The sequence below is a fragment of the Halomonas sp. 113 genome (assembly GCF_904067645.1).
Classification (GTDB): Bacteria; Pseudomonadota; Gammaproteobacteria; order Pseudomonadales; family Halomonadaceae; genus Vreelandella; species Vreelandella titanicae.
The window spans coordinates 3758192-3814764 of sequence record NZ_LR881453.1 but is presented as its reverse complement, the minus strand read 5'-3'; the positions used below and the strand labels follow the sequence as shown (position 1 = coordinate 3814764).

Below are 56573 nucleotides of genomic sequence, written 5' to 3'. Positions count from 1 at the left end.
ACAGCCCCAGCGCGACCAAAATGGCGCCTGCCATAAAGGTAGCAATCAGCAGCCCGCCCAAACCATGATTGGCCACAATGGGGAATAGGATCACCACAAAGGCGGCGGTAGGGCCAGAGATATTAAACCGCGAACCGCCGGTCAAGGCGATCACCGCGCCTGCCACGATGGCAGTGTATAGCCCGTGCTGAGGTGGCACGCCAGTAGCGATGGCCAGCGCCATGGAGAGCGGTACCGCCACCACACCAATCGTCAGACCCGCCATTACATCCCGCTTGAATTTGGCCAGCGTATACCCTTCACGCCAGGCGTTTACTAACGCGCGGCCAGGCATCGGGAAAACGTATCCCGAAGATTGATGGACACGGGACATAGAGTCAGACTCCTAAAAATAGGGAAAACAAGCCATTACGCTACGCCTGCGGTGAAACTTGCACAACAAGTCGTTAGTCGCGGAGTCGTTCGCGCACAAAAAATCCCAGCCGCTTGGCTGGGATTTTTTTAGGCTAAGCGCAGATGCTTACTTATATCTGCGAGTCTTCAGGCGGTTCGCCGATGGTGCCAGGCATTGCCTGAACATGACCCATCTGCTCACCGGCCAAGGTGAGGAAGTGTAAGTGGCGCTCATACTCAGCCACCAAATCACCAATCACCTGACCACGGGTATAACCGTTAAGGTCTTTATCTTGTCCACCTTCCGCCAGGTAGACATCCAGACGTACATAGAAGTCATCATCGGCAGGGATGAAGCTTGGTGTGCGCATACGGTGCGGACACACTTGGTAGACAAAGCTGGTGGCGTCACCGAAGTCGACCTGGAGCGTCAGGTTCGGTAGCGACTCGCCCTCGACATGCTCTTCGGTCACATTGGCGGTTTGACCACGGCTTTCAAGCTCCTGAGCAAACTGGGTCATCGCTGGGCGAATGGAGTGCTCGATCGTCGCAGCGGCACCCGCACGATTAGAGGTATCCAGGGCGCGATCCAGGCGCTCTCGCCAGTCACCACCGGGGGCACCACCAGCAATCATGCGGCGTGCATCGGCTTTGCTACCTTCAAGTTTCAGCGCTTTATACATGCCCACCATTACCGCGAAAATCACCACTGAGAAGGGCAGTGCGGTTATAACGACGGCACTCTGTAGTGCGTTCAAGCCTCCGGCCATCAGCAGAGCAATGGTGATCAACCCTATCGTCGCAGACCAGAAAATACGCAGTTTCACCGGCGCATCGTGGTTCACGTCGCTCAAAATAGAGGTGAAGTTGGCCAGTACCAGTGCACCGGAGTCCGCTGAGGTAATAAAGAACACGATACCCAGCACGGTGACAACCGCCGCAGTTAGGCCGACATAGGGGTAGTACTCAAGCAGCGTGTAGAGCGTTGTTTGTGGGGTGTTAAGAGCCTGTTCACCCAGTTCGACAACGCCCTGGTTGGCCACCAGCTCAATGCCGCTGTTACCAAATACCGACATCCACACCATCATAAAGGCCAGCGGAATAAACAAGGCGCCTGCGACAAATTCACGAATGGTGCGGCCGCGGGAGATACGTGCCAGGAACAGACCCACAAACGGTGTCCAGGCAATCCACCAGCCCCAGAAGAAGATCGTCCACCACATCTTCCACTCTTGGGCGCCTTCATCGGCAAAGGCGTAGGTGTCAAAGCTTGCACCGACAAAACCGGATAGATAATCACCGGCGTTATTGACCACCTTATCCAGCAGTACCAGGGTGTCGCCTGAAAAGAGCACAAACAGCATCAGCGCCAATGCCAACAGCATGTTGAACTCAGAGAGGCGACGAATGCCTTTCTCAACGCCGGTTACCACGGAAATCGTCGCCAGTACGACCACCAAGACAATCAAAATCACCTGCACGGTGAGCGTTTCCGGTACGCCGAACATATAGGTGAGGCCGTAGTTGAGCTGCATCACCCCGATACCCAGGCTGGTAGCAATGCCGAACACGGTAGAAATAACCGCGGTAATGTCCACCGCGTTACCAATGGGGCCGTGGATACGCTTCCCTAGAATTGGGTAGAGCGCGCTGCGGATCGCTAGCGGCAGGCGATGGCGGTAGCTAAAGTAGGCCAGCGCCATACCCATCAACACGTACAGCCCCCAGCCGGAGAGCCCCCAGTGCAGATAGGTTTGGACGACGGCGTTACGCATTGCGGCCTGGCTCTCCGGGGTTAAATCCGGCGGTGCCAAATAGTGGGCCACTGGCTCGGCAACGCTGAAAAACAGCAGGTCGATACCGATACCCGCGGCAAACAGCATGGCTGACCAGGAGAGTAGCGAAAACTCGGGTCGGGAGTGGTCGGGCCCTAGGCGAATACTGCCAAAGCGTGACATGCCAATAGCAACCACAAAGACCAGGTAGGCAACAATCGCCAGCATGTAGTACCAGCCAAAGGTTTTGCTGACCCAGGCAAGCCCGGCATCAAAAAAAGCACCGGCTTGCTCGGTGAACAGCATGGTGAGTACTAAAAAGATAACGATACCCGCCACACTGCCGTGGAAAACCACGGGATTGAGGCGGTCGCGGGAGGGGAGGATGGGGTTGTCTTTCGCCATGCAGGCGGACTCCTGTTGTTGAAAGATGAATTTTTATTTTGAATGAACGTTCAAATAAAATACGCGATTAAGTGTCCCCCTTCAAGTTAACCTTCCTATTTGGGTTGAATTAGCGTGGAGTTATCAGCGTGCTGATGAAAGCGCAGACACAAAAACGCCCGGAAAACCGGGCGTTGGATCAAGGTTTGAGGCTTGGCCTGCGTTTATTCGCTGTCGGCGTTTTCGTCACTATTACCATCGTGATGGCCACGTTTGCCGTGCTTGCCACGATACTCTTCATGGGCTTCTTGCATGGCGTTGCGCAGTGCTTGCTGCTCTTCTTCTGTGAGAATTTCAGCTACCCGTTCGTGATGCTCTTCACGCAGTGCCTGCATGGCTTCGCGATGTTCAGCGTGTGCTTCGTTAAGCTCTGCCTGTTTCTCTGCTGAGATATCTGCACGCTCGTACACTTCCTGGCGACGCTCCTCCATGCGCTCTTCCATGCGTTCGCGATCAGGGCCTTGCCCTTCATGGTCACCGTGGCTATTTGCTTGAGCGGTAAACGCTAATGGAGCAATGGCGATAGCCAGCAGGGCGGGGGCTAACAGTTGGCGAATTGACATTTTCCTAGCACTTGAAACGTTCATAAGTACTCTCCTGATGAGTTGACGATGACAGTATCGCTAGGCGACGTGCAAACCGTTTGCAGATAGTGTGCAACAATCATGATCTTATTGGCTTGTTGCAGGTCGTAGTCGCTAGGTGAGGGGTCACCTACTTTTCAAGGAGAAGCATCATGTCGCGAACCGAGCAACTTCGCGTATGGCAGCAGCGTTGCGCGTTTACCTCTCTCCGCCGCGTGACTGGCCTGGGGGCCATTGCCTTAATGCTGAGTGCTTGTAGCGCTGCCCAACACGTTAGCCAGGGTGAGCCTGCGATTGAGAGCAATGCGCTGCGCGAACCCCAGCCTTTTACGCGCTTGTCACCTGCCACTTATACGCCCGAAGAGTGGCCCCAGGCGTTAACAGCTGATGTTTATCTACCCGACGACTCGCTCGGTGGGTTGCGACCTGCTGCCTTAGTTGTGCATGGAGGCGGCTGGCGTAATCGCACACCGGAAGATATGCAGAGCATCGCTGAGAGCTTAGCAGGGCAAGGCTATGTGGCGGTTAATATTGAACACCGCTTTGCGCCGGAGTATCGCTTCCCCAGCCAACTGCACGACTTGCAACAGGCGATGGCCTGGATTCACGCCAATGCCGATAGGTGGCAGGTGGATACGAGCCGTATTGTCGGGGTGGGGTTTTCATCGGGGGCGCATTTAGTGAGTTTGCTGGCAGTGGCGGGAGTAGAGGGGCCGCTGGCTGAACCTTACGGCGGTGAGCAGAGCCGTTTGGCTGCAGTATTGGCAGGAGGGCTACCTAGTGATTTGCTTAAGTTTGACGATGGACGCTTAGTCGTCGACTTTATCGGCGGTACCCGCGCTGAAGAAAACGAAGCGTATCGCCTAGCCTCTCCCGCACGGCAAATTACTCCGCAGACGCCGCCATTTTTTCTGTTCCACGGCAAGTGGGATCAACTGGTGCCGGTGGATCACGCCACGGACTTCTATCAAGCCCTGCAGGAAAATAACATCGAGAGCGAGCTGTATCTGCAGCGCTGGCGCGGCCACTTCGCCAGCTTTCTATTCCGTGGCGGCGCCATTGATGCAGGCATTGCGTTTCTTAATCGGCAGGTCAATCCTTAACGGTTATACGTCATCAAGACATGGCCAATGACATCATTCCGATAACAGCGCCATCATCAAGATCCATCTGAGTGACGAGTTTGCTTAGTTGGCTCATAGCCTCTTGAAGCGAATTATTGAGGCTACTGATTTCCTGTTGCAGGGCGTCGAGTTTTGCTTGGCGTTGTTCATCGTTTAGGGACTTGTCGCGCATAACATCTTCAAGTTCCTGCTGTTTCTCCTTTAACTTTTCTCTATATTCAACAATTCGCTTTAGTAGTTCTTTAATCTCCTGCGGGAGATCGCTTTCATCGATTTTGGTGTTCTTCGCTTCCTGTGTGTTACCAGCCTTTTCTGAAGCTGAGGCGATGCCTCTAGCCACGGGCGAAAGATCCAAATGAATGCTGGTGTTGGCTTCTTCCTGGGCGGCGTTAGAAGTGACCGGTGTAGTTGTTACCTTCTCGGCATTTAACGGCTCACTACGTAAAGAATGTGCGTCTAAAGAAGCACTCCCGGTAGGTAAAGAGATGGTCATGGCAATCTCTCGTTAGTGTTAAGGGCTATTTTAAGCAGGCGCGACCGCGGCTACACAGGCTTGCTTAGATAAATAGGTTCAAAGCAGGCTAATAGTGTTATCGACAGCCCGAGACAATACTTTAGCTTACGCTAAGGAATACCTAGGTGACCTGGAAGTCAGTGCAATAGGGATAGCCATCATTGCTGCATGGCCATTGATGCAGGCATCACGTTTCTTAATTGGCAGGTAGTTAGCAGGGGTTAGACTTTAGTTGCGTTCTTACTTTATGCAAGGTTGGTGACAGTTTCGTGGGGTAGCGTCTTAAGCACACAAGGTAAGATCTGTGTCGAAAACCAAGCAAACTTATAAAAAGAGAGCCACGCTATGCTTAACACTTCCAGTGCTTCCTTATCGTTTAATATCAAATCGATATTGGTAGGGGCAACGGCCGCCATTGCCTCTCTATCAATGGCGCTTCCTGCTGTAGCTGACGACTTTCCTTCTCGGCCGCTCAACATGGTGGTAGGTTTTGGCACCGGCGGAAGTGCGGATCGTATGGCCCGCATGATGTCAGGGCCTATTTCCGAAGAGCTAGGTGTACCAGTACAAGTAACTAATCGCCCCGGTGCGGGCACTCAGGTTGCTTCTAATTACGTTCTTAACGTGCCTGACGATGGTTATACCGTCTATGCCTCGACATTTGCTCCTTACTTAACCAACTCGATCCTTACTGGTGATGCAGAGTTTAGTGTCGACGACTTTTCTTATATCAACTTCCAGTGGTTTGATTTGGATCTAATCGCTGCAAATAAAGACAGCGGTTATGAAGACCTGCCAAGCCTGCTTGAAGCGATCCGCGAAGAAGAGGGTCAAGTACGCGGTGCGGTGGTTCAAGGTTCTGCTGGTCACTTAATGGTGCGTTTGCTGCTTGATGAGGCAGGTATTCCCCAAGATAACCTCAACTTGGTGACCTATAACAGCGGCGGTGAAGCCCGTTCAGCGGTAGCGGGTGGGCAGGTGGATTTCGTCTCTATTAGTGCCCAGGGTAGTGAGGGAATCCGTGAGTTCTTAACCCCGTTGGCGATCGTAAGTGATGAGCGCATTGAACAGTGGGATGCACTCCCGATCAATGAAGCGCTGGCGCCGATGAATCTTGAGGTGCCCGTTCTTCAGGGCTCAATGCGCGGCTTTGCAGTGACCAGTGAAATGGAGCGTCAGCATCCTGAGCGTTTTGAGAAGATCTCCTCGGCTATTCAAAGTGCGCTTGCCCGCAAGGATGTTCAAGAGCAGCTTGAGCGCAACGAAATGGGCGGCGTTTGGGTAGGCCCAGAGCGCTCCAACGAGCTGATGCGCGAAAACTATCAGGTGTTTGAAAAGTACGCTCACCTGCTTAACTAATTTTCACGAACAGGTTTTTCACGACCAAGTTTTTCCGAGCAGTTTTTCCGAACTAATCCTTCCATGATAGCTGGCCCCTCACATTAATGAGGGGCCAGTATGGGGTTTTACCATGTCTGAATGTAAACGTGACTATGGGGACTTTATCGTTCTCATGGGTCTGGCTGGCTTTACACTATGGTATTTATTAGACGCCATTCGCGTATCCGCCACACCGCAAAACCTGCTGCTTATATTGCCACTTGCCGTTATCGTGTTAGCGATTATTGCACTCGAGTTGATCCTGCGTATTAAACACGGCTCGCTGTTTCGCTCCTCTGAAGAAGAACCGCTGCATAAAACATTACCTGTTGTGGGTCTCTTCGCCGTTTATGTGCTGTCGCTTGAAGCGATAGGCTTTGATATTGCCACCGTAGCGTTTCTGGCGCTTTTCCTGATCCTTAAGGGGGAGCGCAATTGGTTGTTGGTAGGTGGCTATAGCGTCGCTTTTGGGCTGAGTGTCGCGTTCTTTTTCTCGCAGATGCTGCCGTACCCTATGACACTGCTGCTGCTTCCAAGCTGAGGAGATACCATGATTGATTTTGGCGCAGTAGGGCAGAGTTTTGATCTGCTTTTTTCTAATTTTGGCCCTTGGTTGGTGGTAGTGCCGGGTATCGTGCTGGGGCTTATTTTTGGCGCAACGCCAGGCCTGCAGATATCAATGGCTATGGCCATTTTCCTGCCAATGACCATGTATATGGACTTTATTCAAGCCATGTTGTTCCTTACCGCTATTTTTACTGGCGGCTCATTTGGTGCCGGTATCCCAGCCATTCTGATGAATATTCCGGGAACCTCTTCGGCAATCGCTACCGCGTTTGATGGTTACCCCATGGCGCGAAAGGGGCAGCATAACCAGGCGTTAGGCGTCGCGTTAGCCTCCTCGGTGATTGGCGCGCTGATGGGCTACGTGGTGCTGTTCTTTATGATACAGCCGCTTTCCTACATGGTGCTGAGATTGGGGCCAGCAGAGATGTTTGTAGTGATTCTCTGGGGGATGACGCTGATTGCGAGCTTAAAAGGCGAACAGGTGCTTAAAGGCTTGATTGCAGGGTTTGTTGGCCTGTTAGTCGGGACGATTGGGTTTAGCGAAATCGGCTTGGCACGCGGTACGATGGGGCAGACTTACCTGTTGGACGGCGTCCCCGTCATTCCGGCCATGATGGGTATGTTTGCGGCCTCTGAGCTATTTAAGCTGGCCAACAAGGGCTTCATCGTTGAATCCGCCGATGCTCGTAAGGTCAAGGTGAGTGAGATCTTCGAAGGCTGCAGAATGGCGATGCGTTACCCTGTTGTGATGATTCGGGGTGGTTTGATCGGGGTGTTGGTCGGGGCGGTTCCTGGTGTGGGCTCATCCGTGTCTAACCTGCTCTCTTACATAGAAACTAAGCGCCGTGATCGGGATCCCGATTCATTTGGGAAAGGCAATCCGAAAGGGGTCGTGGCCTCTGAGGCGGCTAACAGCAGCTCCGAAGGGGGCTCGATGGCAACACTGCTGGCACTAGGGATTCCCGGCGGTGGCGCTACAGCGGTAATGTTAGCGGCGTTTGCTATGCATAACATCACTGGCGGCCCGCAGTTTATTCGCCAACAAACGGATGTGGTTTACGCGATTATCTTCGCTAACTTTGCCCAGGTGTTTCTACTGGTGATCATCGGCTTACTGTTTATTCCTCTCTTGGCCAATATCGTCAAAGTGCCCATGCGCTACTTGATACCTTCTGTGTTGGTGCTGGCGGTAATGGGGTCATTCGGGCTAACCGGCAATATGACTGGGCCCGCTACGGTGCTGGTGTTTGCGGTGATCGGTTGGATATTTCGCCACTATGGCTACTCCGTACCCGCTGCCGTGATCGGCATGCTACTGGGCTCGCTGGCTGAAAAATCGCTACTTCACTCCTACCAAATCAGTGGTGGCGACATCACGTACGTTTTTGAGCGCCCAGTAACGCTGGCTATTTTTGCCTTACTGCTTATCTCACTATTTAGCCAGCCACTAATGAAGCGCCTTAAAGCGCGTCAAGAGGCTGCTCAACTATGATTCCTGAATTCAGAATTTGAAATGTTGAAAAAAACTGTCATTACCGTTGGCTTGGGTTTTGTGGGTGGCTGGTTTGCCACCCTTTTTTCATTGCCCTTGGCTTGGATGCTTGGTTCTCTGTTTATGGTGATGGGCTTATCACTGGTGGGGGTGAAAACAGGTGTCGATAAGCGCGTACACCGCACCGCCATCGCACTGCTAGGGCTATTTATCGGGAGTCGAATCCAAGCAGATGAGCTCGTAGGATTGGTTTTGTGGTACCCCAGTGTGCTGGCAATGCTGGTTTATATGGGACTAATGCTGATCGGCGGGTTCTGGATTTTTAACCGAGCAAGAGTAGGGCGGATGAATGCTATTTTTTGCTCGTATCCAGGGAGTATGAATTCAGCGCTGGTGCTGGCTGAACGTGCAAATGGAGATTTACGTTGGATCGCCATCTCTCACTCACTACGCTTAGTCACCGTGGTCTCGGGTGCGGCTTTCGTGGCGAGTTTTTTTGTTGATGATGTAGCGCTTGCCAGTTCACCATCAGCGCTAGCCTTAGTCGATATTTTGCCTCTGTTATTGGCACCACTGTGTTGGTGGTTAGCGCGCTTATTAAGAATTCCTCTGCCTGAGTTTTTAGGGCCCATGGCCGCAGGGGCCATTATTGCTAATCTTGGATTTGATTACTCCCTGCCGACCGGGGTAGTGCTTGCAGCCTTTCTGGTGCTGGGGGCTTCTGTAGGCTCGCGTTTTTCAGGGACTCAGTGGTCGCAGGTAGTCAGCATGGGGCGCTATGGGATTACTTTTGCCCTATTTGCGTTGGTGTTAGCGGCGCTCATGGCGTGGTTGGTTTCAAGTTTTACCCAACTAGCCTTCGTTGCTGTCCTGCTTGCGTTAATTCCTGGTGGAGTAGGAGAAATGGCGGTGATCGCCATGGTGATGGGTATCGACCCAGTCTATGTTGTTTCTCACCACATACTGCGCCTACTGCTATTGATCTTTATGACCCCGCTAATGCTGCGAATAGTCAATCAGCCGCTTAAATAGCGGGGAAAGTCACCGAGACCTCAAAGCCGCCCTGGGGCCGATTCGTTAACGCCAGTCGGGCAGAGTGCGTCGTGGCAATTTGTTCCACAATGGCCAGCCCTAATCCGCTTCCAGGCGTATGTTTGTTGTGGCGGAAAAAGCGTTCCGTCAATTTGGAAAGCTGCGCTTCCTCCACGCCGGTACCCTCATCGCTAACCGTTAACGTTACTTGGCGCGTGTCAGCCGTTAGTGCAACGGTTATAACGCCTCTATAGGCCATGCTGCCACCCGCATGCACGCTGGCATTTTCGATGAGATTGGTCACCAACCAGCGCAGCATAATGGGGTCGCCCAAAATGTTAGGTATTGCTTTATGTTGATCAAAGGCGAGTTCTTGGTTCTGTTTATAAATATTAGGGGCAGTCTGGGCACAGGCATCATGGCAAATGGCGATTAAATCGACACTTTCGAGATGAGACGTATCGACTAATTCACTGCGTGTTTTGGCGTATTTAAGCAGTTGCTTAACGGTATGGCTGGCATGTTCAGCGATGCGTTGAATCTCTCGCAGGCTAGTATGAGCGGGTGAGTGCGAGGGGTCTTTAAGCGACATTTCCGTTAAAGCGCGAATTTCTGAGACAGGTGTTCTAAGTTGATGCGAGACATCGGCATTGAGCTGCTGAGTGCTTTCAATACTGCGCCGCATACGCTGCATTAAATGATTAATACTCTGGATTAGCGGCAGGATCTCTTTTGGGGCTGCATCATCCAATGCATGCAAGTCATTCGGTGAACGTTGTCGCAAGGCTTGGCTAACCGCGTTAAGAGGTGCTAACCCAAGGTGAATGGCTAAAAGTGCAATTGAAATTGCTAGTAATCCTGTAACGACCATTAATCCTGTGAGCGTTATCATGAAGTCGTTGGTAAGGGTGTGGCGGGCTTCCTTTGATTCGGCGACGACGACTTCAATGTCTACCGGTTCGCCTCCGCGCCGGAACGGAAGGGTGAGCGCAACAGCTCTTAAAGCATTGCCCGCATAATCTACATCATAAAAAATTGGCTCGTGCGACGTTTGGGGTGGATCTGTCAAACCGCTAAAGCCTGCGATTATGTCTCCGTCATTTTCTTTAATGCGATAGAAAATTTTTCCTTCACCTCTGCTGCCAAGTGTACTGATGCTGAAATAGTGCATATTGATGCGTAGCTCACCATCCGCTGTGTAAATTCGACGCTCCAGTCTCTGAGCTGCATTAAGTAGCAGGTCATCAAAGGTGGCATTAATTTGGCGAGACAGCAGCAGGTGACTAGAGATCAATGCCAAGATCGCGAGGGCGGTGAAAGGCAGTCCAATCCATAAAAGCAGCCGACTGCGGATCGATTGGCGTTTATTCATAGCCAGGGGCTTTCACGTCTTTAGGTTCGTAGTCTTTAGATTCCAGGTAATAGCCCAGGCCGCGTACCGTTTTTAAGCCGAAATCGTAGCCAATTTTTTTACGAATCCGGGAGATGTAAGTTTCCACTGCGGCGTAGCTGACCGACTCATCGGAGGTAGATAGTCGGTCGATAATTTGATCCTTATTAACGAGGCGATTTTGGTTTATCAGCAGGTACTCCATGACTTCTAACTCGCGGCGATGCAACAGCAAGGGTTTGCCATCAAGCCGAAGCTCCATGGCATCAGGTAAAAACTCTAAGCGCCCACACTGCAGCGTTTCTCCGCCAAAGTGCTTGGCACGCCGCACTAACGCACGGGCACGTGCAGTAACTTCTTCCAACGAAAAAGGCTTGCATAGATAGTCGTCTGCGCCCACTTCAAGACCATGTATGCGCTGATCCAGGCTGTCGCGTGCCGAAATAATCAAGACAGGGATCGTATCCTGCTGGTGGCGTAATGTGCGTAGTAAGGAGATGCCATCCAATTCAGGCAGGCCAAGATCCAACACCAACAGGTCGTATCCGCCCTGTTCAAGCATATGGAGTGCTTTTCTGCCATCGTCGGCGACATCAATGCTAAAGGCAGCCTCGCTAAGTGTGGCTGCAATAGAGTTGGCTAAATTAACGTTGTCTTCTACTACAAGCGCCTTCATAAGCAGTCCTGTTGTTATCCCTCCGGCTGGTACTTATACCCTACGCCATAGACAGAACGGATGATCTCCAGCTCTGGAAGCGCTTCGTGGATCTTCTTGCGCAGCTTTTTGATGTGGCTGTCCACGGTGCGCTCCGAGACGATGCGGTTGTCGCGATACATGTGATCCATCAGCTGCTCGCGGCTGAAAATCCGGCCCGGCGCCTGCATCATTACCCGCAATAGTTGGAACTCCACCGCCGTTAGGCCTAAATCCTGCCCATGGGCGAGCGCCTGCCAGCCATCTTCGTTTAATACCACCGGTGCGTTTTGCACCTCGGCTGGGGCATCGGCCGCCGCTTGGCTGCGGCGTAGTACCGCTTTGACCCGTGCGACGACTTCCCGGGGGCTAAACGGCTTGCAAATATAGTCGTCGGCACCTAGTTCCAGCCCTAGCAAGCGGTCGACCTCTTCTACCTTGGCGGTGACCATGATGATGGCAATGGCAGGCCACTGCTGACGTATTTCCCGGCTGAGGGTGAGGCCATCTTTGCCTGGCAGCATGATATCGAGGAGTACCAACGCAGGGGAGTGCTGCTCCAGCCACGGTATCACCTCATCGCCATGGCCCAGGGTGGTTACCTCAAAACCGTGGGTGGTTAAGTAGTCCGTCATTAGGCGGGCAATCTTCGGTTCATCCTCAACAATCAGTAAAGAGGCAGCATGAGACATAAAGGTAGACTCGCTTAACAGTGAACGTGAAAGCAGGGCGTAACGGTTCTTGTACTATCAGTTTTGGTGATACTAATCCCGGAAATATTAATCAGCAGCCAACAGCGGAAAACGTAGCGTCCAGCTTAGCCCACCTAGCGTTGAGCTAGAGGGCGTCAGCGTTGCGCCGTGGGCATTAACCAGGGCGCTGGCAATTGAAAGTCCTAAACCGCTGCCACCACTGGCACGGCTGCGCGAGCCTTCAACGCGATAGAGCCGCTCGGTCAAACGGGCTAATTCACCTTCCGGCACGCCTGGCGTACTGTCTTCCCAGATGACTACGGCCATTCCCTGCTGAGCGGTAAGCGTGACGCGTAGCTCTCCCGGCGGCTGGGTATAGGCGCAGCTGTTATCCAACAGGTTGTTCCACAGCTGGCGCAGGCGCTGGGCATCGCCACGAATCATAATGCCAGGCTCGATCTGTTCGGTCAGCGTTAAACCGCTTTCGACTAACCAGCGGTCGGCGTCGGACAGGCGGCTGGCAAGGCAGTCGCTAAGATCCATCGGCGCCAGCTGAATATCCAGCGCGCCAGCATCGCTTTGCGATAGCAAGCGTAAATCCGCCACTAAACGCTCTAGCTGCCCCACTTCCTGGGCGAGGGAGCTAAGGTTCTCCTGATTCAATGGACGAATCCCATCCTGCATGGCTTCGATTTCGCCGCGCAGCACCGCCAGCGGCGTGCGCAGCTCGTGGGCGGTATCAGAAACCCAGCGGGCGCGGGCATCGCGGCTGGCCTCCAGCGTTGCCGCCAATACGTTGAAGTCGCGTGCCAGGCGCGATAGCTCATCGCGACCGCGTTCAGGCAGTCGAGTGCGATAGTCGCCCTCGGTAAGCCGCAGCGTGGCGCCCGCCAGTGCCCGAGTGCGTCGCCCCAGCCACCAGGAGAGCCCGCCTGCCAGTAGCAGTGAGGCAACGCAGAGTGATATCACGATAAGCACCAAGTTACGCTGTTGGCGCTCAAGGAAGCGGCTCTCCATACGCTCCATCATTTCTCGGGGCGGCCGAAAACCCAGCGAGCCGATATCGGTATCGCCGCTGCGAAGGGTTAGCCAATGCCAACTGCCCGAACCTTCGCGCCCGCTCCTGGGGAGCACCACAAAACGGCCATCCGCTGCGCGCAGGGTGAAGTCCCGCGCCTCACCGAGTGGCGAAGGGCGGTCACTATGCTCCTGACCCAGTTCAAAGCGGACAATATACGGCCAGCGTTCCGGTGACTGCTCCAGCCATCCCCAGCTCTGCTGGGTTTCCCAGCGAGTCACGAGGCCGTCAGCCAGCAGTGTGGCACGGCGTTCCTGGGCCTGGTTGAGGTAGTCGAGAAAGCCGCGGTCAATACTGTACGAGACAGCAAGAAACATACTCGCTGAGATCGCTACATTGACGCTGAGAATAATCACGAACAGCTTGAGCCCCAGCCGAGAGGGGCGCCATTGACGTATGGCTGTGAGCAAGGCCATCAGTGGGCTCCTTCTTCTTGGCTAGGGTTTTTATCTAGTGTCGGTTGGCGTGGCGCGCTGAGCCGCTCGCGAACATTCTCCATGCCTAAATAGAGGCAGGGCACCAGGATCAGCAGTATCACTGTGGCGAAAAGCATACCGAAGCCGAGCGAGATCGCCATGGGGATCATAAAGCGCGCTTGTCTGGACGTTTCCAAGATCATCGGTGCCAGACCTAGAAAGGTCGTCAGCGTGGTCATCATTATCGGGCGTAAGCGGCGGGTGGCTGCTGCCACAATGGCTTCCCGGGCGGCCATGCCCTCACGGCGTTTGCGATTGGCGTAATCAATCAGCACCAAGGCGTCGTTAATGACCACGCCTGAGAGCGCCAGCATACCCAGCAGGCTAATGATGGATAGCCCGAAGCCCATGATCATATGTCCAGCGACGGCACCAACAATGCCAAAGGGGATCGCGGCCAGCACCAGCAGTGGTTGTAGGTAGCTTCTAAACGGGATCGCCAGCAGTGCATAGAGCGCGGCAATCATTAACCACATGGAAGTTCTTAGCGTGGCTAAATTGTCGGCGGTATCCTGCTGACGGCCACCCATGCTGACTTCCAACCCCGGCCAGGTCGCTTCCAGACTGGGAAACTCCTCTTCCTGGAGCGTGGCGAGCACTTGATTGATGGCCACATCGCTTTCCGAGTCAGCGGTAACGGTAATAATCCGCCGCCCGTTAATGCGTTCAAGGCTGCTAGAGGCTTGGCTGATGGTAATGTCGGCCACTCGCGATAGCGGTACACTCAGCCCATCAGGTGTGCGCACCGGCATGCGGTAGAGCTCATTCAAACTGTCGCGGTTGTCGGTGGGTAAACGTACCTCAACGCTGATTTCGCTGCGCCCCACGTACTGTTCAAGCGCGGTGGCGCCCTGGAGTGGCCCGCGCAGGGCTTGGGCTAGATTATTACCCGTGAGCCCCAAGGCGCGGCCTTCGGCAGAAAGACGCATTTCTAACTGCGGTTTACCGTCACCAAGGCCGCTGTCGATATCTGTGAGGCCATAGCCGCCCAGCGTTTCCGCTAAGCGTTCGGCGGCGGCTTCCAGCACCTGAGTATCTGGGTGCGAAAGACGTAGGCTGAGTGCCGCGCCGCTACCGGGCCCGCCGACATCGGCTTCAAAACGAACCGACTGGGCGCCGAGTAAATCGCCGGTGAGATCACGCCACTCCCGGGCGATACGCGAGGGTGGCCACGCTTCCAGGCTCTCGCTGGCAATATCCAAACGCACTTCCAAACTTTCGCCATCTAAGCGGCTGCGTGAGCTGCTGAAGCTAAGTGTCTCTTCGCGCTCGCTGAGGGCATCGGCGGCGTCGAGCAACTGTTGGCTAAGCTCGCGGCTAACGTTGATATTGCTACCAATGGGCAGGGTGACCGTGGCCTGCACCTGATCCGATTCGACCCGTGGCATCAGGGAAAAGCCCAAACGCCCACTCATCGCCCAGGAGAGCGCGATCAACAGAATCGCGATGCCCAGCGAAATACTCAGCAGGCGCTGATTGAGGGCGCGTTGCAGGAACGGTTCGAACTGGTGATAAGTAAAGTGGTGCAGGCCCCCCTGAAGGCGCTGGCGCAGTGCTTCAAGGGGACGCTGCCACGCCGGGGTTTGGCGCGGTTTGCGACTATGCGCCAGGTGAGCGGGTAGAATCACCAAGGCTTCCAGCCAGGAAATCAAGAATACCGTCACCACCACTACCGGCACGGTGGCAAAAATCAGTCCCAAAAAGCCGGGTAAAAATAGCAGCGGCAGGAAGGCGACGATATTGGACAGAATCGCAAAGGTTAGCGGCGTGGCAATTTCGCTGGCACCTTTGACCGCCGCATCGCGCAGTGAGTAACCCTCTTCCCGGTAGCTGTAGATATTCTCACCAACGATAATGGCGTCATCTACCACGATCCCCAGGGCGATAATAAAGGCGAACATCGACATCATATTGAGCGAGACGCCGATCCAGGGCAGAAACAGCATGGCACCCAGGAACGCCGTTGGAATGCCCAGGGTGACCCAGAACGCCAACCGCGCTTCCAAAAATAGCGCCATGAGTACCAATACCAGCGCTAGCCCCATCCAGGCGTTTTTTAACAGCAGGCTAAGACGATCTTCGTAAACTTCTGAGCTGTCGCGGGAAATATCCAGGCTGACGCCTTCTGGCATACCTGCGCGTAGGCGCTCAAGCTCACCGTTGACCGCTTCCGAAATACTGGTCGGGGTTTGATCACCAATCTGGTAAACATCCACAGAGAGACCGGGCTGGCCGTTATAAAACTCCTCTCGGTCGGTTTCGGCAAAGCCATCGCTGACTCTGGCGATCTCGCCCAGGGTAATCGGCGCCCCCTGGGTGCTGGTCAGAATCGGCAGCTCGGCAAAGGCCTCGGCACTGTTACGCCGTCCCTGATAGCGAATCAGCCATTCACCTTCTTCCGTAGTGAGCTGGCCACTAGCAAGATCAAGGGCTTCTTCGGCAATGCGGTTGGCAAGTTCCTGGTGATCAAGGCCATAGCGCTCGATGGCCTCTTCGTCCAAGTGGACTTGAATCTCTCGCTCGCGGTTGCCGGATAGCTCCGCACGGGAGATGCCGGAAGTGGCTTGCAGTTCACCGCGTACATCTTCGGCCGCGTTGTGCAGTGCTTCCAGACCGACTTGGCCGTAAACCTGTAGGCTCAACACGCTGCGGGAGCGCCCCGCGAGGGTAAAGCGGGGTGGATCGGCAGCGCTGGGTAGGGTTGTGATGGCGTTCACCGCCTGCTGGATATCCTGATAGGCGCGCATCACATCCACACCATCAATCAGCGTTGCGTAGACGCTGGCGCTGCCTTCACTGGCCGTCGCGGTCAGCTCGTCGATGCCCTCTACATCGGCAATCGCGGCTTCCACCGGTAGCAGCAGGCTCTGTTCCACATCCTCTGGTGTGGCGCCAGGGTAGCTGATAGTGACTTGCACAACTTCGATGTCGAATTCAGGGAACACTTCCTTCTTAATCGCTAGCGACGCCATTAGGCCGCCGACGATAAACAGCACCATCAATAAGTTGGGGGCTACCCCGTGATCTACCATCCAAGCCAATGGGCCGCGTGGTACCTTCATGATTCATCTCCCGGTCCATCTCCTGCTTGAGCCGGGGTGTCGTTGGGGTGACGAATGCGCACTAGCTGGCCTTCTCTGGGCTGGGCCAAGCCCGCGGTGACGACCTGCTGGCCGGTTTCCAAGCCGCCACGAATCAAAGCATCATCTTCCCCGCGATAAGCCAGGGTGACCGGCGTTCGGCGTAAACGATTCTCTTCATCTACCCGCCACGCTACGTCACCCGGGCGGAGAGCCGCAGAAGGTAGTGAAATAAGCTGCTCCTGAATAGCCGGTTGAAAAGAGGCGCGCAGGACATCGCCCAGGCGCAGGGCAGGGCCGTCGGTCTCTAGGGCGAGCGGGTCGTTAACCGCAATCAACAGCTGTGCCTGCAGGCCATTCTCTTCAAGGCTGGGTAGCATTGAGACCAGGAGTCCTTCGCGTGTGGCGCCTTCGGGCCAGCCGCGGCTGGTTAACGTAACGCTGCTGCCCGATTCCAGCCACTCCGTCCACTCGCTGGGAAGCGAAGCGCGCACCCAAAACTGCTCAACGCCCACCAAGTGGACTACTTCTGTACCCTGGCTGAGCAGGCTGCCGGCGCCGACCAGGCGCTCTTGTACCATGGCCCGCCAGGGAGCAGTGAGAGTGGCGCGTTCCACATTCAGCGCCGCTTGGTCGCGGGCCACTCGTGCTTGGGTGACTTGGGCCTGTGCTTGGCGCAGCTGCGGTTCGCGTAGTACCAGTGACCGCCGCTCTGCTGAGAGCTGACGACCAAAAGATTCGTACTCGCTGCGGGCGCGTTGCTGCTCCGCCTGCTCTAGCGCCAGCTGCGCTTGAGCATTGGACAACTGCGCCTCAGCATCTTCAAGGCTCAGGGCCAAGTCGGCTTGGTCTATATAGGCTACAGGGGCCTGCTGCTCGACCACCTGACCGGGCACAACGTTATCAGCAAAACGCTCCAATTGGCCCGCTACTCGGCTGGCCAGCATCGTCTCCTGCTCTGCTTCAACACGCCCAAAAGCGTACAGGTTGGGTGCCTGGGAACTGGCATTCACCGTGACAACGTCTACCACACTAGGCAGAGGCTCTGGCGGTGGGGTACGCTCTATACGCGGTGGTTGAGTAATGATCCACCAAGCAAGGGCCAATGTGGTAATAAGAATCAATAATGCGACCACAGCACCCAAACGAATGCGGCCATGTTGATTCGTAGCGTAATAGCGAGAAAGAGTCATTACCGCGCGTCATCCATTGGGAGCGAAAATTCCAGAAAAATAAGCGTATGATGCTAGGGTTTGTACGAAAAGTCGCCGAGCGAAGGCTAGATAAGGCAAAAATCAACGAAAAAAGGATCGGATTCGCGTGCGAATTTACGGGTGTAAATGAACATTTTGATCGGACTCGGGCACGAGTTGATTTTTAACGCCGTATTGGCGAGCGCAGGCAGTTTTCGTACAAAGCCCAGCATCGCGCATTGTTAAGCAGCCATTAGTCAAAAAATGTGCAAATAACATGCAATTGCCACTTAACCAGGCTTTCTTACAGCTAGATTTTCTTACAATTGGGTTCTCTTACAAATTGGCTTTCATTCACTTGGCTTTCTCTCACTTGAAAGCAATAGACTGACTGGTCTACTTTAGGCATATGAAAAATACTGCAACGCGCGACAAATTAATCGATAGCGGCGCCCAGCTGATTAGTCAGCAAGGCTACAACGCAACGGGCATTAATGCCGTTTTAAAAACCTGCGGTGTGCCTAAAGGCTCTTTCTATCACTACTTTTCCAGCAAAGAAGATTTCGGGTTGGCGGTGATCGAGCGTTTTGCCGCCAGCTATGATGAAACGTTGATGGCGCTGCTGGAAGATAATGACACGCCGCCGCTTGAGCGTCTAAAACGTTACTTCGCGGCTGGCCGTGAGCATATGCACGAGTGCGACCACGCCACGGGCTGTTTGATTGGCAACCTTGGCCAAGAGCTTTCGGGGCAGAGCGATACCTTCCGCGATGCGCTAAATCTAGTCTTTCAGCGCTGGGAGCAGCGTTTTGTGCGCTGCCTGGAAGATGCCCAGGCGCGGGGAGATATTGCCACCCATTCGCCCCCAGAAGCGCTAGCCAGCTTTATTCTTACCGGCTGGGAAGGCGCTATTCTACGCGCCAAGACGTTGAAATCCGTCGAGCCCATGGAACACTTTGAAAAGATTCTGTTCCAGCAAGTGCTGGTGCCTTCCTCTTAACGCTTACCTACTTAAACATCCGTGCTCTAGTGACGAGCTCTGAAGTGATGCTCATCAGCGGCCACATCGTTTCGAGTGGCGGCTATTAGAGCGTCATCAAGTGAAGGGTCGTCCAGTGTTATTAAACCGCACTGTGCCAGCGCTTCGCGCAGGCTGACCTGTTCATCCAGGCGTTGATACACCACCCGCACACAGCAGGGCATGCGTTCACTGTTATCCGCCACGCCTATTTTTAAGCCGGTCAAACGCGTTACTTGGCTCTGAAAACTCGGAAACAGAATCGTCTGAGTGATTTCATGGCCGTTAAGGGTTTCGTGGTCGACCAAAAAGAGTCGATCAGCAAGCTTAACCGCGGTACCTACATAACGATTGTGACACGGGCGGGAGCCGGGCGTGGTCTGCATCCGCTCGGTGCGCTGATAGACCACGCCACCTTCCCGTGCTTCCAGGCACACCAAAGTTCGCATTAACTGCCCCGGTCGCGACATTGAGTGATAAAGCTCAAAGTAACGGCCAATATAGCGCTCCATGCCTTCGCTGCCGCGCTGAACCAGCGCGTTAGGCCAAGGCAGCGTTGCTGGGGTTGCTTCTCTATTGAGCTGGCCGGTTTGTACCAGAGCACGAAAATCATGATGGGGTAGCGCGATATCCTCAGTGGTGACGCCGAAAAAGTGGCAAATGCGCTGAAGAGTGGCGTGGCTGGGGCGGTAGCGCCCACTCAGGTAGCGGTTAAACTGAGCACGGTTGATCGTTAAACGCCGACAAACCTCTGCAATAGACGGGTAGTAGCTGCAGAGCAGGCGCAGGTTGGCCACAAAATCGTCATGCATGGGGTGACTCGATTCTCTTGGTGTCGTGGCTGCCTAATGTGATGGTTCACGCCTCAGAGTGCAACGGCCTTGTGCCAGGGCCGTCGCGCCCATTAAGCAATTTTTTGTTTAAAAACCTTCCAAGACCAGTTTGCCGATCGTGCGGTTGCTCTCAATAAGTGCGTGCGCGCGTTTTAGATTCTCAGCATTAATGGGGCCTAACACCTCGCCTAAGGTGGTTGTTAGCCTTCCATCATCGACCATGGCTGCCACTTCTGTGAGCAGATCGTGCTGCTTGGCAAGATCGTCGGTGGTGAATAACGGGCGGGTAAACATCAGCTCCCAATGCAGCGAAAGGCTTTTCACTTTGAGCTTCCGCACATCGATCAGTTCCGGGTCATCAATCAGTGCCAATTTGCCCTGAGGCTTAAGGGCTTCAACAATGGCCTCAAAGTGGTGATCGGTTTGGTTAAGGCTGATCACCATATCCACCCCGTCAAAGCCTGCCACTTTAAGCGCCTGATCAAGTGGTTGGTGGTGGTCAATCACTGCGTCCGCGCCTAGCGACTTCACCCAGGATTGGCTTTCGGGCCGAGACGCCGTACCAATAACAGTAATATCGGTGAGCTGTTTGGCAAGTTGCACAAGGATTGAGCCCACGCCCCCCGCTGCGCCAATCACCAACAGGCTTTTGCCTTGGGTATCGCGCATGCCCAGCTCTAGCCGGTCAAACAGCAGTTCCCAAGCGGTAATGGCGGTTAATGGAAGCGCAGCGGCTTCAGTGTCAGAAAGGCTTTTTGGCGCTAGGCTGGCGATGCGCTCATCGACCAGTTGAAACTCGGCGTTAGAGCCTTGGCGAGCAACGTTACCCGCATACCACACCCGGTCACCTGGCTGAAAACGCGTAACGGCGCTGCCAACGGCATCCACAATGCCCACAGCATCGTACCCAAGTACGCGCGGCTCGCCGGTTTTCGGCAAGGCGCTGTTGCGCACTTTGGCATCAACGGGGTTTACGGAAATGGCGCTAACCGCAACACGAATATCGTGGGCTTCTGGTGTTGGGATCGGTAACTCAATCTCTTGAAGTGCATCAGGATGATCAATAGGCAGACTTTGGGTAAAGGCAATCGCTTTCATAATGGGGAGTCTCGTGAGTTGTCGTTGCGCCATCATGCCTGGATGTTGTTTTGCTAAAAAGAGGGGTAATCTTGCTAACAGTTTCTAATAAATTTTGAAGATAGCAGGCGCCAGGGGGTCTAATGCGTGTCGATGATCTAAAAGTGCTGACCTATGCCGCCGAGTACGGCAGCCTTTCTGCCGCTGCGCGGGAGTTAGCGATTACTCCAGCGGTGGCCAGTGTGGCCATCAAACGTTTGGAAGACGCGCTAGGCACACGGCTATTGGTGCGCTCTACCCGCAGTTTGCGGCTAACCACCGCGGGCGCACACTACCTTGTGCACGCTAAAGCGGCGCTCAATGCTCTCAACCAAGGCGAGAAAGAACTTCACCGCGAGCGCCAAGAGATCGCTGGAGAGCTCAGTCTTGCCATGCCTTCCGACCTGGGTCGCAATGTGCTGCTGGGCTGGTTGGACACCTTTATGGCCCAGCACCCGCAGTTGCATTTACGCCTGCGAGTAAGTGACCGCGTGAGTGACCTGTTCCGCCAACCCGTAGAAATCGCCCTGCGATACGGCGTTCCAGAAGACTCCAGCCTCGTCGCATTGCCGCTTAAAAGCGATAACTATCGCGTGGTATGTGCCTCTCCAGACTATATTACGCGTCATGGCAGTCCTGCTTACCCCGACGATTTACACCAGCACAACTGTCTGTGTTTCGTGCTTGGCGAACGTGTTCATAACCAGTGGAAGTTTGGGAGTGACAACATCAACGTAAAAGGCAATCGGGTGAGCGACGATGCCGATTGTGTGCGGCGCTGGGCATTGGCTGGCGAGGGCATTGCTTACAAGTCACGGCTAGACGTTGAAGAAGATCTTCGCAATGGTCGCCTAGTGGCAATGCTGGAGGAGTTTCCCTGCGAGCCAACGCCGCTTTACCTTGTGTGCCCTCATCGCCTTTCATTGACGCCTGCCGTGATAGCGTTAAAAGACTTTCTTATTCAGCAGTTAAAAGGTTACAGCCGCTAGCGACTGAGGTCAGGGTTTAACATCAACTTGTATTGCGAATCACTGATATAGGCGTTTATAAAAGGGTTACGCGATTACGTTGTGTTAGTTACATTGCCAGCAGACCAGGAGAACACCATGTTTCATGGGTTTGAAAAACAAACGCGCCACGTTAATGGCGTCGAGATCGCTTTTCGAATGGGTGGCAGAGGCCCGGCACTGCTACTGCTTCATGGCCACCCTCAGACCCACGTGATTTGGCACAAAGTAGCAGAAGAACTTGCCCAACATTTCACCGTTATCGCCGCGGATCTGCGCGGATACGGTGACAGCAGTAAACCCGACGATGATCCTGAGCATCTAAATTACTCCAAGCGCGCTATGGCGCAGGATATGGCTGAGCTAATGAGCGCGCTGGGTTTCGAGCGTTTTAAAGTGCTGGCCCATGATCGCGGCGCGCGGGTCGCCCACCGTTTAGGTGTTGACCACGCTGAACGCGTAGAGCGCATGGTGCTGCTGGATATCGCCCCGACGCTTGCCATGTATCGCGGCACCAACGAGGCCTTTGCACGCAGTTACTGGCACTGGTTCTTCTTGATTCGGCCTCAGCCGCTGCCGGAAATGCTGATCCAGAGCGATCCCACCCAATATCTGAAAAGCGTAATGGGTGCCCGCAGTGCCGGTATGGCGCCTTTCTCCTCAGAAGCCCTGGCCGAATATGAGCGCTGCTTGTCGCTCCCCGGTACCGCCACCGGCATTTGCGGCGACTACCGCGCCAGCGCCACGATTGATTTAGCGCACGATCAGGCAGATATCGACGCGGGTGTAAAACTCACCTGCCCGATAAAAGTGATGTGGGGCGCTGAAGGCGCTATTGAAGCCTGCTTCGATGCTTTAAGCGAGTGGCAAAAAGTCGCCACCGATGTAGACGGCAAAGCGCTGCCTTGCGGCCACTACATCGCTGAGGAAGTTCCTGAAATGCTGCTTGAGGAAGCGCTGTCGTTTCTATGCAAGAAAGGATGACAATAGTGTTTAGATAAACCGATCATAGCCTGGCGGCAGATCGGTTTATTTATTTCCGTCTTTAACGCTCGATACTGCTAACAATAAGCGCCGCATTGACGCCACCAAAACCGAATCCGTTGCACAATACATGCTTAGTGACGTGCTTATGATGAGTCGCCGTGACGAAGGTTAAATCCTGCATATCATCATCGCAGTGCTCAAGATTGATGGTAGGCGGAAGTTGCTGCGTATTGGCTGCCAATACAGAGAAAATACTCTCTATGCCCCCTGCTGCGCCTAAGAGATGGCCTGTGGCGGCTTTCGTTGCCGAAATCGGGATGGCGGGCAAGCGCTCGCCGAATACATTACGCAATGAGGCAATTTCAGCCCGGTCGCCAACGGGGGTCGAGGTAGCGTGGGCATTGATATGGTCAATAGCATCAGTGGTAAGGTTCGCCATGCCTAGCGCTGCTTGAATCGCTGCTGCTGCGCCAGCCCCATCTTTTGGGCCTGCCGTTAGATGATAGGCATCTGCGCTGGTGCCGTAGCCGCTAATCACCGCTAACGGCGTTGCACCCCGCGCGACCGCATGCTCAAGCGTTTCGATCACCATAACGCCAGCGCCTTCTCCCATCACAAAACCGTTACGGGCTTTATCAAAGGGTCTGGACGCGCGTTCAGGGTTGTCTGCTTCTGTGGAAACGGCCTTTAGAGCGTTAAAGCTGGCGAGTGAAAGCGGGTCAATACATGCCTCGGCACCGCCGACGAGGGCTACATCGGCTTCTCCATTGCGTATGATGCGCATACCGTCGCCAATCGCCTGTAGACCTGCCGCGCAAGCCGTTACTGGGCACCCCAGTGGGCCTTGAAAACCATAGCGAATGGACAGATTGCCCGCAGCCAAATTGGCTAGAAAGGCGGGCACCGTGAAGGGGGAAAGTTTGCGATAGCCTCGCTCGGCAAGGGTTTTTTGGGCTTGAGTAATGGTAGGGAAGCCGCCAATGCCGGAACCAATAATGGTGGCCGTTCTGCGTTTCTGAGCCTGCTCAACGGGAAACCAGTTGGCCTGTGACAGTGCCTCTTTGGCTGCCGCCAATGCGTAGAGGCTGAACAAGTCCATTTTGCGCTGCTCTTTGGGGTCAGCTATCTCATCCAGGTCAATACCGCCGCTGGGGTCATGGCTAATGCTCGGCACCACCCCGGCAATTTTGATCGGGATATTACTTGTGTCAAAGCGGTCAATGGTGCTGATGCCAGACTGACCGTTAACCAGTCGCTGCCAACTTGTGTTGACGCTGTTGCCTAGCGGGCTGACCATACCCATGCCAGTAATCACGATAGGTGAGTGCATAGTGACTCCTGAATTATTGATATGGTCACCCTAGCAATGGGCAATATATGATCAAGATAATATTTAGCTGACGAGGTAGATATGCCTTATCCCAAGAGCCATAAATCGAAAACCAAAGAGCGCATTTTGGCTTCGGCGACAGAGCTATTCAGCCGCAATGGGTTTCAAAAGGTGTCGATCGGTCAGATCATGAAGCTAGCCAAGATGACCCATGGCGCCTTTTATGCACATTTCGCTTCAAAAGAGGCCCTTTACAATGAGTCTGTGCGTCTGACCATTGATAACAGCCGAGCAGCGAGACTGGTAAAAGGCCCGCTTTCGTTGCAGCACTTAACCGAGTTAGTCGCTAACTACTGCAATCTCCAAGAGTTGGAAGCTAAGCATAAGCCGGGGCCTGAAGCGGTACTGTTCAATGAAATAGGCAGTGAAAAAGCAGAAATCCGCACTATGTTTGAAGCGTCATATATGAGTATGAAAAAGATGCTTGAAACGCGATTGATAGCGCTGAGTAAGCTGAAACAACTTCCCTTTGCCGATGACCGCAAAGCGATTGCTGATAAATCCCGGGTCATATTGGCCTCCTTGATAGGGGCCGTCGCCATTGCCAAAAGTTTGCCGGGGGAGGTGGAGCGAAAGCAGGTGTTGGTAGCCACACAACGCCAGATTTTGCTGATGCTCGGGGTCAGCGAAGCTGAGGCGGAGCGTATGATGCAAGCTCAATAGTGCGTGAAGAGAACCCCGAGTTGCTGCTGTAGTAAGAACAACCATTTTTGCACGACATGTGGTAGATGATTTGGGAGACTGACCAAGACGAAGCGGGTAAAAAACTGGATAATGGGCCGCAATTCGCCTACTGCCCACTGCTAGTCAAACTCATTGCTCCGGATGCCCGCTCATGGAAATCAAAGTTAACTATCTCGACAACCTCCGCCTGGAGGCCAAGTTCGACGATTTTACGGTTATCTCCGACCAGCCGATTCGCTATAAAGGTGACGGCTCGGCACCGGGGCCGTTTGACTACTTCCTGGCATCGTCTGCCATGTGTGCGGCCTACTTTGTAAAGGTGTATTGCAACGCCCGCGATATTCCTACCGAAAATATTCGTCTTTCCCAGAATAATATCGTCGATCCGGAAGATCGCTATAAGCAGATTTTCAAAATCCAGGTCGAGCTGCCTGAAGATATTTCTGAAAAAGACCGCCAGGGCATTCTGCGCTCCATTGACCGCTGCACGGTCAAGAAAGTGGTGCAAACTGGCCCTGATTTCCAAATCGAGACGGTAGAAAACATCGATGAGGACGCCCAGGCGCTGCTTATGGGCGCGCCGGAAGGCGGCAGTACCTACATCGAAGGTAAAGACCTGCCGCTGGAGCAGACCATTGCCAATATGAGCGCGATCCTTGCTGACCTGGGCATGAAGATCGAAATCGCCTCCTGGCGTAATATCGTGCCTCATGTTTGGTCATTGCATATTCGCGATGCGGCCTCCCCCATGTGCTTTACCAACGGCAAAGGCGCGACCAAAGAGAGTGCGCTGTGTTCGGCGTTGGGCGAGTTTATCGAACGTCTGAGCTGCAACTTCTTCTATAACGACCAGTTCTTTGGCGAAGAGATGGCGGGCAGCGCCTTTGTTCACTACCCCAATGAGAAGTGGTTCAAGCCGGGCCCGAACGATGAACTGCCTGCGGAAATCCTCGACGAGCACTGCTTGGCGATCTATAACCCGGAAGGCGAGCTGTGCGGCTCAAACCTGATCGATACCAACTCGGGGCGCGAAGACCGGGGCATTGTCTCGCTGCCTTATGTGCGTCAATCCGATGGCGAAACGGTTTACTTTCCTTCCAACCTGATCGAAAACCTGTTCCTGAGTAACGGCATGAGCGCGGGCAATACCCTGGTGGAAGCCCAGGTGCAGTGTCTGTCGGAAATTTTCGAACGGGCAGTGAAGCGTGAAATCCTTGAGCAGGAGCTAACCCTGCCGGATGTACCGCAGGAAGTGTTAGCAAAGTACCCAAGCATAGTAGAGGGTATTAACGCTCTGGAAGCCCAGGGGTTCCCAGTGTTGGTCAAAGATGCCTCCATGGGCGGGCAGTTCCCGGTGATGTGCGTCACCTTGATGAACCCGCGCACCGGTGGCGTGTTTGCCTCCTTTGGTGCCCACCCAAGCTTTGAAGTGGCGCTGGAACGCAGCTTGACCGAGCTGCTACAAGGTCGAAGTTTCGAAGGCCTGAACGATCTGCCGCTGCCCACTTTTAACTCACAGACGGTTTCCGAGCCCAACAACTTCGTTGAGCACTTTATCGACTCGGTGGGCGTGGTCTCCTGGCGCTTCTTTAGCGCCAAGCCCGATTTTGAATTCAGCGAGTGGGACTTCTCCGGCAGCAACGAGGAAGAAGCCGAGACACTGTTTGGTATCTTTGAAGAGCTGGGTGCCGAAGTGTATATGGCGGTACACGAAGACCTGGGCGCGCCGGTGTGCCGAATTCTGGTGCCGGGCTACTCGGAGGTATATCCCATCGAAGATCTGATCTGGGATAACACCAATAAGGCGCTGGATTACCGCGAGGATATTCTTAATCTGCATCGCCTCGACGATGATCAACTGACTGACCTGGTCGAGCGGCTGGAAGAGAGCCAGATGGATGACCACGCCGATATCATTACGCTGATTGGTATCGAGTTTGATGAAAACACCGAGTGGGGACAGCTGACGATTCTGGAACTGAAGCTGTTGGTCTACCTGGCGCTTGGCCGTCACGAAGAAGCGCTGGACTGTGTGCAGATGTTCCTGCAGTACAACGACAACACCGTCGAGCGCGGCCTGTTCTACCAGGCGGTGAACGCGGTGCTGGAAATTGTGTTGGATGACGAGCTGGCGCTTGAAGATTATCTGCATAACTTCCAGCGCATGTTCGGCGAAGCCACCATGGTGGCGGTGGTTGGTTCAGTGAGTGGCGAGGTACGTTTCCACGGCCTAACGCCCACTAACATGCAGTTAGAAGGCCTAGAGCGCCACCAGCGCTTGATTGAAAGCTATAAAAAGCTCCACGCTGCTCGGGCGGCAAAAGCGGGCATCTAAGCATTATCCAAAAATGATGATCGTTAACTGCTGGCGTTACGGCGCCAGTAGAGAAGCCGGTTTGCTCCGTACAGTCGGTCTAATCAGCAGAGTGGAACCAGGATTGGTGACTGAGGAATTCGATTAACTCGCTGCGAAACAGCTTGGCCCGCGCTGAAAGGCTTCGCCGGTAGGGCCATACCAGGAAAATTTCCCTGTTGAGCCCCTGCCACTCAGGCAGTACTCGGATTAACTCCCCCGTTTGTAGGCTGTTGGCCACCATGCTGGTAGGCATCAAGGAAACGCCGGCGCCCGATTGGGTGAGATTCAGCACAATACTCATGTCGTTACTGATGTGAAAATGGCTTTTGCGGCAAGTGTACTGACTGCCTTCCCTGTGCGTGAGATGCCAGTCGCTAAACATTTTGGCGGCCACGCTGGGGCACGCTTCTAACTCATCAATCTTACTGGGAAGAGGATGCATCATGGTGGGTGATGCCACCAATATGAGCTCTATATAGCCCAGGTATTTCTGGATCAGCGTATCGTCTTTTTGTGGCCCAGAGCGTAGTGCAATATCCGCTTGTTGGCCGCGAATGTCGGCTACGTTGTTGTCCAGCTCGATGGTCAGCGAAATCTCAGGGTAGCGATGGATAAAGTGACGCCAAAATGCATCTAGCGGCCCGCTGCCCAAATTGACCGGCGCCATAATTTTCAACGGCCCGCTTAGGCTATGCAGCGTTTGATCCAGATCCAAAATGCGCTGATCTAGTGCGAGCACCAATTCCTCACATTCGCGGTAGTAGGATTCGCCGTGAGGCGTCAACGTCAACCCCTTGGTTGAGCGATAGAGCAACTCAACGCCTAGCGTGGCTTCTAATGCGCTTATACGCCTCGACACGGTGGCAATAGTCATCTTCAACGGTGCCGCCGCAGCCGTGAGACTGCGTTGATTAGCGGCCACGATAAAGATATTTAGGTCATCTAACGAGGGTTTTCGCATTTTGCAATTCTGTAAAATTGATTCTCATATATTGGCATATATTACCGTTATAGATGTTTGTTAATCTACCTGCACTTATACATCATCCTTAGGTACTCTCATGAAACATAGAATTATCTTCGCTATTCTCATGTCGTTTACGCTATCGCTAATTATGTCTGCCTGGGTGACCTACGTGAATATCGGCATGCATGCTGATTTTGTTGGCATCTGGATGCACGCTTGGTTTCTTGCCTGGCCAGCCGCTGGGATCATTGCGTTTATCAGCGGCCCCTTTATCCATAAGTTAGCCCACCGCATTGCCGAGAAGGTCTGACGGCTTGCCTGATGCACTATGGTGCACCCACTGATGCAGCGAGTGCACACAACTGCACCGCTGCGCCAAATTTAATCCTGCCCCACACTTGGTAAAACGTTCTCCGCGGCGCGAATTCCACAAGCGCGATAACAAACGACGCGAATTCAAACATAACGCTAATACAAAAACGCGGAGAGAATCACATGCTCGATATGCTCAATGACCTCCTGTGGGGGAAGGTTCTACTAGTGCTGCTGGTGGGCGTTGGCATCGGTTTTACCGTTGCGTCCCGCTTTGTACAGTTTCGTTATTTCGGTGAGATGTTTCGCATCCTCGGTTCCGGCCAAGCCTTTAAGCGCAATAAACACGGCCATTTAAGCTCGTTTCAGGCGCTGGTGCTCTCAGTGGCTGGGCGCGTTGGTGGTGGCAACATCGCCGGCGTAGCGGTTGCGATTACCTTGGGTGGCCCAGGGGCGATTTTTTGGATGTGGTTGGTGGGTTTAATGGGTATGGCCACCAGCTTTTTGGAATGCACCCTGGCACAGACCTATAAAGAAGCCGAAGGTGACGGCACCTATCGCGGCGGCCCCGCGTACTACATTGTTAAAGGGCTGGGTAAGCAGTGGCGCTGGCTGGCAGCGTTCTACTCGGTACTGCTGCTGTTGACCTTCGGTTTTGCCTTTACCGCACTGCAATCCTATGCGGTGGCAACCTCTTTCGGCGATGCTTTTGGCGTACCGGTGCTTTATAGCGGTATTGCCCTGGCGATGCTGGTAGGGCTGATTATTTTCGGCGGTATTAAGCGTATTGCACGTATTTCCGAGGTTTTGGTGCCCTTTATGGCGGTGAGCTATATCGCCATTGCGCTGCTGGTCATCGCCATGAATATTACGGAAATACCTGGCGTGATTGTGCTGATTGTAAAGAGCGCTTTCGGCCTTGAACCACTGATTGGTGGCGGTATTGGCGCGGCAATTATGATGGGCCTGAAGCGTGGCCTGTTCTCTAATGAAGCGGGCTTGGGTAGTGCGCCAAACGTCGCGGCGGTGGCCTATGTGCCGCACCCTGCCAACCAGGGCATCGTGCAGGCGTTTTCGGTATTTATCGATACCGTGATTATCTGTTCCGCCACGGCGTTTGTGATTCTGCTCAGCGGTGCTTATGACCCGACCGTAGGTGCTGGTGTTGAAGGCATCGCCCTGACCCAGGCAGCGCTGGCCGACCATGTGGGCGAATGGGGCCGCACTTTTGTCAGTTTGGCACTGTTGCTGTTTGCGTTTAGCACCATTCTCTACAACTACTACTTGGGTGAGAACAGCCTCAACTTCTTTAGCCGCGACAACCAGAACCTGTTTAACGCCTTCCGCGTTGCCATCGTGCTGTTGGTTTGCTGGGGCGCGACCACTGATTTGGGCACCGTGTTCGGCTTTGCTGATGTCACCATGGGGCTGCTCGCCGTGGTCAACCTGATTGCGCTGATCATGCTGTTCAAGTGCGGCCTGCGCATTTTGAAGGACTTCGATGGTCAGCGTCGGCAGGGCATCAAACAGCCGATTTTTGACGCTAACCAGCACCCAGATCTTGACCTGGATCCAAAAGCCTGGGAGCTAGAGCCTGAAGAGGCCGAAGCGTTAAAGCAGCGCCTGGAAGGCGTGCCTGCGAAGTAAGTATTTATTTAGACGACTGTACTGATTAGGAAAGGAGTGGCCATGCCCCGCGTACTGATGCTCTATACCGGTGGGACTATTGGTATGCAGCCATCGTCACAGGGTTATATACCTTGCGCGGGGCTGGCCGAACGCCTAGCGGCGCATTTGGCATTGGACGATCTTTACCGGCTGCCAGCGTTTGATGTGCTGGAAATGCAGCCGTTGATTGATAGCGCCGAGCTAATGCCAGAGGCCTGGAACCGTTTGGTGGCACAGCTGGAAATCCACTGGTCGTGCTATGAAGCGTTTGTGATACTCCATGGCACCGATACCATGGCGTACAGCGCCGCGGCGCTTTCGTTTATGCTCGGTGCGTTGAATAAGCCGGTGATCTTCACCGGCTCCCAAATTCCCCTGGGTGAGCCAAGAAGCGATGCGCTGAATAATGTGTTCAGCGCGCTGCAGCTTGCGGTTCACCCCGCAACACCTTGTGAAGTAAGCCTGGTGTTTCACGACCGGCTGTTGCGCGGTAACCGAGCCCGCAAGGTGCGCACTCAAGGCTTGGATGCCTTCGACTCACCCAACTTCCCCTGGCTTGCCGAGCTTGGCATTGGTATAAACTTCCCTCAGCCCTCGGCGCTGCTAAGCGGTAAACCGAATTTTGCACCTATTGAGGTGGACGACGAGGCGGTGGCGGTACTGCCGCTGCATCCAGGAATGTCGCTGCGCCGCGCAAAGGCGTTGCTGGCGGATAAAACGCTAAAAGGGCTGGTGCTTTATAGCTACGGGGTTGGCAACCCGCTTAGCTTTGAAGGCGAGCTGCTTGACGCCTTGAAGGCGGCCAGCGAGAGAGGCGTAGCGCTGCTTAACGTCACCCAGTGTGCCCAAGGCGAGGTAGTGCAGGGCGCCTACGCCACCGGTGCCGCACTCAATCAAGCGGGCGTGATTGCCGGAAGTGATATTACCCTGGAAGCAGCTATCGCGAAACTAACCGTACTCATTGGGCAAGGGCTGGTGGGGTCAATGCTGAGCAAGGCATTGAGTGCGCCCATGCGCGGTGAGTGTAGCCGTTAAGCTTATCAGCGGGAAGAAACGCTCAGCGCGGTGACGGTTAGCAAGATGATCCCCATACCGACCATTTGAATAACGCCCAGGCTTTCGTTTAACACCGCTACACCAAACAGGGTGGCGGTAATCGGCTCGACCATGGCAACCATGGAGGCTAGCGCAGGTGCCGCATGCTTGATACCTACCACGTACAGCAGAAAAGATAGTCCAGCGCCGAGAATGCCCAGCGCCACAAACAGCGGCAGCTCCGGAGCGCTGATAACGCTGACAGCCTGGTTAATGTCCGTTGGAAACAGCAGTGCGATGGCTAGCACGGTGAAGGCGACCGAAAGAATTGCCTGAGGACTGCCATGGGGCGCGGCATACTTGAAACCAAAAATGAACGCTGTATAAGAGAGCCCGGCAAGCAGCCCGGTGCCTACGCCAATTAACGAGAGACCACTGGCGCTGATGGCATACAGCTTGGTTAACAGCACAATACCCACCATGACCAGCGCAATGGCCAGCCACTTGGCAGCGGTGGGGCGCTCTAGTTTGAGGGAAAATGAGACGAGGTAGACAAAAACAGGGGCGCAGTACATCAGGGTGGCAGCGACCGCAACGTTGCCATACTCAATACTAAGAAAATAGAACGTAAAATTGCCAGCGACGCCCAGGCCTGCAACCACTGACCAGAACCAAAGCCGCTTGCTGTTTAGGCCGCTATGCCGACGTTGAAGCAGCAGCCACCCAAGTGCGAAGAGAAGCCCTATAAACCCTCGATAAAATGACACGACGGCTGCATCCCAGCCGTCGTCTAACAAAATGCCTGCGATTCCCCCAGATATCCCCCAGCAGAAGGCCGCCAGCGCTATCAATAAACTGCTTGCGCCTGCCATATTTCACCTATCGTCCTTGAGCGGTAAACACTCGGGAGCAACGAATGTTTAAACGCATTTCTACTGCTTAGCGATGGCTCCTGATCTACTGCCTGTAGACCTTAATGCGGCTCCCCTGAAAGGTAGACGCTGAGCCCAGTGAACGAAAGCCAGCTAACACCAGCTATCCAAAAAACCAGTAACACACCGCAATCGCAGTGGTTACTCCCGCCACATCGGCGACCAACGCACAGCCCAACCCGTGGCGAATGCGAGTGATACCCACGGCGCCAAAGTAGACAGCCAGCACATAGAAGGTGGTTTCAGTGCTACCTTGCATAGTGGCCGCGAGTAGCCCGGCGAAGCTGTCTACGCCGAAAGTATCCATGGTTTCGATCATCATGGCGCGGGCGCCGCTGCCAGAAAGCGGTTTCACAAAGGCGGTGGGGAGAGCATCGACAAAGCGGGTGTCCCAGCCAAAGCCTTCTACTATCCAGCGGATACCGCCTAAGCCAGCGTCTAAAACGCCGCTGGCGCGCAGTACGCCGACTGCCACCAGCATGGCGATCAAGTAAGGCAGCAACGTGATGGTAAAGCTCAGCCCCTCTTTTGCACCTTCAATAAAGGCGTCGTACACCCTCACCCCACGTAACGCCCCGACCATTAAAAACATCATCACGATGCTAAATAGCGTCAGGTTACCGACTAGCGTAGAGGCCGCGGCTAGCGCCTGGGCGGACATGCCTGCCAGCGTGGTTATCAGTAGCCCCAACGCAAGTGCAGCAATCGCTAAATAGGCTAGCACCACGGGCTGCCAGAGTTTTAAGCGCTGCATCAGTGCCACCGCCAAAAGCCCTGCCAGGCTGGAGGCGGTTGTCGCTAGTAAAATAGGTAAAAAGACCAGAGTGGGGTCGGCGGCGCCTTGCTGGGCGCGATACATAAAAATCGTTACCGGCAATAGCGTGAGAGAAGAGGTATTGAGCACCAGAAACAGAATTTGTGCGTTGCTGGCGGTCTCACTGCTGGGGTTAAGGCTCTGCAGCGAGTGCATCGCCTTGATGCCAATCGGTGTGGCGGCGTTATCCAGACCCAGGATATTCGCCGCGAAGTTCATGCTGATCAGCCCCATAGCAGGGTGGCCGCGAGGAACCTCTGGCATCAAGCGGCAGAACAGCGGGTCGAGCACCCGTCCAAGCAGGCGAATCAAGCCTGCCTTTTCGGCAATCGAAAGAAACCCTAGCCACAGCGTCATGGTGCCCAGCAGCACCAGGATAATATCAACGCTCACTTCCGCCATGTCGAACAGTGACTGCACCAAGCGGGCAAATACCTCGCTATCGCCGCCAACCAACCACTGCCAGAGTGAGGCCGCGAAGGCAGCGATAAAGAAGCTTAACCAAATTCCGTTGAGCATGGGGAGTGGGCATCCTGGGGGGTAAGAGTTTTTATATCTCCAGCAATGCCACTTATCCTAACCAATGAGCGCCCGTCACCGCTAACCCGACAGCGAAAGAAAGAACAGAATCAGCGGCGGGGAGAGCAGTGAAAGGATAAAACCGCTGACCACGGCAATGGGTACGCAGGCCACACCGCCGTGCTGCTGAATGACGGGCAGGGTGAAATCCATGGAGGTGGCGCCGCCGTAACCAATCGCCAGTGCGGTATGGCGGTGAATCACCAGTGGAATCAATATAAACGCCAGCAGCTCCCGGGTCAGGTCGTTGAAGAACGCCACACCGCCCATCAGTGGGCCTAGCTGGTCGCCGATCAAGATGGCCGAAAGAGAGTACCAGCCAAAGCCTGACGCCATCGCCAGGCCTTCGTTCCAGCTTAATGAGAGCAGCGGGGCGGCAGCCAAGCCTGCCAGCAGCGAACTTATTGCTAGCGTCACCGCAATCGCCAGCCCCATGCGGTTAAGTAAGATCTGCCTGAGTGGCATGCCGGAGTTACGCAGCTGGCAGCCAATCAGTGCCAGCAGCAGGTAGAGTACCCATTCGGCCAGTAAATCTGCGCTGTTGAAAAGCCTATCACCCAGGAGTGGCCCCAGCAGCAGGCCAGCGATAACTCCCCCTGCCACCACGGCGACCAATAACAGCGAACCCTGCATGGCCGCCAGCTTACTGGTCGGAGCATTTTTCACCACCGGTGAGCTACCGGCCTTAAGCGTTAAACGGCGCGATAGCCACCATAGTGCTGCTAAGTTAAACAGCGTGGTAATGCTAAATAACAGCAAGGCGTTGCCACCCAGGCGCGAAAGCTGGCTAGTCAGGTTTTCAAGCCCGGCAAGGCTTATGCCCATGAAGAGCAGAATCAGGTAAACCGAGCCATTAACCGCTCGGTTGATCAGGTTCTGTAACTGTATGGAACGGACGCGAACCAGATAGCCAAGAAAAAGCGGTAGTAGAACAATCAATAAACCGGAAAACATTTAGGGCGTCGCGCCACCGTTTGGGTTGAAGTTAGTTAATGTCAGCTGCGTTTCGCGGCGACCCTCTTTTCGATACACCGCAGAAAGAATCAGCCCGGGCCAGTCAGGGTGAAAGCTAATGGTTAGCAGGCGGTCGGGCTTCTCGATATCAATGAGCGATACGTTCAGTGCTTCAAACTCTCCTGCGGGAACCTCAATGCTGCCTGGGGCGGTAACATAATATTGAAAGTGCTCATCGCGGCCTTTTTGATCGACAAACTCAATCGCGCAGGGCGTGCTTTGTGTACAGTTTTCGTGTCCCGCCCGGCGGGAGAGATCAAATAGCGCCGCTTGGCGATCTAAAGTGGGGATCTCACCTTCGTTCAGTTGATAGCTATCACCCACGCCCAGCACCGAATAGCTGCTGCTAAAGAGCAGAGCGTTGGTGTCATTGCCATTGAGCGAAAAACGGCTGAACTCCTGGCCGCGCGCCACGGTGATTGAAAAGCGCATATCGCTTAACCAGTGATTCCCTTCGTTAGAGAGGCGATGGGTAATGGTAGCCCCAGGCCAACCGCGAACCTCAAGCCGGTACTGTGCTTCAAAGGGTTGGGGGGCTTCAAAGGGCTGCGGCTCTTTGAACGTCTCAGTTGCTAATGCCATGCCACTTGAGCAGGAAATAGCAAAACCCAACCCCACACACCTGAGCGCGCGGCCAGGTAGTCGTGCGAAAACATTGACCAAGGGCCTTTCCTCCATAAAGGGTATCTTCCTAAGAGCCTTTAGCCACTGCTTGGTTCCCAGCGCGCCAGTATAGCCTGGGTGAGGGGTGGCGTCAGTAACCTGCTTCCGGGTTGATGGTGGAGAGTTTTTCACCCGATTCAAAGGCATGCAAGTAAGCGATCACTTGGTCGATGGCATCATTCAGCGGAGTAGGCGCCGCCATATGGGGTGTGACGATTACCTTAGGATGCTGCCAGAGCGGGTTGTCAGTGGGCAGTGGCTCTTCCTGGAAGACATCCAATAGCGCACCCCGCAGGTGCCCCGGCTGGTTACCGCTACCCAGTGCTTCCAATAGCGCCTGCTCATCAATCAAGCTACCCCGGCCAGGATTAATCACACTAGCCCCTTGGGGCAGCTGGGCCAGCCGCTCGGCGTTGAGAATATGTTGAGTGGCGGCCGTATCGGGCAAAATGGTGATCAGGCTCTGCACTTGGCCGAGCAGTTCGCTTAATCCATCATCGCCATGAAAGCAGTGCACGCCACGGATCTGCTTGGGGGAGCGGCTCCAGCCCAGTACAGGGAAACCTGCTTGCTCCAAGGCGCTGGCCACAAAGCTGCCAATAGCGCCCAGGCCTAATACACCCACCGGCCACTGGGATTTTTCCACCACCTCTTGCGGCTTCCAAGTGGCGTTTTGCTGCTGCTCTGAGTAACGATCCATGCTGCGGTAAAAGTGCAGTACGCCATAGAAGGCGTAATCGGCCATCAGCTCGCCCATGCCCGCATCGCGCAATTTTACAATTGGCACGTCGCTGGGCAGGCCTGGGGTTTTCAGCAAATAATCCACCCCTGCGCCTAAATTGATGATGCCTTTGAGCTGGGTCTGCTCTTGCAGTAAATGGGCGGGGGCTTTCCAGATGGCGAGATAGTCAGCGTCTTTACGCTCATCCGCTGGTGCCTCGCTGGTGAGTACGGTGGCTTGGGGCAACGCTTCCGCAAGCGCCGCTTGCCACTGTGCCGCCTCATCAATATGCACAACAATTTTCATTTCGTTTCCTCTCGCTAAACGTGTTTCCAATGCAGGTTATCATGGTGAGCGATAGGTGCCGTTGCAAGCTCGCATAGTGCAAATAACGATGCCGTATGCACTTTTTGTCATAAAGCCTTTGACCGCTAACCAAGGGTCGGTGCTAGTATCGGCTTAAGACGACATTGGCGGGCCTGCTGCAAGCGCGGCAGATGCAACCCCGACGCCTGATCGGTGGTGGCCAGGTCGATCCTGTGGCCCAGCGTTGCGTGCCTATAGTAGGCAGTGCGCTGGTTCTTGGTGATCTTTAATGGCGAGTTGCCCGATGACTCAGGTTTCCCTGCCTTTCACGCGCGAAGAGTACGCTAACCGCCTGTGGAAAGTGCGTGCTGAAATGGCCAGTCGTGGTATTGACGTACTGATCGTCAGTGACCCTTCCAATATGGCTTGGCTGACCGGCTACGACGGTTGGTCGTTTTATGTGCATCAGTGTGTGCTGGTGGGCCTTGAAGGCGAGCCGGTATGGTTCGGGCGGCGTATGGATGCCAACGGTGCTCTGCTCACCTGTTGGATCGATCCCGAAAACATTACCTACTATCCGGATTACTACGTACAGAATCCGGACATGCACCCGATGGAGTATCTGGCTCAGTCGATCATGCCGGATCGCGGCTGGCATCTGGGGGTGGTGGGTATGGAGATGGATAACTACTACTTCTCCGCCAAGGCCTATCTAAGCCTACTGCGCGAACTCCCCCATGCGCGTTTTATGGATGCCAATGCGCTGGTTAACTGGTGCCGGGCGATCAAATCGCCGCAAGAAGTGGCCTATATGCGCATTGCCGCCAAGATTGTGGAAGGCATGCATACGCGTATTCTTGAAGTGATTGAGCCTGGCTTGCCCAAGAGCAAGCTGGTGTCAGAGATTTACCGCGTTGGCATCGAAGGTTTTGTGGATGAGAACGGCAAAGTATTTGGCGGCGACTATCCCGCCATCGTGCCCATGCTGCCTACTGGTAAAGACGCCGCCGCGCCACACCTAACCTGGGACGACACGCCGTTCCGCAAAGGTGAAGGTACTTTCTTTGAGATTGCCGGGGTGTTTAAACGCTATCATGCGCCGATGTCGCGCACCGTATTTCTGGGCACACCGCCGACGGATTTTATTCGCGCGGAATCAGCTCTGCTAGAAGGCATCGAAAATGGTTTGGCAGTGGCCAAACCTGGTAACCGTACGGCGGATATCGCCATGGCACTGGGTGCGGCGATGGATAAATACGGTTTTGACCGTGGCGGCGCCCGCTGTGGTTACCCTATCGGTATCTCCTATCCGCCCGACTGGGGCGAGCGCACCATGAGTCTGCGCCCCTCGGATGAAACCATTCTCCAGCCAGGCATGACGTTCCACTTCATGCCTGGGCTATGGGTCGATGACTGGGGTCTGGAAATTACCGAAAGCATTCTGATTACCGACGATGGCTGTGAGACGCTGGCCAATTTCCCGCGCCAGCTGTTTGTGAAGTAGTGCTGATATAGCTGCCCGTAACATAAAGGAATTTTTTCATGACGACGATGCGACCAAGTCCCATTTCCGCCACCGTTGATTTTGATGCCGATGGCGTGCAGCACGGCTTTTTAAAGCTACCGATCTCTACCGATGAGTCTGCCTGGGGCGCGGTGATGATTCCTGTGACCGTGGTAAAAAACGGCGAAGGCCCCACGGCACTGCTGACCGGCGGCAACCACGGCGATGAATATGAGGGCATCACCTCGCTACTGAAACTCTCTTCAACGCTGAAGGCAGAGGACGTGACAGGGCGGGTGATTATCGTGCCGTGCATGAATACTCCAGCGGTTATGGCAGGCAAGCGTACCTCTCCGATGGACAAGGGCAACCTCAATCGCAGCTTTCCCGGCGACCCCAATGGCAGCGTCACACCGCAAATTGCCGACTACTTCACCCGTGTGTTGGTACCCATGGCGGACGTGGTGCTCGACCTTCACTCGGGCGGCCGCACGCTGGATATTCTGCCCTTCGGCGCGTCTCACGTGCTGGATAATAAAGAGCAGCAGCAGGCCGCTCTGGAAGGTGCCAAAGCGTTCGGCGCCCCCTATGCCATGGTGATGTTTGAGTTGGATGCGGAAAAACTCTTCGACACTGCCTGCGAGCGCCAGGGCAAAGTCTTTGTGGCCACCGAGCTTGGCGGCGGCGGTACTTCCACCCCACAAAGCATTGCCATTGCCGAGCGCGGCGTGCGCAATTTCCTGATTCACTACGGCCTTGTAGAAGGCGAAGTGGAAATGCCCACAGGTGGGCAACTGTATCTCGATATGCCCGACGCCAGTTGCTACGTGCAGAGCCAGCACTCCGGCGTGTTAGAGCTATTGGTGGCCCTGGGTGATGAAGTGAAAAAAGGCCAAACCATCGCCTACGTGTACGACATGACCCGCAGCGGCACCGATCCGGTTGCCTATAAAGCAGAGCGCGACGGCATTCTAATGGCTCGCCGTGCCCCCTCACTGATCAATATGGGGGATACCCTGGCGGTGATTGCCGATGTTGTTGAACGCCTGGAGGCGTAATCCTCGGCATGATGAAACTTGACCGTTACGATCTGAAAATTCTCGATATCCTCTCCCGCGATGGGCGAATCACCAAGTCGAAGCTAGCCGAGGCGATCAATCTCTCGGTCAGCCCCTGCTGGGAGCGGGTAAAGCGCCTGGAAAAGGCTGGCATCATTGAAGGGTATACCGCGCGCATCAACGCGGACGTGTTGGTGCCGCGCAATCCTGTCTGGGTGCAGATTGAGCTCAAGCAGCACAACGCCGAAAGCTTCACTCGTTTTGAAGCGCTAGTGATGCAAACCCCGGAAGTTACCGAGTGTGTGGCGGTGGGCGGTGGGGTGGATTACTTAGTGAAGTTTGAAGCGCGCACCATCGATAGCTACCAGCGTTTGATGGATAAGTGGCTGGTCTCTGAAGCCGGTATCGAGCGCTACTTCACCTATATCGTGACCAAAACCGTCAAGCGCGTTCCTATAGGCATTGATACCGACGACATTCTTTAATGTAGTTTTGGCCCCCTATCGTAAGCCCACCAAAAAAAAGCACTGCCAAACGCTCTCTGACAAAAAAAGTCGCGTGATAAGTCTCGGTTTTCAAAAACACTTCGTGGCTCCTCTCCGTTAACCTGTGGGCATTCGACGGCAAGGCTAATCAGCACTTGCTGACAATGCCACACAGTGACTGCAGCGCTCGGTTAGCCAGACTGCATTTGAGGGGGAGGTTCCCATGACCACACTATCGACCACGCTCGCCAAGCGCCTGGAAGATCCGCGTCTGTTCCGGCAGTACGCCTACGTGAACGGTAAGTGGACTCACGGGGAAGGCGGTCGCGAAGAGGCTGTCTATGACCCCGCTACCAATGAAGCCATTGGTCATATCCCGTTGCTGGAAGCCGAGCAGATAACCGCCGCTGTAGATGCCGCTGAAGCCGCTTTTGTACAGTGGCGGGCGCTACGCGCCGATGAGCGCTGCGAGCGCCTGCTGGCCTGGTATGACCTGATTCAAGCTAACCGTGAAGACCTTGCGACCATCATGACGCTGGAGCAGGGTAAGCCGCTGCCCGATGCCCGTGGGGAGGTGCAGTACGGTGCCAGTTTCGTGCGCTGGTTCGCCGAAGAGGGTAAGCGTACCTATGGCGAAACCATCCCCAGCCATATTCCCAACGCATCACTTGGTACCATTAAAGAGCCGGTGGGAATCGCGGCGATGATTACTCCATGGAACTTTCCGTTGGCGATGATTACCCGCAAAGCTGCGGCGGCGCTGGCAGCGGGCTGCCCGGTGATCGTCAAACCCGCCAATGAAACGCCCTTCTCGGCGTTGGCGCTGGCGGAGCTGGCCGAGCGTGCTGGGATTCCCGCGGGGATTTTCAATGTGGTGCTGGGCGATCCTGCGGAAGTCTCAAAGATTCTCTGCGCCGAATCGCGTATTCGGGCGTTGTCGTTCACCGGTTCCACCCGCGTGGGCCGTCTGCTGATTGAGCAGAGCGCTAATACCGTCAAGCGGCTCTCCCTGGAGTTGGGGGGCAATGCACCGTTTATCGTTGGGCCCGATATGGATCCCAAAGAGGCGGCCTTTGCAGCCATTGACGCCAAGTTCCAAACCGCTGGGCAGGACTGCTTGGCTGCTAATCGCATCCTGGTGCACGAATCTATCCATGATGAATTCGTAGAGCATTTCAGCGAGCGTATGGCGGCGCTTACCGTGGGCAATGGCCTCCACAGTGAGATAGACCTTGGCCCGTTGATTCACCGTCAGGCGGTAGAAAAGGCGGCCGCGATTGTCGATGACGCCATTTCCAAAGGCGCCAAGATGGTGGGGGGTGATCAAAGCCAAGCACCGGGGGAAAACTTCTTTATGCCGGTGATGCTGACCGGCGTGACGGCGCAGATGAAAGTGTGGCGGGAAGAGAACTTCGCGCCTGTGGCCGGGATCACCGCCTACAGCACCGACGACGAAGTGATTGAAATGGCCAACGACACCGAGTACGGCCTGGCGGCGTATATCTATACCCACGATATTCGCCGCATCTGGAAGCTGATGCGCGCCCTGGAGTACGGCATGGTCAGCGTTAACTCGGTTAAGATGACCGGCCCGCCGGTTCCCTTTGGTGGCGTGAAGCAGTCTGGCCTTGGCCGTGAAGGCGGTGCCACGGGTATCGATGAATACCTGGAAACGAAGTATTACTGCCTGGGCGCGCTGGGTTCGGTGTCGGGTAGTTAAGTCCGGGAACTTGAGTTGGCCTTGTGGGAGGCCGGCTCGGCCGGGCGAAGGCACCGTTAGGTGCCCAAAAATAAGTTCATCATTAATGAATAAAGCACCTCCCCGCTGACTGGGGAGGTTTACCGTACAGAGAGAACACTATGAGCTTGCATCAGGATTTGATCGAACGCGACCGTAAAGTCACTTTCCACGCCTCTACCCACTTGCGCGATTTCGCCCATGGCGATGCGCCGGGCCGCGTGATTACCGGCGGCAAAGGCATCAATATCGTGGATAAGGACGGCCGCGAATTTATCGACGGCTTTGCCGGGCTTTACTGCGTCAACATCGGCTACGGGCGCACCGAAGTCGCCGAGGCGATCTATAAGCAGGCACTTGAACTCTCTTACTACCATACCTACGTAGGTCACTCCAACGAGCCGCAGATCGAGCTTTCCGAGCGTATTCTAAAAATCGCCGGGATGAATATGTCCAAGGTTTACTACGGCATGTCGGGTTCTGATGCCAACGAAACCCAGCTCAAGATCGTACGCTACTACAACAACGTGCTGGGCCGCCCGCAGAAGAAAAAGGTTATCTCACGTATGCGTGGTTACCATGGTTCGGGCATTGCCTCGGGCTCGCTGACCGGCCTGAAAGCATTCCACGACCACTTCGATCTGCCCATCGATACCATTCGCCATACCGAAGCGCCGCATTACTACCTGCGTGCCGCCGAACAGCACGGCATGACCGAGCTGGAGTTCTCTGCGTATTGCGCTGAGAAACTGGAAGCGATGATTCTGGAAGAAGGCCCGGATACCGTGGCCGCCTTTATCGGTGAGCCGGTACTGGGTACTGGCGGTATCGTACCGCCGCCGGAAGGCTACTGGGATGCCATTCAAAGCGTGCTGGCGAAGTATGACGTGCTGTTGATTGCCGATGAAGTGGTCTGTGGCTTTGGCCGTACCGGCTCTGACTTCGGTAGCCACCACTACAATATGAAGCCTGACCTGGTCACCATCGCCAAGGGCTTAACTAGCGCCTACCAGCCGCTCTCCGGCGTGATTGTTGGCGAGAAGGTGTGGCAGGTGCTGGAGCAGGGCACCGGTGAGTATGGCCCCATCGGCCACGGCTGGACCTACTCTGGCCACGCTCTGGGCTGTGCGGCAGGGCTTGCCAACCTGGATATCATCGAGCGTGAAAACCTGGTGGGTAACGCGTCGGAAACCGGTGCTTACTTCCAGCAGCAGCTAAAAGCCAATTTCGAAGGTCATCCGCTGCTGGGCGACGTTCGTGGTGTAGGCCTGATGGCGGCACTGGAGTTCTCTCCGGATGCCAAGCAGCGCCTGCACTTCGACCCAGCGCTTAAAGTCGGCCCTCGCGTGGCGGCTGCCGCCATGGAAGAGAACCTGATTGCCCGGGCCATGCCGCAAGGCGATATTCTCGGCTTTGCGCCGCCGCTGACCATTAATCGTGGTGAAGTGGACGAGATGATTGGCCGCGCCAAGCGCGCCATTGACCGGGTTACCGATGAGCTTACGCGCTCTGGCGACCTGAAAAGCGGTGAAAAAGAGGCCGCGTTTACGGTCTGACCGAGTGTCGTAGTCTTCTGAGCGCCGCTGCCTGTGCAGCGGCGCTTTTGTTATTGAAGGTGTCGTCTATGCTAAAGATATAAGCTGAACTCAGGTCACAATCAATTGAAAGTTAAGGAGTAGCCAACGATGCAACCGGTCTTAGCCTTCGATGTATACGGTACGCTGATCGATACCCAAGGCGTTACTGTTGAGCTCGAACATCGCCTAACGGATGCTTCCAAAGCTGGCGAATTTGCTCGCCGCTGGCGCGATAAGCAGCTTGAGTACAGCTTTCGCCACGGCCTGATGGGGGCTTACGTGCCGTTCTCGGAGTGCACCCGCGAAGCGCTGGTTTTTATTGACCGCGCACTGCAAACCGGGCTTTCGGATAATGACCAAGATCATCTGATGGCGGTGTATGCTGAGCTGCCCGCGTTTGACGATGTAGTGCCTGCGCTCGATCAGCTTCGCGAAGCGGGCATACGCTGCGTGGCGTTTTCGAACGGCACAGCAGATGCCGTGTCCAAGTTACTCACTCGAGCAGGCGTTGAGAGCCATATGGACGATGTAATCAGCGCCGATGAGGTAAAACGCTTTAAGCCAGACCCAGCAGTGTACGCGCATTTGCGTAGCCGCTTAGAGACACGCCCCGAGCACACATGGTTGGTTTCCAGTAACCCTTTTGATGTGATTGGCGCCACCCATGCAGGCCTACGCAGTGCCTGGATACGGCGCAGTTCCGACGCCCCTTTCGACCCTTGGGGTGTCGAGCCGGATATGACGGTTACCGATCTAGAAGCATTGGCCGAGCGCATAATCCGCTAGGTTGTTAACCTACGTCGACAAGCCGCATAATGACGTACGCTTAACGACTTAGGAGATGACCATGTCAGAAAAAATTTACTGTGTTGCCGGTTTTAAGCCCAAACCTGGCAAAGAAGAAGCGGTATTCAAAGCGCTTCAGTCGTTAGAGCCGAACACCCACCGGGAAGATGCGTGCATTCACTACACCGTAACCCGGCAGATTGATAACCCCTTCGCCCAGGGCACCAGTTATCCGATTGTTTTTCATGAAATCTGGGCCAGTCGCGAAGAGTTTGAAGCCCATTGTCAGCGCAAAGAGATTCAAGACTTCTTTGCCAAGCACGTTGAAGCGCCGGATGGCGATATCGAAGATGCCAACGTGTGTGTTTATACCGACGAACCATGGAATTTTGACGCGCCCAAGGTTTAAGCGAATCAAGGTTTAGTGAAAAAGGAGCCAACATGACCGATAAAAAGATGAACGTCGAGAGCTTTAACCTGGATCACACCAAGGTAAAAGCCCCGTACGTTCGGTTAGCCGATATTAAAGAAGGCCAGAACGGCGACCGTATTCATAAATATGACTTGCGTATCTGCCAGCCCAATAAAGAGCATATGGAGATGCCGGCACTGCACTCCCTTGAGCACTTGATGGCTGAGTTGTCGCGCAATCACACCGATAAAGTGGTCGATATCAGCCCCATGGGCTGCCAAACCGGCTTCTACATCGCAATGATTAACCACGACGACTACGACGGTGTGATCACTATCATCGAACAAACCCTGAACGATGTGCTAGAAGCCACCGAAGTGCCTGCCTGCAACGAGATGCAGTGCGGCTGGGCCGCCAGCCACAGCCTGGAAGGCGCTAAAGAATTGGCCAAAGGCCTACTGGCCAAGCGTAGTGAGTGGACTGAAGTGTTCGCCTAAGCGCTATGTGGCAGCAAAAGGTCGTTAGACGGCGCCTCCCCCTTGTTACATATAGCAAAGGGGGAGGCGTTTTTATTGAGCGTGCTTTAACGAATGGAAAACGCCGACCAACAGTGACATGCTGGCGCATTGAAAGCATTTTTTCATGGGGGAAGCGTTACTATGCTGTTGGACACGTGGCTTTTATACCTAATCGCCTGCCTTGGCCTTTCGCTTTCGCCTGGGCCAAACGGCCTGCTGGCGCTGACCCACGGCGCGCTACATGGCAGCCGTAGAACCCTGTTTACCATCGTAGGCGGCGCCACAGGATTTATGCTGATTATTGCCCTGTGCATGTTTGGCATTGGTGCGCTGCTTAAGTCGTCGGTGGTGTGGTTAACAGTGCTGAAATGGGTCGGTGGGGGGTATCTTATTTGGCTGGGTATCCAGGTATGGCGCTCGCCGCCGATTACGGGCGAGGTGGATGTGAGCGCAAGCCAAGCGAGCGGGTGGCATCTGTACCGCCAGGGGGTGCTGGCATCGGTTACCAACCCCAAGGTACTGTTATTTTTTAGTGCTTTTCTACCTCAGTTTATCGACCCACAGCGCAGTTTGATGCTGCAATATTTCGTGCTGACAGGCACCTTTGTGGCTATTGAATGTATGGTTGAAGGCCTGCTCGCCAATATGGCTAACCGCATTCGCCACTGGCTGAAGCGTGTTGGCCGCGGCTTCAATCGCACTTGCGGCGGCATCTTCGTTGCCATCGGGGCTGCGTTGCCGCTGCGCCCATGAATGCGGCTTTGCGTGGTGGCGAGCGCACGATAGAGAACCATTGACTTCCGCTTATGATGCCCCTATAAACTGGGTACAACCCATCACTCTAGGCCCTCATGTTCCTCCTAATCACGATTGCTACCCTTTCAATCGCGTTCTCGTTTTTATGTTCCATCCTTGAAGCGGCGCTTCTTTCAATTACACCCAGCTATATTGCTAAGCAGAAAGAAGACAACCCCAAGCTGCACGCCTCGCTTACGCGCCTGAAGGCTAATATCGACCGGCCCCTAGCCGCTATTTTGACGCTCAATACGATTGCCCATACTGTTGGTGCAACTGCTGTGGGGGCTCAAGCGGCGGTCGTGTTTGGCGAAGCCTCTATTGCCATCGTTTCGGCAGTAATGACAATGGCGATTTTAATACTGTCGGAAATTATTCCTAAAACCATAGGCGCGACGTACTGGCGCGGCTTGTCACCGTATTTGCCACGCCTGTTAAACCCGATGATCATTGGCTTGCTGCCTTTTATCTGGATGTCGGAGCAGATCACCCGCCGGCTAGGTAAGTCAGAGCATGATGTCGATCTGCGTGATGAAATTAAAGTACTTGCCCGCGTCGGCCTGGAAGAGAAGGTTCTGGACGAGGACGAGTCGCGCACCATTATCAATATGCTCAACTTGCACGATATCGTCGTCAGCAAAGCGATGACGCCGCGCACGGTGTGTGAAACCGTTTTGCCTGACATGACCGTGAAAACGTTCGATGAGCAGTATGGCAAAGCACCGTTTACGCGCTTCCCAGTGATGGACAACGGTGAGCAGGCCTTTGGTTATGTGCATAAAGCCGATATGTACCACGCTGACGATGCCAAAACGATGCGCGAGTTGATGCATCCGATTGGCAGCGTGGACGTCTCACATAACATCGAGCAGGTATTCACCTCTATGCTAAAAGATCACCTGCACATGCGGGTTGTCTACGACGAGCATGGCACTTTTGTAGGTTTAATCACGTTAGAAGACATTATCGAAACCATTCTGGGGCAAGATATTGTCGATGAGACCGACAATGTGGCCAATCTACGCCACTATGCTAAACAGCAGTGGATCAAGCGGGTTAAACGGGAAGATAAAGCTGCCAAAGCAGCCGAGTAATCCCAAAGAAGGTGCTCTCTGTTGTTGATTTAAAGCGGCGCCTTGGGGCGCCGTTCTGCTTTTACAGGCATTTATATTCAGGCTTTTACGCCGTTAGACTACGCTTGGCAGAGCGAGGGAACGTTGTACTACGACTCGCTGTCTTAGCGCTAAATGATCTATAGTGAAGGTGTTGAAAGTCAAATAAGCTATTAGGGCGTCTAACGCCCATTAAGGAGGAAAGCATGTCATTACGTATTAATGCAGTCGTGCCCGATTTCGAAGCGGAGACGAGCCAAGGGCCGATTCGTTTTCATGACTGGATTGGCGACAGCTGGGCGATCCTGTTTTCGCATCCTAAAGACTTTACCCCGGTTTGCACGACAGAATTCGGTGCCGTCGCGCAGCTGAGCGCAGAGTGGAAGAAACGTGGCACCAAAGTAATCGGTGTTTCCGTGGATGGTGTTGAAGACCACAAACGCTGGGGCAATGACATCCAAACCGTCAGCGGCAGCGAAGTCGATTTTCCGATCATCGCCGACGACGGTCTTACGGTGTCAAAGCTGTATGACATGCTGCCGGAAGATGCCTACCTGCCCGATGGCCGCACGCCAGCAGACAGCGCAACGGTGCGCTCGGTGTTTATTATCGGGCCGGATAAGCAGTTGAAGCTTTCCATGACCTATCCAATGACCGTAGGGCGTAACTTTGCGGAAATCCTACGCGCCCTGGATGCATTGCAAACCACGACGAAACACGGCGTTGCCACCCCAGCTGATTGGACGATAGGTCAGGACGTGATTATTCCGCCTAGCGTTTCTGACGCCGATGCCAAGCAGAAGTATGGCGAGTATGAAACGGTTCTGCCTTACCTGCGTAAGACGCCACTGCGTTAATTGCGTTAGTAGAATAGTGTAAAAAGCGAAAAGCCAGCGCCTATGCGCTGGCTTTTGCATGGGCCATCAAGTGGACTCTATACAATGTTTTTGTCGGGCGTACGTAGGAGTTCGCTGACGGAGAAGCGAAGCAGGAGAGAGTAGTGGTTTGCAGCACTTAGCCGAAAAAGCTAATCGTCTAGCGTTTTGCGGGAAGAGATTCGCGAGGCGGGGTGGTGGTCGCTAATGTTGTGCAACAGATCAAATTGGCGGGCGCAGTGACGGCAATCCCGGCACATCGACAGGTGAAGACGAAGAGCCATCTTTTCACGCAATGTTAATATTTTGTCCTGTTTTAAAGACATCAACCTCGTGGCTTCGCGGCACATAAGCATATCAGGTTCCCCTCAGCTAATTTAACCAACCATGATCCAAGCACTCTCTTAGCCGTAAACGCGCACGGTGTAAGATGACCCAGCAGTTGGTTTCAGTAATGCCGGTTTCCTTACAGATCTCTGTGGTGGAGAGCCCCATGAGTTCACGCAAGGTAAATACGCGTGCGATATTCTCCGGTAAGGCTATCAAGCAGGCATCAAATACTTGCCAAAAACGCTGGTTTTCTAACACCTGCTCAGGCTCTCCCCAGTGGCTGGGGCGGGCAGCGCTTTGCCAGTGACCATCCTGTTGAAATAGACGGTCAAGGGTGTCGTCATCTAAGTCCAGGCCTAACGGTTGCCAAGTACCTTGACGGCGCTGTTGACGCAGTTGATCCAGAATTTTGTATTTTAATATGCCAAATACCCAGGTCTCGAACTCGGAGCGCCCTTCAAAGGTGGCGCTTTTCTCAAAGGCGGTGAGCAGGGTCTCCTGTACAGCATCTTCAGCGGCGGTAGAGTCGCGTAACTGCAAGCGCGCAAAGGCCACTAAGCGGGGTCGTAGCTGGGTAAAGTGGGCGGCGGCGAACGTAGCGGAATGAGGCACGAGAATCCCCTTTTAATGTTCCCAAGGCGCACTACTGACATCGCGCTAATGAAAACCATCGTTATTTATTCATTAGGCATTAATGCGTTAAAGTACGTGTTGATACCACGTTAGACAACAACGTGTCGTTCTCTTTGATGCCTTTCTGAATGCCAACCGAGTTTATGCTGTCCATGGAAAATACGTTGTTATTAGGGTTTTTGGGCAGCTTAATTGCTGGATTGTTGACGGCGGTAGGTGCGCTACCGGTGCTGCTAGGTAAAACGCCTAGCCGTGGCTTTCGTGATTTGGCGTTAGGTTTTGCGGCGGGGGTAATGCTGGCAGCGTCATTCTTTTCGCTGATTATTCCAGCGCTTGACGCTGCGGAAATCTATTATCCCGGTGGCCCCGTGCCTGCCGCGATTGTTTGTGCGGCTATTTTGTTAGGAATGGGCGCGATTGCGCTGCTTAACGAGCATCTGCCCCATGAGCATTTTGCCCAGGGCCGTGAAGGGCCGGAGGCTGCATCGCTTCGCCGGGTGTGGCTGTTTGTGTTTGCGATTACTATCCACAACCTGCCGGAAGGCATGGCAGTGGGCGTTGGCTTTGGGGCCAATGGGTTAGAGGGCGGTATGCCCCTGGCGATCGGTATTGGCTTACAGAACATGCCAGAAGGACTCGCCGTTGCGGTCGCCTTAATGGGCGAGGGCTACTCAAAGTGGCGCTCCTGGTCGATTGCTGCGCTAACCGGCCTAATCGAGCCCGTTGGCGGGCTATTTGGTGCCAGTATTGTCAGCGTTTCCCAAATACTGCTGCCCTGGGGCCTGGCCTTTGCCGCCGGCGCGATGCTGTACGTGATCAGCCACGAAATCATCCCCGAAACCCACCGCTGCGGGCACCAGAAAAAAGCCACCTTTGGCTTGGCGATGGGGCTGGTGATTATGCTGTTCTTGGATGTGTGGCTGGGTTAATTGCGCGTTAACCTATGACATCCGCGCCACCGTGAGGCCCCGTTTGATGGCACAACCGGTGGTCGCTGAGTACGTCAATAATATGGCACTGGCCAACATTGCCCCCCGCACATTGATTGATCATGCGTTTGAGCTCATCGCGTACCGAGGTGAGTCGTGCAAGTCGTGCCTCGACCTCGGCTAGGTGACGCTTCGCTAGCGTGTCTACCTCTTCGCAGGGCATAGTGGGGTAATCCGCCATTTGTAACAGCTCCCGGACTGCCTCCACCGAAAAGCCAAAATCCCGCGCATGGCGAATAAACGTCAAACGGCGGATAGCAGCAGTAGTGTAGCGCCGCTGATTGCCTTCGTTGCGCGGTGCTGAAGGCAGTAGCCCAATCTGTTCGTAGTAGCGCACCGTTTCTGGCTTGCAGCCGGACTCGCGTGCCAGCTCACCAATGCCGATATAACGTTCAGTGGCAGTTGGCTCAGGGGTTTGATCTTTCATTACTTGAACCTCTAGTGACTACAGGTATTACGCTGCTCCTAAGATAGACTAACTTGGAGCAAAGAGCGATGAGTACGACCACACCGGCTAAAACCTCTGCAGTTTCTCCGTCGCCGACCACCCTGCGCGTGCAAGGTATGGACTGCGGTGGCTGCGAACGTAAAGTTGAGGCGGCGCTAAATCGTTTAAACCATGTTGAACATGTTTCCGCGAGTTCTGTCACCGGCTCGGTGCGATTAACCGCACCGCCCGGTAAGACCCTGCCACATTCCGATATTGAGTCAACGATCACGGCTCTGGGCTACCAGGTAATCGATGAGTCGGTGAACACAACTGAATCGGAAAAGTCGTCCTCATGGTGGCAGTCGCCTAAAGGGCGTTTGGTGATTGTCAGTGGTGTATTGCTGGCGCTTGCCTGGGGGCTTAAATTCGCCTGGCCCACCCTGGGCAGTTGGCCGTTCATCGCCGCAACGGTCGTTGGTCTTGTGCCGGTTATTCAGCGTGCTTGGCAGGCGCTTAAGATGGGTAACCCTTTCACCATTGAAATGCTGATGAGCATCGCAGCCCTAGGGGCACTGGCGATAAACGCCGCCGCTGAAGCGGCAGTGGTGGTGTTTCTATTTGCAGTGGGGGAGATGCTGGAAGGCGTTGCCGCCGCTCAGGCGCGCCGCAGTATTTCGGCGCTTTCCAAGCTGACTCCCTCTACTGCGCGGTTGATGGAGCAGGGCGAAGCTCGGGAAGTTGCTGCCGCGTCTCTGGTGCCGGGGCAACGAGTGCAGGTACGCCCTGGCGACCGTCTGCCCTGTGACGGGCAAATTATTGCCGGTCACTCCTCGATTGATGAATCGCCTGTGAATGGTGAGTCGGTGCCACGGGAGCGTAGCGAAGGCGAGTCAGTATTTGCTGGCACCGTCAATCTGGATGGCGTGCTTGAAGTTGAGGTAACCCGCAGCGCTGAAAACAACACCATCGCCCGAGTGATTAAGCTCGTGGAGGAGGCTCAGGCGGCCAAAGCACCAGTGGCGCGTTTTATTGACCGCTTTGCGTTTTACTATATGCCTGCGGTCGTCGGGGTGGCGCTGCTGGTCGCTATCGTACCGCCGCTGGTATCGACGATGCTGTGGTCGGAATCCATCTATCGCGCCCTAGCGCTACTGCTTATTGCTTGCCCCTGTGCGCTGGTGATTTCGACGCCCGCGGCCATTGCAGCCGGGTTATCGGTGGGCGCTCGCAACGGTCTGCTGATGAAAGGCGGTGCGGTATTAGAGCAGTTAGGCAAACTCAAGCGGGTCGCGCTGGATAAAACCGGCACGCTAACCGCGGGCAAACCCACCGTGACGGATGTAGAGAGCCTTGAAGCGGGTAGCCGTCTTGATAAAAGCCGTTGCGCTGAGATAGTGCGTCTTGCTGCCGCTCTGGAGCAGGGCTCGAGCCACCCCCTCGCTGTGGCGATCAGTGACTATTATGACCGGCAGGAGGGGGCTTCGGTACCTACTGTGCAAGGTGCTCGTGCGCTAGCAGGGCAGGGCGTTGCCGGACATGTCGAAGGACGTGAGTTAATGCTGGTGAGCCCGCGCTATTTACAATCTTTCACCCAGCACACCGGTGAGATAAAAGCCCGTATTGCGGCGTTGGAAGCGCAGGGCAAAAGCCTGGCCGTACTGATAGAAATAGGGATAGAAGGAGAGGACGGGATAGAAAGTGAGCGCCTATTAGGACTAATCGCTCTGCGTGATGAACCCCGTGAAGATGCTCGCGAAGGTCTTCAAGCGTTAGAGCGCCTAGGTGTGCAAGCCGTGATGCTCAGCGGTGATAATGCCCGCACCGTGGCGGCCATTGGTGAACAGTTGGGCATTGAAGCAGAAGGCGAGCTGATGCCGGAAGATAAAGCCCAGCGCGTGCGCGAGTGGCAGGCGCAAGGGCTTGGGCCAGTGGGTAAAGTGGGCGATGGTATTAACGATGCACCGGCACTCGCAGCGGCAGAAGTGGGTATTGCCATGGGTAGCGGTACCGATGTGGCGCTTGAAACCGCCGACGCCGCGCTGCTTAAAAACCGCGTAGGTGGGATAGCCGAGATGATCGCACTTTCCCGGGCGACCATGCGCAATGTAAAAACCAACGTGGCCTTGGCGCTTGGCTTCAAGGCGCTGTTTTTGGTCTCTACGGTGCTGGGGATTACAGGGATGTGGGTCGCGGTAATGGCTGACACTGGGGCGACCGTGCTGGTCACCCTCAATGCATTGTACTTATTGCGTTACCGCTTTAATGAAATTGGCTAGAAAGCGATCAGCTAGAAAGAGTCGACTAGTGGCTCTGTACGTACTCAACCAACGCCTGGGCGAAGGAGTCGGTAGAGCCAGTGCCGCCCATATCGGGGGTGACCATATCGCGGCGGGTTTCCAGCACGGTACGGATACCCTGGCGGATGGCGGTGCCTTTCTCTGTCATGCCCAGGTGATCAAGCATTTGTGCTGCGGCGAGCAGCAAGGCGCAGGGGTTAGCGATGTTTTTGCCTTCGATATCCGGCGCTGAGCCATGCACCGCTTCAAAAATCGCTGCTTTTTCGCCGATGTTCGCCCCTGGAGCCAAACCCAAACCGCCGACTAAGCCCGCACAAAGGTCAGAGAGAATATCGCCAAACAGGTTGGTAGTGACCACCACATCAAACTGATGTGGGTTCATTACCAGCTGCATGCAGGCGTTATCGACGATCATCTCTTGGAATTCGATCTCGGGGTACTCTTTGGCAATCTCCCGCGCTACGTCCAGGAACAAACCCGAGCTGGTTTTGATAATGTTGGCTTTGTGTACCGCGGTGACTTTTTTGCGACCGTTGTTTTTGGCCAGCTCAAAGGCGTAGCGCACAATGCGCTCGGAGCCTTTGCGAGTCACTTTGATCACCGAAATGCCAGTATCGCCGTCGTCTATCATCTCCTGGCCGTCGGAAAGATACGCGCCTTCGGTGTTTTCGCGCACGGTGATCATATCAATATCGTCGTAGCGCGAGCGGGTACCGGGGAAGCTAATCGCCGGGCGCACATTGGCATAAAGGTCAAAGTGACGACGTAGCTGCACGTTAATCGAGGAGAAGCCTTTGCCAATCGGCGTGGTTAGCGGGCCCTTCAGCGCAATGCCGTATTTCTCGATGGCATCCAACGACTCCTGGGGAATCAGCGTGCCATGCTTTTCAAGGGCACCTAAGCCAGCATCGATGTGCTGGTAGGTTAAGCCACAATCTAAGGCGTCGAGTACTCGCAGCGTGGCCTCCATAATTTCGGGACCGATACCGTCGCCCTTGATGACTGCAATAGATTGGCTCATGTGCTGCTCCTCTTTGAGCGACAAGTGTGTTGCGTATGCCGCTTCAACGTAAATAGTTGGGACTTGATAAGACATCATTTTCGAGCGTAATGGTACGCCAAATTGAGTCTGGAGGGCACCCTGCAAAGGGTGTAGCACGGGTGCAAAGAGCGCTAATTGCTGCTAGAATGCCGCGGCTTATAGCGCCACGCTTTAACTTTGCGTTCTTCTTACAGCAAGGCATAACGGTAATGATCTTTTCACGTTTATTTCAGAAACTACCTATTTCAGGGCTGATGACTCCGCCCTAGGTTTTCCCCCTCCTCAAGAAAACGTCTGGCCTCGTTAATTGCGTTGTCATGGCGTTGCAGCATGCTACTGTCGGCCGCACCCTAGATTGCTCCAGCACTGACTCATTGGTTTGACGCCGCACGTCTTGTGTGTGCTGATGCGCCGCGTCGAGAGTTTGTAAAATCTTAACCTCCAGCCATGGACTCCCTGAATGTCTCTCTATACCAAGCAAGAGTGGTTTTCCAACATTAAAGGCGACACGCTTTCGGGAATCGTTGTCGCCCTTGCACTGATTCCCGAGGCGATTGCCTTTTCAATTATTGCAGGCGTTGACCCCAAAGTTGGTCTTTACGCTTCCTTCTGTATCGCGGTGGTCATTGCGTTCACGGGGGGGCGCCCTGGCATGATTTCGGCGGCGACGGGGGCTATGGCGTTACTGATGGTGACGCTGGTGAGAGAGCATGGGCTTGAATACCTGCTGGCCGCCACGCTGTTGACTGGTGTATTCCAGATTATTGCGGGTTACCTGAAACTCGCGGATTTGATGCGCTTCGTGTCACGCTCAGTGGTGACGGGGTTCGTTAATGCGCTGGCGATTTTGATTTTCATGGCACAGCTACCGGAGTTGACCGATGTGACTTGGCATGTCTATGCCATGACGTTGGCCGGATTGGGCATTATCTACCTGTTCCCCTATTTACCTGTCATCGGTAAGTCCATCCCCTCACCTCTGGTCTGTATTGTGGTGCTTACCGCGGTCTATATGATCAGCGGTATGGATATCCGCAGCGTCGGTGATATGGGGGAACTGCCTGATACGCTGCCTGTATTCCTGTGGCCAAGTGTGCCGCTGAACCTGGAAACGCTATGGATCATTCTACCTTACGCGATGATGCTAACCGTGGTCGGTCTGCTTGAGTCTATGATGACTGCCACCATTGTCGATGATCTGACCGATACGCCAAGTAATAAAAACCGCGAGTGCAAAGGGCAGGGAATTGCCAATATTGGCTCTGGACTACTGGGTGGCATGGCGGGCTGCGCCATGATCGGCCAATCGGTGATTAACATTAAGTCCGGTGGTCGTACGCGGTTATCGGCGCTGATTGCTGGCGTGGTGCTATTAATGTTGGTGGTTTTTTTAGCAGACTTGGTCTCGCAGATCCCTATGGCGGCGCTGGTGGCGGTAATGATTATGGTGTCGATCGGTACCTTTAGCTGGGAGTCGATTCGTGATCTTAAAAAGCATCCGATAAGCACCAATATTGTCATGCTGGCAACAGTTGCAGTTACCGTCAGTACACATAACTTAGCGATTGGTGTTTTTGTAGGCGTGCTGCTAGCAGCGCTATTCTTTGCTAATAAAGTGGGCAACATTCTCTACGTTGGTTCAAAAGAAGTGGAAGTCGGTAAGCAGCGTGAATATCAGGTGGTCGGCCAAGTGTTCTTCGCCTCTTCTGAGCGTTTCACGGCCGCTTTTGATCTTAAGGAAAGTATCGAGAAAGTGACGATTGATCTTTCTCGTGCGCATTTTTGGGATGTGACGGCCGTGCAGGCGCTGGATCGCGTGGTGATTAAATTCCGCCGTGAAGGTACCGAGGTAGAGCTTGTGGGCTTGAGCGAGGCCAGTGCGACGGTCGTGGATCGCTATGCGGTACACAACGACCCCGAAGCGGTTGAAAAGCTGATGGGCGGCCACTAACCAACGCAAGGAGAGCGACATGACAGATCAAGTATTAGCCGCTATTGACGGCTCCCAGTTTTCTGAAGGCGTCTGCGATTATGCTGCCTGGGCAAGCTTGGCTATGGATGCACCGTTAACCTTTGTGCATGTGGTCGACAACCACTCAGCAGTACCCGAAGAGCAGAACCTTTCCGGCAACCTGCGTTTCGGTGCCCGCGAAAGGCTGATGAAAGAGCTTTCCGAGCTTGATGAGCAGCGCGCTAAAGTGAATCGCGAGCATGGCAAGCTCATGCTGGAAGCAGCTAAAGAGCGCGCTATCGATGATGGAGTCAGCAACCCCACCACGCGCCAACGCAATGGCACCCTGGTGGAAAGCTTGTTAGAGCTTGAGGAAGACATACGGTTGCTGGTGGTGGGTAAGCGCGGTGAAACCGCCCACCAGGCCAGTGGCCACCTTGGCTCTAACCTTGAACGGGTGGCGCGTGAATTGCACCGTCCGATCCTAATGGTGCCGAAAACCTTCAAGCGACCTGAAAAGATATTGATGGCCTTTGACGGCAGCAAAACCGCCCGTAAAGGCGTCGAGATGCTGGCTCGTTCGCCGCTTTTTGCTGGCACTGAGTGCCATGTGCTGATCGTGGGTGCGGAAACGGCTGAACGCCGTTCCGAGCTTGAGTGGGCGTTAGGCATATTGCGCGATGCGGGCCACCAAGCCGAAGGCGCCATTCGTGCAGGCGAGGTAGATGAAGCCCTGCAAGCTCACGAAAAAGAGCATGGTATTGACCTGCTGGTGATGGGCGCTTATGGGCACTCGCGTATTCGCCACTTGCTGGTAGGTAGCACCACAACGGCTATGCTACGTGGTAGCCGCATACCGGTGCTGATTTTGCGCTAGGGCTCAATAAGCTAAAACTCAAAAAAAGCAGCAGCGCATAACCGTTTAGCTCGCTGTGCGTATTACCTTCGCAGCCGGCCCTCTTTCTTGAGTGAGCCGGCTTTTTAGTCTCTGCAGTGCATAAATGATCTCCATCAAATGATGCTAATGTTGCCATGCGCTTCTATGCTAGTAGTCAGGTTGTAACCTATTCACCCACTGGAATAGCGTAAGGAGCCTGCTGTGAACATGCCTATGTTGGAAAAAAAGCCTGTTGGCTTCGACGAAGCCTCTACTTCCCACCGTTTTGTTGCTGAGCTACTGGCCCAAGCCGATATTCATTTCGACGGGCACCGCCCCTGGGATATCCAATTGAATGCCCCCGGCGTTATTGATAGCGCTCTTTCGCGAGGCAATCTTGGGTTTGGCGAAAGCTACATGAAGGGGGACTGGAACGCCGATCGGCTTGATGAGCTGTTTTACCGCTTAATGCGTGCCCAGCTCGGGCAGCGTATCAAGCCCACTCAATTGATTTATCACTCTCTGCGTTCGCGCCTGCTGAATCGGCAAACGGTGAAGCGTGCCTGGGAAGTGGGCGAAAAGCATTACGATCTGGGTAATGACTTCTACGCGGCCATGCTCGATCAGCGCATGACCTACACCTGCGGCTACTGGAAAGATGCCAAAACCCTGGACGAGGCCCAGGAAGCCAAGCTCGATCTCGTCTGCCGTAAATTGCAATTAAAGCCAGGCATGCGCGTGCTGGATATTGGCTGCGGCTGGGGAAGCTTCATGGCCTACGCGGCTGAGCACTATGGTGTTGAGTGCGTGGGCCTGACTATCTCCAAAGAGCAAGCGGAGTTTGGGCAACGATT

At 54.6% G+C, this 56573-nt stretch carries 52 protein-coding genes (2 of these 52 running past the window's edge); 29 read left to right on the top strand and 23 right to left on the bottom strand.

What is annotated here, in order from left to right; genetic code table 11:
* The 3 genes from dauA to YERSI8AC_RS18015 form a co-directional block, all read right to left on the bottom strand.
* A protein-coding gene (gene dauA, locus YERSI8AC_RS18025) for a C4-dicarboxylic acid transporter DauA (protein WP_022522297.1) crosses the window boundary here: on the bottom strand, window positions 1-373 show its start. 1376 nt of this gene lie to the left of the window's left edge; 373 of the gene's 1749 nt are visible here — the first part of the coding sequence; the start codon lies at window positions 371-373; the stop codon falls past the left edge of the window.
* A 151-nt stretch (window positions 374-524) separates the two neighbouring features.
* The gene (gene betT / locus YERSI8AC_RS18020; protein WP_022522298.1) at window positions 525-2573 is read right to left on the bottom strand and encodes a choline BCCT transporter BetT; all 2049 of its coding nucleotides are present in this window, start codon (window positions 2571-2573) and stop codon (window positions 525-527) included.
* Between the two features lie 203 nt (window positions 2574-2776).
* Window positions 2777-3199 (bottom strand): hypothetical protein, encoded by a 423-nt coding sequence (locus tag YERSI8AC_RS18015; RefSeq protein ID WP_022522299.1) that lies wholly within the window; start codon window positions 3197-3199, stop codon window positions 2777-2779.
* Window positions 3200-3348: 149 nt separating this feature from the next.
* Between YERSI8AC_RS18015 and YERSI8AC_RS18010 the strand changes: the two genes are divergently transcribed.
* Window positions 3349-4299, top strand: a complete 951-nt coding sequence (locus YERSI8AC_RS18010) for an alpha/beta hydrolase (protein ID WP_159177251.1) — start codon at window positions 3349-3351, stop codon at window positions 4297-4299.
* A 13-nt stretch (window positions 4300-4312) separates the two neighbouring features.
* Here the strand turns inward: YERSI8AC_RS18010 and YERSI8AC_RS18005 are convergent, their stop codons facing one another.
* Window positions 4313-4813 carry a hypothetical protein gene (locus YERSI8AC_RS18005; RefSeq protein WP_022522301.1) on the bottom strand — a complete coding sequence of 167 codons (501 nt, stop codon included), beginning with the start codon at window positions 4811-4813 and terminating at the stop codon, window positions 4313-4315.
* A gap of 366 nt (window positions 4814-5179) precedes the next feature.
* Between YERSI8AC_RS18005 and YERSI8AC_RS18000 the strand changes: the two genes are divergently transcribed.
* The 4 genes from YERSI8AC_RS18000 (at window position 5180) to YERSI8AC_RS17985 (ending at window position 9305) form a co-directional block, all read left to right on the top strand.
* Entirely contained in the window at window positions 5180-6193 is a 1014-nt protein-coding gene (locus tag YERSI8AC_RS18000; RefSeq protein WP_022522303.1) for a Bug family tripartite tricarboxylate transporter substrate binding protein, read from the top strand.
* Between the two features lie 112 nt (window positions 6194-6305).
* Window positions 6306-6755, top strand: coding sequence for a tripartite tricarboxylate transporter TctB family protein (locus YERSI8AC_RS17995; RefSeq protein ID WP_022522304.1), 450 nt, complete (start codon window positions 6306-6308; stop codon window positions 6753-6755).
* Between the two features lie 9 nt (window positions 6756-6764).
* Window positions 6765-8273 carry a tripartite tricarboxylate transporter permease gene (locus YERSI8AC_RS17990; RefSeq protein ID WP_022522305.1) on the top strand — a complete coding sequence of 503 codons (1509 nt, stop codon included), beginning with the start codon at window positions 6765-6767 and terminating at the stop codon, window positions 8271-8273.
* Window positions 8274-8294: 21 nt separating this feature from the next.
* Window positions 8295-9305, top strand: a complete 1011-nt coding sequence (locus YERSI8AC_RS17985; protein ID WP_022522306.1) for an AbrB family transcriptional regulator — start codon at window positions 8295-8297, stop codon at window positions 9303-9305.
* Here the strand turns inward: YERSI8AC_RS17985 and YERSI8AC_RS17980 are convergent.
* From YERSI8AC_RS17980 to YERSI8AC_RS17955, 6 genes are all read right to left on the bottom strand, one after another.
* Window positions 9298-10677 carry a sensor histidine kinase gene (locus YERSI8AC_RS17980; RefSeq protein WP_022522307.1) on the bottom strand — a complete coding sequence of 460 codons (1380 nt, stop codon included), beginning with the start codon at window positions 10675-10677 and terminating at the stop codon, window positions 9298-9300. The two genes, YERSI8AC_RS17985 and YERSI8AC_RS17980, sit on opposite strands and share 8 nt — an antisense overlap.
* Window positions 10670-11371 carry a response regulator transcription factor gene (locus YERSI8AC_RS17975; RefSeq protein ID WP_022522308.1) on the bottom strand — a complete coding sequence of 234 codons (702 nt, stop codon included), beginning with the start codon at window positions 11369-11371 and terminating at the stop codon, window positions 10670-10672. The genes YERSI8AC_RS17980 and YERSI8AC_RS17975 overlap by 8 nt, the downstream gene beginning before the upstream one ends.
* Before the next feature lie 14 nt (window positions 11372-11385).
* Window positions 11386-12081, bottom strand: a complete 696-nt coding sequence (locus YERSI8AC_RS17970; RefSeq protein ID WP_022522309.1) for a response regulator — start codon at window positions 12079-12081, stop codon at window positions 11386-11388.
* Between the two features lie 87 nt (window positions 12082-12168).
* Window positions 12169-13575, bottom strand: coding sequence for an ATP-binding protein (locus YERSI8AC_RS17965; RefSeq protein WP_159177250.1), 1407 nt, complete (start codon window positions 13573-13575; stop codon window positions 12169-12171).
* Window positions 13575-16697, bottom strand: coding sequence for an efflux RND transporter permease subunit (locus YERSI8AC_RS17960; protein ID WP_022522310.1), 3123 nt, complete (start codon window positions 16695-16697; stop codon window positions 13575-13577). Before YERSI8AC_RS17960 ends, YERSI8AC_RS17965 begins: the two co-directional genes overlap by 1 nt.
* Entirely contained in the window at window positions 16694-17908 is a 1215-nt protein-coding gene (locus YERSI8AC_RS17955) for an efflux RND transporter periplasmic adaptor subunit (RefSeq protein ID WP_138799887.1), read from the bottom strand. Before YERSI8AC_RS17955 ends, YERSI8AC_RS17960 begins: the two co-directional genes overlap by 4 nt.
* Window positions 17909-18317: 409 nt before the next feature.
* Between YERSI8AC_RS17955 and YERSI8AC_RS17950 the strand changes: the two genes are divergently transcribed.
* Entirely contained in the window at window positions 18318-18908 is a 591-nt protein-coding gene (locus YERSI8AC_RS17950; protein ID WP_022522312.1) for a TetR/AcrR family transcriptional regulator, read from the top strand.
* Between the two features lie 26 nt (window positions 18909-18934).
* Here the strand turns inward: YERSI8AC_RS17950 and YERSI8AC_RS17945 are convergent, their stop codons facing one another.
* On the bottom strand, window positions 18935-19738 hold the full coding sequence (locus YERSI8AC_RS17945; RefSeq protein ID WP_159177249.1) for a helix-turn-helix domain-containing protein: 804 nt from the start codon (window positions 19736-19738) through the stop codon (window positions 18935-18937).
* 108 nt (window positions 19739-19846) lie between these two features.
* A complete protein-coding gene (locus tag YERSI8AC_RS17940) occupies window positions 19847-20857 on the bottom strand; it encodes a zinc-binding alcohol dehydrogenase family protein (protein WP_022522314.1) in 1011 nt (336 codons plus the stop codon).
* Between the two features lie 122 nt (window positions 20858-20979).
* Between YERSI8AC_RS17940 and YERSI8AC_RS17935 the strand changes: the two genes are divergently transcribed.
* Window positions 20980-21864: a LysR family transcriptional regulator gene (locus YERSI8AC_RS17935; RefSeq protein WP_009287358.1), complete on the top strand. Its 885-nt coding sequence runs from the start codon at window positions 20980-20982 to the stop codon at window positions 21862-21864.
* A gap of 117 nt (window positions 21865-21981) precedes the next feature.
* Window positions 21982-22866 (top strand): alpha/beta fold hydrolase, encoded by an 885-nt coding sequence (locus YERSI8AC_RS17930; protein ID WP_138799889.1) that lies wholly within the window; start codon window positions 21982-21984, stop codon window positions 22864-22866.
* Between the two features lie 61 nt (window positions 22867-22927).
* On the opposite strand, the gene fabF is transcribed toward YERSI8AC_RS17930, so the two are convergent.
* Window positions 22928-24199 (bottom strand): beta-ketoacyl-ACP synthase II, encoded by a 1272-nt coding sequence (gene fabF, locus YERSI8AC_RS17925; RefSeq protein WP_022522316.1) that lies wholly within the window; start codon window positions 24197-24199, stop codon window positions 22928-22930.
* A gap of 81 nt (window positions 24200-24280) precedes the next feature.
* Here fabF and YERSI8AC_RS17920 point away from each other — a divergent pair, with 81 nt between their 5' ends.
* Both YERSI8AC_RS17920 and YERSI8AC_RS17915 read left to right on the top strand, forming a co-directional pair.
* Window positions 24281-24922, top strand: a complete 642-nt coding sequence (locus YERSI8AC_RS17920) for a TetR/AcrR family transcriptional regulator (RefSeq protein WP_022522317.1) — start codon at window positions 24281-24283, stop codon at window positions 24920-24922.
* A gap of 172 nt (window positions 24923-25094) precedes the next feature.
* Complete coding sequence (locus YERSI8AC_RS17915; protein ID WP_022522318.1) at window positions 25095-27278, top strand: OsmC domain/YcaO domain-containing protein; 2184 nt, start codon at window positions 25095-25097, stop codon at window positions 27276-27278.
* 79 nt (window positions 27279-27357) lie between these two features.
* Here the strand turns inward: YERSI8AC_RS17915 and YERSI8AC_RS17910 are convergent, their stop codons facing one another.
* Complete coding sequence (locus tag YERSI8AC_RS17910) at window positions 27358-28260, bottom strand: LysR family transcriptional regulator (RefSeq protein WP_022522319.1); 903 nt, start codon at window positions 28258-28260, stop codon at window positions 27358-27360.
* A gap of 100 nt (window positions 28261-28360) precedes the next feature.
* Here YERSI8AC_RS17910 and YERSI8AC_RS17905 point away from each other — a divergent pair, with 100 nt between their 5' ends.
* The 3 genes from YERSI8AC_RS17905 (at window position 28361) to YERSI8AC_RS17895 (ending at window position 31281) form a co-directional block, all read left to right on the top strand.
* Entirely contained in the window at window positions 28361-28576 is a 216-nt protein-coding gene (locus YERSI8AC_RS17905) for a DUF2798 domain-containing protein (RefSeq protein ID WP_022522320.1), read from the top strand.
* 185 nt (window positions 28577-28761) lie between these two features.
* Window positions 28762-30225 carry an alanine/glycine:cation symporter family protein gene (locus YERSI8AC_RS17900; protein ID WP_022522321.1) on the top strand — a complete coding sequence of 488 codons (1464 nt, stop codon included), beginning with the start codon at window positions 28762-28764 and terminating at the stop codon, window positions 30223-30225.
* 42 nt (window positions 30226-30267) lie between these two features.
* Window positions 30268-31281 carry an asparaginase domain-containing protein gene (locus YERSI8AC_RS17895; protein ID WP_022522322.1) on the top strand — a complete coding sequence of 338 codons (1014 nt, stop codon included), beginning with the start codon at window positions 30268-30270 and terminating at the stop codon, window positions 31279-31281.
* 5 nt (window positions 31282-31286) lie between these two features.
* Here YERSI8AC_RS17895 and YERSI8AC_RS17890 read toward each other — a convergent pair whose 3' ends face one another.
* The 5 genes from YERSI8AC_RS17890 to YERSI8AC_RS17870 all read right to left on the bottom strand — a co-directional run bounded on the left by YERSI8AC_RS17890 (window position 31287) and on the right by YERSI8AC_RS17870 (window position 36310).
* A complete protein-coding gene (locus tag YERSI8AC_RS17890) occupies window positions 31287-32153 on the bottom strand; it encodes a DMT family transporter (RefSeq protein ID WP_022522323.1) in 867 nt (288 codons plus the stop codon).
* 163 nt (window positions 32154-32316) lie between these two features.
* Window positions 32317-33546 (bottom strand): nucleoside recognition domain-containing protein, encoded by a 1230-nt coding sequence (locus YERSI8AC_RS17885; RefSeq protein ID WP_022522324.1) that lies wholly within the window; start codon window positions 33544-33546, stop codon window positions 32317-32319.
* An 81-nt stretch (window positions 33547-33627) separates the two neighbouring features.
* Window positions 33628-34560 carry a lysine exporter LysO family protein gene (locus YERSI8AC_RS17880; protein ID WP_009287351.1) on the bottom strand — a complete coding sequence of 311 codons (933 nt, stop codon included), beginning with the start codon at window positions 34558-34560 and terminating at the stop codon, window positions 33628-33630.
* Complete coding sequence (locus YERSI8AC_RS17875; RefSeq protein WP_082116920.1) at window positions 34561-35202, bottom strand: hypothetical protein; 642 nt, start codon at window positions 35200-35202, stop codon at window positions 34561-34563. It abuts the gene before it with no gap.
* Window positions 35203-35374: 172 nt separating this feature from the next.
* Window positions 35375-36310, bottom strand: coding sequence for a 2-hydroxyacid dehydrogenase (locus YERSI8AC_RS17870; protein WP_022522326.1), 936 nt, complete (start codon window positions 36308-36310; stop codon window positions 35375-35377).
* A 304-nt stretch (window positions 36311-36614) separates the two neighbouring features.
* Between YERSI8AC_RS17870 and doeA the strand changes: the two genes are divergently transcribed.
* From doeA to YERSI8AC_RS17815, 11 genes are all read left to right on the top strand, one after another.
* Window positions 36615-37814 (top strand): ectoine hydrolase DoeA, encoded by a 1200-nt coding sequence (gene doeA, locus YERSI8AC_RS17865; protein ID WP_027958052.1) that lies wholly within the window; start codon window positions 36615-36617, stop codon window positions 37812-37814.
* 38 nt (window positions 37815-37852) lie between these two features.
* Window positions 37853-38872, top strand: coding sequence for a N(2)-acetyl-L-2,4-diaminobutanoate deacetylase DoeB (doeB, locus tag YERSI8AC_RS17860; protein WP_022522327.1), 1020 nt, complete (start codon window positions 37853-37855; stop codon window positions 38870-38872).
* A gap of 8 nt (window positions 38873-38880) precedes the next feature.
* Entirely contained in the window at window positions 38881-39357 is a 477-nt protein-coding gene (locus YERSI8AC_RS17855) for an Lrp/AsnC family transcriptional regulator (protein WP_022522328.1), read from the top strand.
* A gap of 223 nt (window positions 39358-39580) precedes the next feature.
* A complete protein-coding gene (locus YERSI8AC_RS17850; protein ID WP_027958051.1) occupies window positions 39581-41077 on the top strand; it encodes an NAD-dependent succinate-semialdehyde dehydrogenase in 1497 nt (498 codons plus the stop codon).
* A gap of 140 nt (window positions 41078-41217) precedes the next feature.
* Entirely contained in the window at window positions 41218-42651 is a 1434-nt protein-coding gene (locus tag YERSI8AC_RS17845; protein WP_009287349.1) for an aspartate aminotransferase family protein, read from the top strand.
* 129 nt (window positions 42652-42780) lie between these two features.
* The gene (locus YERSI8AC_RS17840) at window positions 42781-43458 is read left to right on the top strand and encodes a haloacid dehalogenase type II (protein ID WP_009287348.1); all 678 of its coding nucleotides are present in this window, start codon (window positions 42781-42783) and stop codon (window positions 43456-43458) included.
* A gap of 61 nt (window positions 43459-43519) precedes the next feature.
* On the top strand, window positions 43520-43867 hold the full coding sequence (locus YERSI8AC_RS17835; protein WP_022522330.1) for a putative quinol monooxygenase: 348 nt from the start codon (window positions 43520-43522) through the stop codon (window positions 43865-43867).
* A gap of 32 nt (window positions 43868-43899) precedes the next feature.
* On the top strand, window positions 43900-44367 hold the full coding sequence (locus YERSI8AC_RS17830) for an S-ribosylhomocysteine lyase (RefSeq protein ID WP_022522331.1): 468 nt from the start codon (window positions 43900-43902) through the stop codon (window positions 44365-44367).
* A gap of 162 nt (window positions 44368-44529) precedes the next feature.
* Window positions 44530-45141 (top strand): LysE family translocator, encoded by a 612-nt coding sequence (locus tag YERSI8AC_RS17825; RefSeq protein ID WP_022522332.1) that lies wholly within the window; start codon window positions 44530-44532, stop codon window positions 45139-45141.
* A 98-nt stretch (window positions 45142-45239) separates the two neighbouring features.
* On the top strand, window positions 45240-46277 hold the full coding sequence (locus YERSI8AC_RS17820) for a CNNM domain-containing protein (RefSeq protein ID WP_009287346.1): 1038 nt from the start codon (window positions 45240-45242) through the stop codon (window positions 46275-46277).
* A 224-nt stretch (window positions 46278-46501) separates the two neighbouring features.
* Window positions 46502-47152, top strand: coding sequence for a peroxiredoxin (locus tag YERSI8AC_RS17815; protein WP_022522333.1), 651 nt, complete (start codon window positions 46502-46504; stop codon window positions 47150-47152).
* A gap of 170 nt (window positions 47153-47322) precedes the next feature.
* Here the strand turns inward: YERSI8AC_RS17815 and YERSI8AC_RS17810 are convergent, their stop codons facing one another.
* Together YERSI8AC_RS17810 and YERSI8AC_RS17805 are read right to left on the bottom strand one after the other, a co-directional pair.
* Window positions 47323-47520: a zf-HC2 domain-containing protein gene (locus tag YERSI8AC_RS17810; protein ID WP_223828130.1), complete on the bottom strand. Its 198-nt coding sequence runs from the start codon at window positions 47518-47520 to the stop codon at window positions 47323-47325.
* A gap of 22 nt (window positions 47521-47542) precedes the next feature.
* Window positions 47543-48112, bottom strand: a complete 570-nt coding sequence (locus tag YERSI8AC_RS17805) for a sigma-70 family RNA polymerase sigma factor (protein WP_022522334.1) — start codon at window positions 48110-48112, stop codon at window positions 47543-47545.
* A 173-nt stretch (window positions 48113-48285) separates the two neighbouring features.
* On the opposite strand from YERSI8AC_RS17805, the gene YERSI8AC_RS17800 reads away from it, so the two are divergent.
* Entirely contained in the window at window positions 48286-49062 is a 777-nt protein-coding gene (locus YERSI8AC_RS17800; protein ID WP_039859457.1) for a ZIP family metal transporter, read from the top strand.
* A gap of 7 nt (window positions 49063-49069) precedes the next feature.
* Here YERSI8AC_RS17800 and YERSI8AC_RS17795 read toward each other — a convergent pair whose 3' ends face one another.
* Window positions 49070-49549, bottom strand: a complete 480-nt coding sequence (locus tag YERSI8AC_RS17795; protein WP_022522335.1) for a MerR family transcriptional regulator — start codon at window positions 49547-49549, stop codon at window positions 49070-49072.
* Between the two features lie 68 nt (window positions 49550-49617).
* On the opposite strand from YERSI8AC_RS17795, the gene YERSI8AC_RS17790 reads away from it, so the two are divergent.
* The gene (locus YERSI8AC_RS17790) at window positions 49618-51828 is read left to right on the top strand and encodes a heavy metal translocating P-type ATPase (protein WP_159177248.1); all 2211 of its coding nucleotides are present in this window, start codon (window positions 49618-49620) and stop codon (window positions 51826-51828) included.
* 25 nt (window positions 51829-51853) lie between these two features.
* Here YERSI8AC_RS17790 and YERSI8AC_RS17785 read toward each other — a convergent pair whose 3' ends face one another.
* The gene (locus YERSI8AC_RS17785; RefSeq protein WP_009287343.1) at window positions 51854-52870 is read right to left on the bottom strand and encodes an isocitrate dehydrogenase; all 1017 of its coding nucleotides are present in this window, start codon (window positions 52868-52870) and stop codon (window positions 51854-51856) included.
* Window positions 52871-53351: 481 nt separating this feature from the next.
* On the opposite strand from YERSI8AC_RS17785, the gene YERSI8AC_RS17780 reads away from it, so the two are divergent.
* The 3 genes from YERSI8AC_RS17780 to cfa form a co-directional block, all read left to right on the top strand.
* Complete coding sequence (locus YERSI8AC_RS17780) at window positions 53352-54842, top strand: SulP family inorganic anion transporter (RefSeq protein ID WP_022522338.1); 1491 nt, start codon at window positions 53352-53354, stop codon at window positions 54840-54842.
* A gap of 19 nt (window positions 54843-54861) precedes the next feature.
* Entirely contained in the window at window positions 54862-55719 is an 858-nt protein-coding gene (locus tag YERSI8AC_RS17775) for a universal stress protein (protein WP_159177247.1), read from the top strand.
* Between the two features lie 222 nt (window positions 55720-55941).
* On the top strand, window positions 55942-56573 hold the 5' portion of the coding sequence (gene cfa, locus YERSI8AC_RS17770; RefSeq protein ID WP_009287341.1) for a cyclopropane fatty acyl phospholipid synthase. 529 nt of this gene lie beyond the right edge of the window; 632 of the gene's 1161 nt are visible here — the first part of the coding sequence; it begins with the start codon at window positions 55942-55944; its stop codon lies beyond the right edge, outside the window.

What these genes read in the sequence shown, in the direction of transcription:
- betT (WP_022522298.1), bottom strand. Translation starts at nt 2,573, where the DNA reads ATGGCGAAAGACAACCCCATCCTCCCCTCCCGCGACCGCCTCAATCCC.
- YERSI8AC_RS18015 (WP_022522299.1), bottom strand. Translation starts at nt 3,199, where the DNA reads ATGAACGTTTCAAGTGCTAGGAAAATGTCAATTCGCCAACTGTTAGCC.
- YERSI8AC_RS18010 (WP_159177251.1), top strand. Translation starts at nt 3,349, where the DNA reads ATGTCGCGAACCGAGCAACTTCGCGTATGGCAGCAGCGTTGCGCGTTT.
- YERSI8AC_RS18005 (WP_022522301.1), bottom strand. Translation starts at nt 4,813, where the DNA reads ATGACCATCTCTTTACCTACCGGGAGTGCTTCTTTAGACGCACATTCT.
- YERSI8AC_RS18000 (WP_022522303.1), top strand. Translation starts at nt 5,180, where the DNA reads ATGCTTAACACTTCCAGTGCTTCCTTATCGTTTAATATCAAATCGATA.
- YERSI8AC_RS17995 (WP_022522304.1), top strand. Translation starts at nt 6,306, where the DNA reads ATGTCTGAATGTAAACGTGACTATGGGGACTTTATCGTTCTCATGGGT.
- YERSI8AC_RS17990 (WP_022522305.1), top strand. Translation starts at nt 6,765, where the DNA reads ATGATTGATTTTGGCGCAGTAGGGCAGAGTTTTGATCTGCTTTTTTCT.
- YERSI8AC_RS17985 (WP_022522306.1), top strand. Translation starts at nt 8,295, where the DNA reads ATGTTGAAAAAAACTGTCATTACCGTTGGCTTGGGTTTTGTGGGTGGC.
- YERSI8AC_RS17980 (WP_022522307.1), bottom strand. Translation starts at nt 10,677, where the DNA reads ATGAATAAACGCCAATCGATCCGCAGTCGGCTGCTTTTATGGATTGGA.
- YERSI8AC_RS17975 (WP_022522308.1), bottom strand. Translation starts at nt 11,371, where the DNA reads ATGAAGGCGCTTGTAGTAGAAGACAACGTTAATTTAGCCAACTCTATT.
- YERSI8AC_RS17970 (WP_022522309.1), bottom strand. Translation starts at nt 12,081, where the DNA reads ATGTCTCATGCTGCCTCTTTACTGATTGTTGAGGATGAACCGAAGATT.
- YERSI8AC_RS17965 (WP_159177250.1), bottom strand. Translation starts at nt 13,575, where the DNA reads ATGGCCTTGCTCACAGCCATACGTCAATGGCGCCCCTCTCGGCTGGGG.
- YERSI8AC_RS17960 (WP_022522310.1), bottom strand. Translation starts at nt 16,697, where the DNA reads ATGAAGGTACCACGCGGCCCATTGGCTTGGATGGTAGATCACGGGGTA.
- YERSI8AC_RS17955 (WP_138799887.1), bottom strand. Translation starts at nt 17,908, where the DNA reads ATGACTCTTTCTCGCTATTACGCTACGAATCAACATGGCCGCATTCGT.
- YERSI8AC_RS17950 (WP_022522312.1), top strand. Translation starts at nt 18,318, where the DNA reads ATGAAAAATACTGCAACGCGCGACAAATTAATCGATAGCGGCGCCCAG.
- YERSI8AC_RS17945 (WP_159177249.1), bottom strand. Translation starts at nt 19,738, where the DNA reads ATGCATGACGATTTTGTGGCCAACCTGCGCCTGCTCTGCAGCTACTAC.
- YERSI8AC_RS17940 (WP_022522314.1), bottom strand. Translation starts at nt 20,857, where the DNA reads ATGAAAGCGATTGCCTTTACCCAAAGTCTGCCTATTGATCATCCTGAT.
- YERSI8AC_RS17935 (WP_009287358.1), top strand. Translation starts at nt 20,980, where the DNA reads ATGCGTGTCGATGATCTAAAAGTGCTGACCTATGCCGCCGAGTACGGC.
- YERSI8AC_RS17930 (WP_138799889.1), top strand. Translation starts at nt 21,982, where the DNA reads ATGTTTCATGGGTTTGAAAAACAAACGCGCCACGTTAATGGCGTCGAG.
- fabF (WP_022522316.1), bottom strand. Translation starts at nt 24,199, where the DNA reads ATGCACTCACCTATCGTGATTACTGGCATGGGTATGGTCAGCCCGCTA.
- YERSI8AC_RS17920 (WP_022522317.1), top strand. Translation starts at nt 24,281, where the DNA reads ATGCCTTATCCCAAGAGCCATAAATCGAAAACCAAAGAGCGCATTTTG.
- YERSI8AC_RS17915 (WP_022522318.1), top strand. Translation starts at nt 25,095, where the DNA reads ATGGAAATCAAAGTTAACTATCTCGACAACCTCCGCCTGGAGGCCAAG.
- YERSI8AC_RS17910 (WP_022522319.1), bottom strand. Translation starts at nt 28,260, where the DNA reads ATGCGAAAACCCTCGTTAGATGACCTAAATATCTTTATCGTGGCCGCT.
- YERSI8AC_RS17905 (WP_022522320.1), top strand. Translation starts at nt 28,361, where the DNA reads ATGAAACATAGAATTATCTTCGCTATTCTCATGTCGTTTACGCTATCG.
- YERSI8AC_RS17900 (WP_022522321.1), top strand. Translation starts at nt 28,762, where the DNA reads ATGCTCGATATGCTCAATGACCTCCTGTGGGGGAAGGTTCTACTAGTG.
- YERSI8AC_RS17895 (WP_022522322.1), top strand. Translation starts at nt 30,268, where the DNA reads ATGCCCCGCGTACTGATGCTCTATACCGGTGGGACTATTGGTATGCAG.
- YERSI8AC_RS17890 (WP_022522323.1), bottom strand. Translation starts at nt 32,153, where the DNA reads ATGGCAGGCGCAAGCAGTTTATTGATAGCGCTGGCGGCCTTCTGCTGG.
- YERSI8AC_RS17885 (WP_022522324.1), bottom strand. Translation starts at nt 33,546, where the DNA reads ATGCTCAACGGAATTTGGTTAAGCTTCTTTATCGCTGCCTTCGCGGCC.
- YERSI8AC_RS17880 (WP_009287351.1), bottom strand. Translation starts at nt 34,560, where the DNA reads ATGTTTTCCGGTTTATTGATTGTTCTACTACCGCTTTTTCTTGGCTAT.
- YERSI8AC_RS17875 (WP_082116920.1), bottom strand. Translation starts at nt 35,202, where the DNA reads ATGGCATTAGCAACTGAGACGTTCAAAGAGCCGCAGCCCTTTGAAGCC.
- YERSI8AC_RS17870 (WP_022522326.1), bottom strand. Translation starts at nt 36,310, where the DNA reads ATGAAAATTGTTGTGCATATTGATGAGGCGGCACAGTGGCAAGCGGCG.
- doeA (WP_027958052.1), top strand. Translation starts at nt 36,615, where the DNA reads ATGACTCAGGTTTCCCTGCCTTTCACGCGCGAAGAGTACGCTAACCGC.
- doeB (WP_022522327.1), top strand. Translation starts at nt 37,853, where the DNA reads ATGACGACGATGCGACCAAGTCCCATTTCCGCCACCGTTGATTTTGAT.
- YERSI8AC_RS17855 (WP_022522328.1), top strand. Translation starts at nt 38,881, where the DNA reads ATGATGAAACTTGACCGTTACGATCTGAAAATTCTCGATATCCTCTCC.
- YERSI8AC_RS17850 (WP_027958051.1), top strand. Translation starts at nt 39,581, where the DNA reads ATGACCACACTATCGACCACGCTCGCCAAGCGCCTGGAAGATCCGCGT.
- YERSI8AC_RS17845 (WP_009287349.1), top strand. Translation starts at nt 41,218, where the DNA reads ATGAGCTTGCATCAGGATTTGATCGAACGCGACCGTAAAGTCACTTTC.
- YERSI8AC_RS17840 (WP_009287348.1), top strand. Translation starts at nt 42,781, where the DNA reads ATGCAACCGGTCTTAGCCTTCGATGTATACGGTACGCTGATCGATACC.
- YERSI8AC_RS17835 (WP_022522330.1), top strand. Translation starts at nt 43,520, where the DNA reads ATGTCAGAAAAAATTTACTGTGTTGCCGGTTTTAAGCCCAAACCTGGC.
- YERSI8AC_RS17830 (WP_022522331.1), top strand. Translation starts at nt 43,900, where the DNA reads ATGACCGATAAAAAGATGAACGTCGAGAGCTTTAACCTGGATCACACC.
- YERSI8AC_RS17825 (WP_022522332.1), top strand. Translation starts at nt 44,530, where the DNA reads ATGCTGTTGGACACGTGGCTTTTATACCTAATCGCCTGCCTTGGCCTT.
- YERSI8AC_RS17820 (WP_009287346.1), top strand. Translation starts at nt 45,240, where the DNA reads ATGTTCCTCCTAATCACGATTGCTACCCTTTCAATCGCGTTCTCGTTT.
- YERSI8AC_RS17815 (WP_022522333.1), top strand. Translation starts at nt 46,502, where the DNA reads ATGTCATTACGTATTAATGCAGTCGTGCCCGATTTCGAAGCGGAGACG.
- YERSI8AC_RS17810 (WP_223828130.1), bottom strand. Translation starts at nt 47,520, where the DNA reads ATGTGCCGCGAAGCCACGAGGTTGATGTCTTTAAAACAGGACAAAATA.
- YERSI8AC_RS17800 (WP_039859457.1), top strand. Translation starts at nt 48,286, where the DNA reads ATGGAAAATACGTTGTTATTAGGGTTTTTGGGCAGCTTAATTGCTGGA.
- YERSI8AC_RS17795 (WP_022522335.1), bottom strand. Translation starts at nt 49,549, where the DNA reads ATGAAAGATCAAACCCCTGAGCCAACTGCCACTGAACGTTATATCGGC.
- YERSI8AC_RS17790 (WP_159177248.1), top strand. Translation starts at nt 49,618, where the DNA reads ATGAGTACGACCACACCGGCTAAAACCTCTGCAGTTTCTCCGTCGCCG.
- YERSI8AC_RS17785 (WP_009287343.1), bottom strand. Translation starts at nt 52,870, where the DNA reads ATGAGCCAATCTATTGCAGTCATCAAGGGCGACGGTATCGGTCCCGAA.
- YERSI8AC_RS17780 (WP_022522338.1), top strand. Translation starts at nt 53,352, where the DNA reads ATGTCTCTCTATACCAAGCAAGAGTGGTTTTCCAACATTAAAGGCGAC.
- YERSI8AC_RS17775 (WP_159177247.1), top strand. Translation starts at nt 54,862, where the DNA reads ATGACAGATCAAGTATTAGCCGCTATTGACGGCTCCCAGTTTTCTGAA.